This window comes from Gammaproteobacteria bacterium (genome assembly GCA_016712635.1).
Classification (GTDB): domain Bacteria; phylum Pseudomonadota; class Gammaproteobacteria; order SZUA-140; family SZUA-140; genus JADJWH01.
The window spans coordinates 457,908-515,578 of the sequence record JADJQS010000002.1 but is presented as its reverse complement, the minus strand read 5'-3'; the positions used below and the strand labels follow the sequence as shown (position 1 = coordinate 515,578).

The window sequence follows — 57,671 nt, the reverse complement described above, 5'->3', positions numbered from 1 at the left end:
GCGCCGAGGCGCCGTTCCAGGATCTCGTAGGCATACGGTCCGGTGATCGCGTGCATGGCGTCGAAGCAGATGTTGAACATGCCCGCCTCGATCATGCTGCGGATGCGCGGGAAATCGAACAGCGTCTCCATCAGGTCGGCGTAGTCCGCCACCGGGTTGATGATCTGGACGCGGGTCTGGCCGAGGGTGAGCTCGGTCATCTTGCCCAGTGCGAGGTCGCCCGCGTCGAGGATGCGGTAGGCGCGGATGCGCCGGGTCTCGCGGTGGATCGCCTCGCTCACCTGCTCGGACGCCGGTCCGCCGTTGGGGCCGTTGAACTTGATGCCGAAATCGCCCTCCGGGCCGCCGGGGTTGTGGCTGGCCGAGAGGATGATGCCGCCGTCGGCCTTGTGCTTGCGGATCAGGTTCGAGGCGGCGGGGGTCGAAAGCAGTCCGCTCCTTCCCACCAGCAGGCGCGAAACGCCCTGGGCCGCCGCCATCCTGATGATGACCTGGATCGCCTCCTGGTTGTAATAGCGGCCGTCGCCGCCCACGACCAGGGTCTTGCCGTCGCCGCCCCCGATGGCGTTGAACAGCGCCTGGATGAAGTTCTCCAGGTAGTGCGGCTGGCGGAACACGGCAACCCGCTTGCGCAGCCCGGAGGTGCCGGGCTTCTGGTCTTCGAAGGGGGTGGATTCGACGGTGCGGACGTTCATGATCGGGTGCTCATGCGGAGAGGGTTTTTTCGCCGATTGTGCGTTCTTTTTCCGCCGATTGCCACAGTATTCTGCGCCCGCGGGTCCGGGGCTTGAATCCGGGCGCCGCCGTCCCTACCATGCAGGCAACGCCGGACCGCACCGGCCCGCACGCGCCGTGCGCACGAAATATACTACCCCGATTCATTGAAACAGGGAGACCGATGTCACGATGACCGCCGATGTACACAAGGAAACCCTTGATTTCCAGGCCGAGGCGAAACAGCTGCTCAAGCTGATGATCCACTCCTTGTACTCGAACAAGGAGATATTCCTCCGCGAACTGGTCTCCAACGCCTCCGACGCCTGCGACAAACTCCGTTTCGAGGCCCTGACCGACGATGCCCTGTTCGAGGGTGAGGCCGCGCTGCGGGTGCGCGTCTCCTGCGACCGGCAGGCCCGCACCGTCACGGTGTCGGACAACGGCATCGGGATGAGCCGGCAGGAGGTGGTCGACCATATCGGCACCATCGCCAAATCCGGCACCCGCCACTTCTTCGAGTCGCTCACCGGCGACCAGGCCAGGGACATGCACCTGATCGGCCAGTTCGGCGTCGGGTTCTATTCCGCCTTCATCGTGGCGGACCGCGTCACGCTGACCACGCGGCGCGCCGGCCTCGGACCCGAGCACGGGGTGCGCTGGGAGTCGGCCGGCGAAGGCAGCTATACGCTGGAGACCGTCCCGTGCGAAAAACACGGCACCGAGATTGTGCTGCACCTGCGCCCGGAGGAGGACGACTTCCTCGACGACTACCGGCTGCGCGGCATCATCCGCAAGTATTCCGACAGCCTGTCGCTGCCGATCGAGATGCCGGCGGAGGACAAGGAGAAGGCGGGCGAGTGGGAAACGGTCAACCGCGCCGCCGCGCTGTGGGCGCGTCCGCGCAGGGATATCAGTGCCGAGGAATATGCCGAGTTCTACCGGCATGTCGCGCACGACTTCGACGAGCCGCTGGCGCACGTGCACACCCAGGTAGAGGGGACGCAGTCCTACATCAGCCTGCTGTACATCCCGAAGCGCGCGCCGTTCGACCTGTGGGATCGCGAGCGCGGCCACGGCATCAAGCTGTACGTGAAGCGCGTCTTTATCATGGAGGATACCGAACGGCTGATGCCGGGCTACCTGCGTTTCGTGCGCGGCGTCGTCGATTCCGACGACCTGCCGCTCAATGTGTCGCGCGAGATCCTGCAGCACAACCGCCAGATCGACACGATCCGCGCCGCCTCGGTCAAGAAGGTGCTCGGCCTGCTGAAGGACATGGCCGAGGGCGAGCCGGACAAGTACCGCGCCTTCTGGTCCGAGTTCGGCCGCGTGATGAAAGAGGGTCCGGCGGAGGATTTCGCCAACCGCGAGCAGATTGCCAGGCTGCTGCGCTTCTCCACCACGCGCAGCGATTCCGGCGCGCAGGACGTTTCGCTCGACGACTACGTCGGGCGCATGAAGGCGGGCCAGGACAAGATCTTTTACATTACCGCCGAGAGTGCGCCGGCGGCGCGTAACAGCCCGCATCTGGAGATTTTCCGCAAGAAGGACATCGAGGTGCTGCTGCTGTCCGACCGCGTGGACGAGTGGATGCTGTCGGGCCTGAGCGAGTACGCCGGCAAGCCGCTGCAGTCGGTCGCCAAGGGCGAGCTCGCGCTGGGCGAACTCGAGGATGCTGAGGAGAAGCAGGCCCTCAACGAGGTGACGGAGGGGTTCAAGGAGCTGGTCGAGCGCCTGAAGACGGTCCTGACGGACAAGGTCAAGGACGTGCGGGTCACCCACCGCCTGACCGATTCGCCGTCCTGCCTGGTGGTGGACCAGGACGATATGGCCATGAGCCTGCGCAAGCTGCTCGAGGCCACTGGCCAGAAGGTCCCGGCGAGTCCGCCTATCCTGGAGGTCAATCCCGGGCACCCGCTGATCAAGACGCTCAACCGGGAGCAGGATGGAGCCCGCTTCGACGACTGGGCGCACCTGCTCTACGAGCAGGCGATGCTGAGCGAGGGCGGCCAGCTGGAGGATCCGGCCGCGTTCGTGCGCAGGATGAATGCGCTGCTGCTCGAATTTGCGGGATGATCCTTAGCTTCCCGCGGTCGTGCCCGGTATGATGCCGGGACATGGCGACATGGGGCGAAGGCGCGGGCATGGACAGACGGGAGGCGGTGCATGGGCGATGAGGACAGGGGCGGGACCGGAACCACCGGCGTATTGCTGAGCAATCTCGGCACGCCGGATCAGCCGACGCCTCCCGCCGTGCGGCGCTACCTGCGCGAATTCCTCTCCGATCCCCGCGTCGTTTCGCTGCCGCGCTGGCTGTGGCTGCCGCTGCTGAACGGCGTCATCCTGCAGGTGCGCCCGCGCCGTTCCGCGCGCCTCTACGAGGGCGTGTGGACGCCGGAGGGTTCGCCGCTGCTGGTGACCGCGCGGCGCCAGCTGCAGGCCCTGCGCGCGCGTTTCGCCGGGGACAAACGCCTGGTGTTCGCGCTCGGCATGCGCTACGGCTCGCCCTCGATCGCCGGTGCGCTGGAGGAGCTGCGCGCCGCCGGCGCCGAGCATCTTCTGGTGGTGCCGCTGTATCCGCAATATTCCTCGGCGACCACCGCCTCGACCTTCGACGCCGTGGCGCGCGCGCTCAAGGGGTGGATCCGCGTGCCGGAGCTGCGCGTGGTGGCCGATTATCACGCCGAACCGTGGTACATCCGCGCTCTGGCCGATTCGATCCGCGATGCCTGGCGCCAGCAGCCGGCGGGCGAGCGGCTGCTGTTTTCCTTCCACGGCATGCCGCGCCGGACGCAGCAGGCGGGCGATCCCTACCACGACCAGTGCCAGCGCACGGCGCGCCTCGTCGCCGCCGAACTCGGCCTGGCCGCGGATCGCTGGCTGGTCGCCTTCCAGTCGCGCTTCGGCTACGAGGAATGGCTGCAGCCCTACACCGACCAGACCCTGCGCGCCTGGGGCGGTTCGCACGTCGCCAGCGTTGATGTGGTTTGTCCCGGATTTTCCGCCGACTGCCTGGAGACGCTGGAGGAGATCGCGGTGATGAACCGCGACCTCTACGTCGAGGCAAGCGGCGGACGTTTCCGCTACATCCCCGCGCTCAACGAGCGCCCCGACCATATCGAGGGTCTGGCGGAGCTGATCCGGAGCCAGATTCAGGGCTGGTGATCTGTTGCCGCCCGGGCGGGCGGCGCGCCGAGGCTGTCCAGGCCGAAATTGCTCATGAGGTAGCGGCCGTGCGTATATTCCAGCGCGCAGCCGTTGCGGTACCAGTCGCCGAGCACGATGCGCTGTGCCGGTGCGCCGTCGAGCGTGAATTCATGGGCCGCCTGCCGGTGGGTGTGGCCGTGGATCAGGCGGCGCACGCCGTGCGCGCGCATGGCCGTCTCCACCGCCCCCTGATTGACGTCCATGATCTCGGGCGGCTTGTCGCGCGAGAGGCGCGCGCTTTCGCTGCGGTAGTGCCCGGCCAGCGCGATGCGTTCGTCGAGCGGCAGCGACAGGACGTGGGCGCGGAAATCGGGACTGCGCACACGGCTGCGGTAGGACTGGTACCCGAGGTCGTCGGTGCACAGCGTATCGCCGTGCATCAGCAGGGCGCGCTCGCCGCCGAGTTCGATGACGGCGGGGTCCGCGAGCAGACTGCAGCCGCTCTCGGCGGCGAAGCCCGCGCCGGCGAGGAAGTCGCGGTTGCCGTGCATGAAGAAGAGGGTGACACCGCGTCCGGCGGTGGCGTGCAAGGACTCAAGGACCGGGCGCTGGTCGGGCAGCACGGCGTCGTCGCCGAGCCAGGCCTCGAACAGGTCGCCCAGGATGTAGAGCGTGTCGCCGGGATTGAGGCGACACTGCAGGAAGGCGCGCAGCAGCGCCGTCATGGCCGGGCGATCGGCGCACAGGTGCAGGTCGGAGATGAATGCGACGGTCATCGGCCGGCGCCGGACAGGGCGGCCCGGCGGGCGGCGCTCGGGCGCGCCGCTTCAGGGCGACGCGGGCTTGTCTCCTGCGGATACAACGGTCGCCTTCTCGATGGTTACCATGGTCTGCGGCACATCGCGCGGAATCGGACCGCCGCCGCCGGTGGGCAGGTTCTCGATCTTGTCCACCGTCTCCATCCCGGCGACCACCTTGCCGAATACCGCGTAACCCCAGCCGGACTGCGTCTGGTCGCGGAAGTCGAGGAAGCCGTTGTCCACCGTATTGATGAAGAACTGCGCCGTGGCCGATTGCGGGTTCGAGGTGCGCGCCATCGCGATGGTGCCGCGCAGGTTCTTCAGGCCGTTGTCCGCCTCGTTCTTGATCGGCGGGCGGGTCGGTTTCTGCTGGAACTCACCGGTGAAGCCGCCGCCCTGGATCATGAACTTCTTGATCACGCGGTGGAAGATCGTGCCGTCGAAAAAGCCGTCGCGCACGTAGGTGAGGAAGTTGTCCACGGTCGCCGGCGCCCTGGTGCGGTCGAGTTCCAGGGTAATGTCGCCCTGGCTGGTCTGCAGCAGGACACGGGGCGCGTCGTCGGCGCCGTGCGAAGGGTTTGCGGCTAAGGTCGTCATGATGATCAGGAGTTTCCCCAGGGTTATCGTGAACGGTTTCGACATGGCGTAAGGCTTCGTCAGCGGGTGCGAAGCCCGGATTCTAGCAGATCGGCCGCGCCTTTGGCACCCGGCGCCGGTTTCGGCTACCATGCCAGCTTGCGCGGAAACGCCCGCGGTACGAAAAAGACAGGACGATGCTCCAGATCTATAACAGCCTGACGCGGCGGAAGGAGACCTTCCGGCCCATCGAATCCGGCCAGGTGCGCATGTATGTGTGCGGCATGACCGTCTATGACTATTGCCACATCGGCCACGCGCGCGTCATGGTGGTGTTCGATGTGGTGGCGCGCTACCTGCGCAGCCGCGGCTACGCAGTCACCTATGTGCGCAACATCACCGACATCGACGACAAGATCATCAAGCGCGCGGCGGAGCGCGGTGAGTCGATCGGGCAGCTGACGGAGTTTTTCATCGCCGCGATGCGCGAGGATGCCGCGGCGCTCGGCGTGCTGCCACCCGATCAGGAGCCGCGCGCCACCACATCGATCGGCGACATCGTCGCCATGATCGATGTGCTGATGAAGAAGGGCTACGCCTACCGCGCCGGCAACGGCGATATCTACTACCGCGTCAGCCGCTTCGCCGGTTATGGCAAGCTGTCCGGCAAGCGCCTGGAGGACCTGCGCGCCGGCGAGCGCGTCGAGGTGAACGAGGCGAAGGAGGACCCGCTCGACTTCGTGCTGTGGAAGGCGGCCAAGCCGGGCGAACCGCAGTGGCCCGCGCCGTGGGGCCCGGGGCGCCCGGGCTGGCACATCGAGTGCTCCGCGATGTCCACCCGCTGCCTCGGCGACCACTTTGACATCCACGGCGGCGGCATGGACCTGATGTTCCCCCACCACGAGAACGAGATCGCCCAGAGCGAGGCCGCCACCAGCCACCCGTTCGTCAACGTCTGGATGCACAACGGCTTCGTGCAGATCGACGAACAGAAGATGTCGAAGTCACTTGGGAATTTTTTCACCGTGCGCGAGGTACTGAAGCAGTATGAGCCGGAGGTTGTGCGCTTCTTCATCCTTAGTAGCCATTATCGCAGCCCCCTCAATTATTCCGATCAGAACCTTGCAGTAGCGCGTATGGAGCTGGAGAAACTCTACATTGCTCTACGTGATCTCGTGCCAGTCGAAACTGATGATGGCAGTGACTATGAGCAGCGGTTCATGCAGGCGATGGATGACGACTTTAATACAAGAGAAGCAATCGTCGTGCTATTCGAACTGCGAAATCAAATTAATCGTCTTAAGACGCAAGAAGGCAAAGAGGCTAGAGAGGCAGCTAATCATTTAGCTGGTGTCGTAAAACGGCTTGGAGGGGTACTAGGACTCTTGCAGGAAGATGCCAGTAAATTTTTACAGAAGCAATCTATACCTTTTCGTATTGGTAGTGACGATATGATAATACGCGTAGATACTGAAGAGCTTCGACAAGAACAAACTACATTACTTACTGATGAAGTTAAGATTAAGCTACTTATCGATAGGCGACATGAAGCCCGCCACACTAAGAACTGGGCCGAATCCGACCGCATTCGCGACGAACTCGACCAGTTGGGCATCATCCTGGAAGACGGACCGCAGGGCACGACGTGGCGGAGAAAGTAAAAATCGGTGAGGTGTCAGGCGTGAGGTGTGAGGAGGTAAGCAATTAAAGACTTAGAGCGAAGTTGGTTTGTTATCTTTTCACGCCTGACACTTAACCCCTCACGCCTCACTTGTGCAGCTTTTCAGCCGCCCACAGCGTATTCTCCATCAGCGTCGCCACGGTCATCGGGCCGACGCCGCCCGGCACCGGGGTGATCCACGCGGCGCGCTCAACCGCCGCCTGGAACTCCACGTCACCCACCAGCCGGCCCTGCGCGTCGCGGTTCATGCCGACGTCGATGACGATCGCGCCCGGCCGGATCCACTCGCCCCTGACCAGTCCGGGTTTGCCGACGGCGACGACCAGCAGTTCGGCGCGCCGCACCTGCGCGGCGAGGTCACGCGTGAAGCGGTGGCAGGTGGTGGCGGTGCAGCCGGCGAGCAGCAGCTCGAGCGCCATCGGTCGGCCGACGATGTTCGACGCTCCGACGACCACCGCGTCGAGGCCGCGCAGCGGTATGCCGGTATGCTCCAGCAGGGTAATGATGCCTTTGGGTGTGCACGGCCGCAGCAGCGGCAGGCGCACGGCGAGGCGGCCGATGTTGTAGGGGTGGAAGCCGTCCACGTCCTTGTCCGGGCGGATGCGCTCGATGACGGTCTCGGAGTCGATGTGCGCCGGCAGCGGCAGCTGCACCAGGATGCCGTCGATCGCCGCGTCCCGGTTCAAATCATCAATACGCTCAATCAGTTCCTGCTGGGTGATGGTGGCCGGCAGGTCGTAGGAGCGGGACAGGATGCCGAGATCCTCGCAGGCCTTGCGCTTGCTGGCGACGTACACCTGGGAGGCGGGGTTGTCCCCGATCAGGAGCACGGCGAGACCCGGCGGGCGCAGCCCGGCGGCACGCCGCTCGGCGATGCGGGCGCGGATGCGCTCGCGCACCCCGGCGGCGATCGCCTTGCCGTCGAGCAGGCGCGCCGTCACGGCCGCGGTCTCCGCGCGCGGCGGGCGGTATTGCCGGTCGTGGTCGGGCGTCGCATGATTCGGATTCGGGGTCGACCGCATATGTGAGGATGCCGCGCATCATAACACGGCCGCCGCGCTGGCGCCGCGCCGATGCGTCAGGCCGTTGAAATACGTTAAGATAGTCGACTGTCAATCGAATATCCGGGGAAGCCCGGCGGGTGTGGTGATGGCGAAGACCCTGTACGACAAGCTGTGGGACGACCATGTGGTGCGCGATAACGGCGACGACACCTGCCTGCTGTATATCGATCGCCATCTGGTGCACGAGGTAACCTCGCCGCAGGCCTTTGAGGGGCTGCGGCTCGCCGGCCGCCGGCCGTGGCGCGCCTCCAGCATTCTCGCCGTACCGGACCACAACGTGCCGACCACCGACCGCGCGCGCGGCATCAGTGACCCGGTGTCGCGCGAGCAGGTGGAGACGCTCGACAGTAATTGCCGCGAGTTCGACATCACAGAATTCAGGATGAACGACCCGCGCCAGGGCATCGTGCATGTGATCGGTCCGGAGGAGGGCGCCACCCTGCCGGGCATGACGGTCGTGTGCGGCGACTCCCATACCTCGACCCACGGCGCCTTCGGCGCGCTTGCCTTCGGCATCGGCACCTCCGAGGTGGAGCACGTGCTCGCGACGCAGTGCCTGAACCAGAAGAAGTCGCGCACCCTGCAGATCCGCATAGAGGGGCGCTGCGGCCCGGGCATCACCGCCAAGGACATCGCGCTGGCCGTCATCGAACGCATCGGCACCGCCGGCGGCACGGGATACGTGATCGAATACGCCGGCGAAGCGGTGCGCGCCCTTACCATGGAAGGACGCATGACGCTGTGCAACATGACCATCGAGGCGGGTGCGCGCGCCGGCATGGTCGCGGTGGACGACACGACCATCGAATACCTGCGCGGCCGTCCCTTCGCGCCCAGGGGCGAGCTGTGGGACCGCGCCGTCGCCGCCTGGCGCGTATTGAAGAGCGACGCCGACGCCGCATTCGACGCGGTGGTGGAGATCGACGCAGGGACGATCAAGCCGCTGGTGACCTGGGGCACCTCGCCCGAGATGGTGGCCACGGTCGACGGCCGTGTCCCGCTGCTGGAGGAATTCGCCGATCCGGTGAAGCGCCGCGGCGCGGAGCGCGCATTGGAGTACATGGGGCTCGCGCCCGGTACGCCGATCCGCGACATCCGCGTCGACAAGATATTCATCGGCTCCTGCACCAACTCGCGCATCGAGGACCTGCGCGCGGCCGCCGCGGTTGTGCGCGGCCGCCGTGTGGCGAAGAACATCAAGCTGGCGATGGTGGTGCCAGGCTCCGGGCTGGTCAAGCGGCAGGCCGAGGAGGAAGGGCTCGACAGGGTGTTTACCGCGGCGGGATTCGAATGGCGCGAGCCGGGCTGCTCGATGTGCCTGGCGATGAACGCAGACCGGCTGGAGCCGGGCGAGCGCTGCGCCTCGACCTCGAACCGCAATTTCGAGGGGCGCCAGGGTCCGGGCGGGCGCACCCACCTGGTCAGTCCCGCCATGGCCGCAGCGGCGGCGATCGCGGGTCATTTTGTCGACGTACGCGAATTTCCATATTGAGGAGGGCGAGCATGAAGCGTTGGTTTGCACTGGGGTTGATGGCCTTGATGGCGGCGGGTCTGCTGGGATGCGAGACCATGCAGGGCCTGGGGCGCGACATCTCCAAGGCCGGCGAGAAGATCGAAGGCGCGGCGCAGAAGTGACGGGCGGAATGGCGCGGCGGTACTCTGCATGGTTTTAGACGCGCACGTCCTGTTCGTGCGCAGGAGTCGTCAGATATGGGGATGATGAAACTCGACAAATTGACCGGGATCGCGGCGCCGCTGGATCGTCCCAACGTCGACACCGACGCGATCATACCCAAGCAGTTCCTGAAGTCGATCAAGCGCAGCGGGTTCGGCCCGAACCTGTTCGACGAGTGGCGCTATCTCGACCACGGCGAGCCGGGGATGGAGGCGTCGACACGCGTTCCGAATCCGGACTTCGTACTGAACCAGCCGCGTTACCGCGACGCCAGCATCCTGCTCGCGCGCGACAACTTCGGCTGCGGCTCCTCGCGCGAACACGCGGTGTGGGCGCTGTCCGATTTCGGATTTCGCGTCGTCATTGCACCGAGCTTCGCCGACATCTTCTATAACAACTGCTTCAAGAACGGCGTGCTGCCGATCGCGCTGCCGGCGGAGGTGGTGGACGGACTGTTTGCGGCGGTGGCGGCGACGACGGGTTACCGGCTCGGAGTCGATCTCGCCGCGCAGGAAGTCACCACTCCGGCCGGAGCCCGCCACGGCTTCGCGATCGATCCGTTCCGCAAGCACTGCCTGCTGAACGGCCTCGACGAGATCGGCCTCACGCTGGAGCATCATGGCGAAATCGCCGCGTACGAGGAACGCCGCCGGCGGACGGCGCCCTGGCTGTTCGTCACGCCTGCCGGCAAATAAAGGATCGAGACGGATGAGCAAGAAGATACTGGTATTGCCGGGCGACGGCATCGGCCCGGAGATCATGGCGCAGGCGCTCAAGGTGCTGGCGCGGCTGCAGCGGGATTTCGGTCTCGACGTCGCGATCGAGCACGGCCTGGTCGGCGGCGCCTCTTATGAGGCCCACGGTCGTCCGCTGACGGAGGAGACCCTGCAGCGCGCGCGCGCGGCGGATGCGGTGCTGCTCGGTGCGGTGGGTGGACCGAAATGGGAGTCCCTCGACATCGCGCTGCGCCCGGAGAAGGGCCTGCTCGGACTGCGCGCCGGCCTCGGCCTGTTCGCCAACCTGCGTCCCGCCATGCTGTACCCGCAGCTCGTGGGCGCATCGACGCTGAAGCCCGAGGTGGTGAGCGGGCTCGACATCATGATCGTGCGCGAGCTGACCGGCGATATCTATTTCGGGCAGCCGCGCGGCATACGCCGGCTCGACAACGGCGAGCGCCAGGGCTTCAATACCATGGTGTACAGCGAGTCCGAGATCGAGCGCATCGGGCGCGTCGCCTTCGAGACGGCACAGAAGCGCGGCCGGCGCCTGTGCTCGGTCGACAAGGCCAACGTGCTGGAATGCACCGAGCTGTGGCGTGAGGTGATGACGAGCCTGCAGCGCGACTACCCGGACGTCGCGCTGACGCACATGTATGTGGACAACGCAGCAATGCAGCTGGTGCGCGCACCCAAGCAGTTCGATGTCATGGTGACGACGAACATGTTCGGCGACATCCTGTCCGACTGCGCCTCGATGCTGACCGGTTCGATCGGCATGCTGCCGTCCGCCTCGCTCAACGCCTCGGGCCAGGGGATGTACGAACCGATCCACGGCTCGGCGCCGGACATTGCGGGCAAGGGCATCGCCAACCCGCTCGGGACTATCCTGTCGGCGGCGATGATGCTGAGGTATTCACTGGGCCAGCCGCGACTCGCCGAGATGATCGAGCGCGCGGTGGTGGCGGTGCTGGATCAGGGCCTGCGCACCGCCGACATCCACACGCCCGGTACCCGGCGTGTGGGCACCGAAGACATGGGTGCGGCGGTCGCCGCCGCGCTGGTTTGAGATCCGATACGACATCTGCAAAGGACAAGACGCTATGAGCAAGAAGGTGAATGTGGCGGTGGTGGGCGCGACCGGGGCGGTGGGCGAGACCATGATCTCGATCCTCGAACAGCGCAAGTTTCCCGTCGGCGAGCTGTATCCGCTCGCGAGCAGCCGTTCGGCGGGCAAACGGGTCACGTTTCGGGGCAAGTCCATCCCGGTCGGCGACCTGGAGACCTTCGATTTTTCGCGCGCGCAGATCGGCCTGTTCTCGGCCGGCGCCAGCGTGTCCAAGGTGCATGCGCCGCGCGCGGGGGCGGCCGGCTGCGTCGTGATCGACAATACTTCACAGTTCCGCTACGACGCGGATATCCCGCTGGTGGTGCCCGAGGTCAATCCGCACGCCATCGCGGCGTATACCAGACACAACATCATCGCCAATCCGAATTGCTCGACGATTCAAATGGTTGTGGCGTTGAAGCCGATCTACGACGCGGTCGGCATCGAGCGCATCAACGTCTGCACCTACCAAGCGGTATCCGGCACCGGGCGCAAGGCCATTGAGGAACTGGCGGGGCAGACGGCGAATCTGCTCAACGCCAAGCCGATCACGCCGGCGGTCTATCCCAAGCAGATCGCGTTCAATGTCATCCCGCAGATCGACGTCTTCCAGGAGAACGGTTACACCAAGGAAGAGATGAAAATGGTATGGGAGACTAAAAAAATCATGGAAGATGACGCTATCCTTGTGAACCCGACAGCGGTCCGGGTGGCGGTGTTTTACGGGCATTCCGAGGCTGTGCACATCGAGACCCGGGAGAAGATCACCGCCGGGCAGGCACGGAAGCTGCTGGAAAAGGCGCCGGGGATCGTGGTCATGGATGAACGCGCGCCGGGGGGGTATCCGACCGCCGTTACCGAGGCGGCGGGACACGACCCGGTGTTCGTGGGAAGGATTCGCGAGGATATCTCCCACCCGCGCGGACTGGACCTGTGGATCGTCGCTGACAATGTACGCAAGGGAGCGGCCTTGAACAGCGTCCAGGTGGCCGAAATTCTCCTGCGGGACTATATGGATTAAACCTTGCGGTAATGCGGACCGGCGATGTAACCGAACTGCCCTGGCAGGGCAATTGCATGCAACTACAATGGATGTAACGACGTATGAAAGCTCAACTACGCGGAAAATCTAAGGGAGACAGGATGTTGCACAAATTCCTCCGGCTGCTGGCCATACTCGGTCTGCTCACCCCGCTGGGCGCCTCCCCGCTGGGCCTTGGGGATATAACGCTGCATTCGGCCTTGAATCAGCCGCTCGATGCCGACATCGAGCTGACGGCGCTGGGCCAGACCGCCAGGGAAGATGTCACCGTCGCCCTGGGCTCCGTCGCAGCCTTCGAGAACGCCGGACTCGACCGCTCCCTGCTGCTCACCGGCCTGCGCTTCGAGGTGGCGACGGGCGTCGATGGCACTCCATATATCAAGGTAAGGTCCGCGGACCCGATCAAGGAGCCGTTCCTGGATTTCCTGGTGGAGATCGACTGGCCGAGCGGCCATTTGCTGCGTGAATACACCCTGTTGCTCGATCCCCCGGTGGTGATCGATGAAGAGCCACTGCCGGTCCAGCCGGCGTTCGCCGGTGAGTCAGCCGCCCCGTCCGGGGACTTCGCCATGGACGAGCCTGCCGTGGCGGCGCCTGCGCCGGAGGTCGTCGCGCCGGCGGCGGATGCACTTACGTACGGGCCGGTGCAGCGCAGCGATACCCTGTGGTCGATCGCGAGCCAGTTGCAGCAGTCCAGCCCCGCTGCCACGGTGGAGCAGGTCATGATGGCCCTGCTCACGAACAATTCCGAAGCCTTCTACGACGGCAACATCAACGAACTCAAGGCGGGTTACGTGCTGCGGGTGAGCGACCCCGAGCTGCTGACGGCGATGACACGTGCCGCGGCGGCGGCCGAGGTGCGCCGCCAGAATGAACAGTGGATGGATTCCAAACAGGCCCGCGCAGGCATGGCCGGGGCTGCTCCGCAGGGAATCCCCGACGGTGTGGCGATGGGCGATGCCGCCGCCGGAAGCGGCGGGGACAGCGGACCGCGCCTGCGCCTGAGCGTCCCGGAGGCGACGGCCACCGGCATGGCGCTGGAGGGGGTTGCCGAGTCGGATGCAGGCGGCTCACCGCAGGAATCCGAGCTCGCCCGGCTGAAGGGTGAACTGGCGGCTGCACTGGAGACCTCCGAGGCCTCGCGCCAGGAGAATACGGAATTGCGCGAACGCCTGGCGTCCCTGCAGGAGCAGATCGACGCGATGCAGAGGCTGACGACGCTGCAGGATGACACGCTGGCAGCCCTCCAGGCGGGCGCCGGCGGATCGACCGCGGAACAGGAGACAGCCGCGGCCACCGCTGCGCAGACCGCCGACGGCAAGGTGGCGGGAGACGGCGCGGCCGACGAAAAACCGGCGCGCAAGCCGGCTTCCGCACCGGCCGAGGACACGGCTACGGCTGGTGGATTGCTGGACGACCCCAATATCCTCGCCATGGCCGGCGGCGCCGGCGTGGCGCTGGTCATACTGCTCTGGCTGATCGTGCGCCGCCGCCGCAACGCCGCCATGTTCGATGAGATCGCCGACACGGGCACGGGCCGCGAATCGCACGAGGAATTCGCGCCGCCGGCCTGGGCGGCCGCCGCGCAACAGCCGGTGCAGGCCATGGAAACCGCAGAGCAGGGCGTGGGCGCTGTGCCCGCGACCGAGTCCGAGCCGGAGGATGGCGGGCTCGATCTGATGCAGTCCGATGATGACGAGATCGACGTGCTGGCCGAGGCCGACGTGTATCTCGCCTATCGCCGCTTCGACAAGGCGGAGGAGCTGCTCCGGGAGGCCATCAAGACCGAACCCGGCCGGCGCGATCTGGTAGTGAAACTGCTCGAGGTACAGGCGGCGAGCGGCAACAAGAACGCCTTCGTGACGCAGGCGGAATCATTCAGGAGCAAGTTTGGATCCGGAGACGCCGCGTTGTGGGACAAGGTCGTGGCGATGGGCAGGCGCATCGCCCCGGAGCATGCACTGTTCGGCGGGGCCGCGGCGACCGCGGCGGCGACTGCGGCGCACGAAGCCAGCGACCATTCCCAGGATCTGAGTAACGACTTTGCCGCGCTGGAGCTGGACGCGGATATCGCGGCCGAGCTGGACAAGCTGGGCAGTGCTGCATATGAGTCCCCCGGGGATCAGACGCTGCACGCCGATATGAGCGCAGCGGCGCCGGTCGGACACATCGATGATGCGCCCCTGCTCGATATGGATCTTTCCCTCGATGATGTCGCCGGATCCGGGGCGGGTGGTGCCGGCACGGGCGAGCGGGCAGGGGAGCGCTTCGCCGAAAGCGGTTCGAACCTCGCCGGGACATTCGGCACTGCCAGCAACGTAATCGATTTCGAATCCAGGACAGGCATCAGCCAGGGCGCGTCCGGCATGCCGGGTGAAGACGCGACGGGACAGCCGCCTGGTGCGGCGAGCGCCACCGGGCTGGATCACGATCTCTCCTGGCTTACCGGAGTCGGTGACGATCTCGGCCCGCTCGACGATTCCGGCGCGTCGGCCGAGGATGATTTCAGCAGCCTGATCTCCGGAGAAGACGAAGTGGGCACCAAGCTCGATCTCGCCAAGGCCTACATCGACATGGGTGACCAGGACAGCGCGCGCAATATCCTGAACGAGGTCGCTCAGGAGGGGACGCAGGACCAGCAGCGCGAGGCGAGCGATTTGATGCGCCAGATCGGGTGAACGGGCGGCGCCGTCCGCGCCCTTTACCCGCCTTCCATCCGCCGTTGTAGAATGCCTTGGTCATGTACGCCCCGCCGGGGCGCAAACGACTGGTCGTGAGCCGCCGTGCATCCGTTGATACGCGTAGTCTGCTTTCTGGTTTTTTCGGCCAGCCTCGCCTTCGGTAACGGTATGGATCTGCTGTGCGGCGGCCTGCTGCTCGCCGCAGCCTATCTGTCCACCTCTCCACGCCTGCTGCTTCCCGCCGTTCGCATGGTATCCCGCCTGCGCTGGTTTCTGCTTTCGATCCTGATCGTGTACGGATGGTTCACCCCGGGTCAGCCGCTGCTGGGCGCCGAAAGCGCGCGCTTTGCGGATCTGTGGCCGAGTCGCGAGGGCATGGAGGCGGGTCTGCTGCGCGCCGCGCTGCTGATGGCGATCGTCGCCGGCGCCAACCTGCTGCTGCGGACCACGTCGCGCGAGCAGCTGCTGCTGGCGGTGTACAGCATGGCGCGTCCACTCGCCCTGTGTGGCGTATCCCGTGAAAGGCTGGCGGTGCGCATGGTGCTTGTGATCGAGGCGCTCGATCCGGTGCGGCGGATTGTGACGGAACAGATGGCCGCGGCGCCGGGCGGACGGCCCGACCTGCGCACGGCCGGGCGTTTCGCCTCGGGTGTGATGCAGAATGTCGTGCGCGAGGCGGAGGCGGTCGCCGGCGGCAGTGTCCAGCTGTCCGGCCACGACACTCCGCCTGCGCAGTGGATATATCCCGCCCTGCTCGCGGGACTGTTCTACGCCGTCGCGCGGCTCGGCGCCTGAGTCGGCGGTTTCAGCCGTACACCGGCTTCAGCACCACTCCGGCCAGCGGCGGCAGGGTGATGGCGATCGAATACGGGCGGTCCATCCAGGGGATCGGCTCCGCGTAGAGTCCATTGCCGTTGCCCTGGTTGCCGCCGGCGTAGAATTCGGAATCCGAGTTGAGGATCTCGCGGTAGACGCCGGGATGGGGGACCCCGATGCGGTAATCCCGCCGCAGCACCGGGGTGAAGTTGAGCGCCACCACCAGGTCGTCATGCTCTCCGCGGCGCAGGTAGGTCAGCACCGACTGCGATGAGTCATGGCAGTCGATCCATTCGAAGCCGCGTCCCTCGAAGTCATACTGATGCAGGGCCGCCGATTCCCGGTACAGCCGGTTGAGGTCGCGCACCAGCTTCTGCACGCCCTGATGGTAGGCGTAATCGAGCACGTACCAGTCGAGCGGCACGCTGTGGTCCCACTCGCGTCCCTGGCCGATCTCGCAGCCCATGAACAGCAGCTTCTTCCCCGGATGGGTGTACATGTAGACGTACAGCAGGCGCAGGTTGGCGAAGCGCTGCCACTCGTCGCCCGGCATCTTGTTCAGCATGGACTGCTTGCCGTGTACGACCTCGTCGTGCGAGAAGGGCAGCACGAAGTTTTCGGTGAAGGCGTACAGCTGGCTGAAGGTGAGCATGTCGTGCGAGTACTTGCGGTATACCGGATCCTTGCTCATGTAGGTCAGCGTGTCGTTCATCCAGCCCATGTTCCACTTCATGCTGAAGCCGAGGCCGCCGAGCCAGGTCGGCCGCGACACCATCGGCCAGGAGGTGCTCTCTTCGGCGAGCATCAGCGTGCCGGGGTGGAGTTCGTGGGTGAGCTGGTTGAGCTGGCGCAGGAAGTCGATGGCCTCGAGGTTCTCGTTGCCGCCGTGGATGTTCGGCGTCCAGTCGCCGGCATTGCGCGAATAGTCGAGGTACAGCATGGAGGCGACGGCGTCGACGCGCAGGCCGTCGAGATGGAACTCCTCCAGCCAGTACAGCGCGCTCGAGATGAGGAAGTTGCGCACCTCGTTGCGGCCGTAATTGAAGATCAGCGTGCCCCAGTCGCGGTGCTCGCCTCGGCGCGGGTCCTCGTGTTCATACAGCGCGCTGCCGTCGAAGCGCGCCAGGCCGTGGGCGTCCTTGGGGAAGTGTCCAGGCGCCCAGTCGAGGATCACGCCTATGCCGTTCCGATGGCAGTGGTCGACGAAGTAGCGGAAGTCATCGGGCGATCCGAAGCGGCTGGTCGGTGCGTAATAGCCCGTGGTCTGATAGCCCCAGGAGGCGTCGAGCGGGTGTTCGGTGATGGGCAGCAATTCGATGTGGGTGAACCCCATGTCCAGCGCGTAGGGTACGAGGCGCCGGGCAAGCTCGCGATAATCGAGGAACTCGCCGTGCGCGCCGAGGCGCCAGGAGCCGAGGTGCACCTCGAAGATTGAGACGGGGGCGTGCAGCCAGTCCATGCCGCGGCGCTGTTCGATCCAGCCCTGGTCCTGCCATGGATAGGGCGCGCGATCGGCGACGATCGAGGCGGTGCGCGGCCGGACCTCGAATTGTTGACCATACGGGTCGGTCTTCAGGAGGATGCTCCCGGTGTCGCGGTTGCGCAGCTCGAATTTGTACAAGGCGCCGACCGCGATCCCGGGGATGAAGAGCTCCCAGATCCCGCTGCCGCCCCGACTGCGCATCGGATGCCTGCGCCCGTCCCAGGCGTTGAAATCGCCGACCACGCTGACCCTTACGGCGTTGGGCGCCCATACCGCGAACAGGGTTCCGTGTATGCCGGCGACGCTGTGCGGGTGGGCGCCCAGAAAGCGGTAGGCGTGCTGGTGTTTTCCCTCGCCGAACAGGTACAGGTCGAAGTCGGGGAGTTGCGGGGCGAAACAGTAGGGGTCGTAGGCCGTATGCGCCGCTCCGCTGCCGATGGTCCATACGAGGCGGTAATGTTCCGGCACCGTGCCCTGGCGGCCGCGCCACTCGAACAGATCGGTATCGTGCAGGCGGGTGAGCGTGAGGTCGGGCTCGGCGATCCCGACGCGGGTCGCGCCCGGGATGTATGCGCGCACGACCTCCTCCTCACCGGACCGGTGTCTGCCGAGAAATGAGAACGGATCGTGATGCTGGGCGGAGAGGAGTTTCTGTATCTCGTCCGGGAGCGGGGTGGCGGTCGCGTTTTTCATGTGGCGGCTTTATATGTGTCGGATATGGGCGTAAACAATCATCGTCCTGTGCGTGTTTACGGCTCGCCTCGGTGAGGGCATTAATGATAGCATAAGCCCTGTTTGCAGGGTCATGCCAACCGATAATCCGCGAGATTGAACTCAACAGGCAGCGATGAAACGCACCGATAAGCACGGACACATCACCCGCTTTGTCAGCCGGCTCACCCGCGATACCATCGCGCTCATCCTGGCAGGGGGGCGCGGTTCGCGCCTGAAGCATCTGACGCAATGGCGCGCCAAGCCGGCGGTACCGTTCGGCGGCAAGTTCAGGATCATCGATTTCCCGCTGTCCAACTGCGTCAACTCTGACATCCGCCGCATCGCGGTGCTCACCCAGTACAAGTCGCACTCGCTGATACGCCACATCCAGCAGGGGTGGAACTTCCTGCGCGGCGAGCTGGGCGAATTCATCGAGGTGGTGCCGGCGCAGCAGAGGATCGCCACGTCCTGGTACACGGGCACTGCGGATGCGGTGTTCCAGAACCTGGACATCATCCGCAATTACGACGTCTCCTACGTGCTCATCCTCGCCGGCGATCACATCTACAAGATGGATTACGGCCCGATGCTGGCCGCGCACGTCGAGGCGAAGGCGGACATGACCATCGCCTGCATCGAGACGCCGATCGAGCGCGCGCGCGCCTTCGGCGTCATGTCCGTCGATGCGAACTGGATGGTGACGGATTTCAAGGAGAAGCCCGAAGCGCCGCAGCCGGTGCCGGGAAACCCTGACATAGCGCTGGTCTCGATGGGCATCTATGTCTTCAACACCCTGTTCCTGTTCGAGCAGCTGGTCAAGGACGCCGACATTTCCTCCTCCAGCCACGACTTCGGCAAGGACATCATCCCCTCGGCGATCAAGAAGTATCGCGTGCACGCCCACCCGTTCAAGGATCCGGTGACCGGTGACCAGGCCTACTGGCGCGACGTGGGGACGGTCGATGCGTTCTGGGAGGCCAACATGGAGCTGATCGGAGTGACGCCGGAGCTCAACATGTACGACGAGGATTGGCCGATCTGGACCTATCAGGCGCAGCTGCCGCCGGCCAAGTTCATCTTCGACGACGAGGGTCGCCGCGGGATGGCGGTGGATTCCATGGTGTCGGGCGGCTGTATCGTCTCGGGATCCCAGGTGAAGCATTCACTGCTGTTTTCCAATGTGCGGGTGAATTCCTACTCCGTCCTGCAGGACTGCGTCGTGCTGCCGGACGTCGAGATCGGCGAAGGTTGCCGCCTGACCAAGGTGGTCGTCGACAAGGGTTGCCGCATCCCGGAAGGCACCGTCATCGGCGAGGATCCGGCGCATGATCTCAAGCGCTTCTACGTTAGCGAGAACGGTGTGGTGGTGGTGACGCCGGAGATGCTGGGGCAGGATTACCATCGTGCCCACTAGCGGTCGCCTGAAGGTGGTGCTGTGCTGGCACATGCACCAACCCGAGTACCGCGATTATTCCACTGACAGCTATCAGCTGCCATGGACCTACCTGCACGCCATGAAGGATTACACCGACATGGCCTCCATACTCGAGCAGAACCCGGGCGCCAAGGCCGTGATCAATTTCGTGCCGATCCTGCTGGATCAGCTCGAGGACTATTCTGCACAGGTGCGCGGCTTCCTCACCGGGCGGCAACCGCTGCGCGATCCGCTGCTGGCGGCGCTGGTCAGCGACGTGTTCCCACAGGAGGCCGTGCGGCGCGCGCCACTCGTCCGGGCGTGCCTGCGCGCCAACGAACAGCGGCTGATCAACCGTTTCCCGATGTACCGGCGTCTGGTCGATCTCGCTGCGCTGATGAAGAACGACGCCGACAACCTGAGCTACCTCGGTGACCAGTACATCGCGGACATGCTGACCTGGTATCACCTGGCCTGGATGGGCGAGACCGTACGGCGCGAGGATGGGCGCGTCAAATACCTGATCGAGAAGTCGCGCTTCTTCTCGCTGGAGGACCGCCTGCAGCTGCTCGAAGTCATCGGCGGATTGCTCGATGCCGTCATCCCCCGCTACCGGCGTCTGGCCGAAAGCGGCCAGGCCGAGCTGTCGATGACGCCGTACGCGCACCCGATGATACCCCTGCTGCTCGATTTCACCAGTGCCCGGGATGCCGTGCCCGAGATGCCGTTGCCGGCCGTGGAAGCATATCCCGGCGGACTTGAACGCGCGCGCTGGCATCTGAAGGAAGGCATCGCGTCATTCGAACGCCATTTCGGATTCGTACCGCAAGGCTGCTGGCCTGCCGAGGGCGGGCTCAGCACGGCAACAGTGCAGTTGCTCGGAGACTACGGATTCAAATGGACGGCCACCGGTGAAACTGTCCTGCGCAACAGCATCGCGCGCAGTGTCACCATCCACGACCCCTGCGCCAGCAAGAACCTGCACCGGGTTTATCGCATCGACGCGGCCAGGCCCGCCTGTTTCTTTCGCGACGACGGCCTGTCCGACCTGATCGGGTTCACCTATCAGAACTGGCATGCCGACGACGCCGTCGCCAACATGGTGCATCACCTGGAGACTATCGCGCAGGAATGCGGCGGCAGCCCGAACCATGTGGTTTCGATCATTCTCGACGGCGAGAATGCGTGGGAGGCCTACCCCGACAACGGTTACCATTTCCTGACCGCGCTCTACCGCCGCCTGGCGGAGCATCCCGCGCTTGAGCTGACCACCTTTTCCGAAAGTCTCGCCGGCGGAATCGAATACTGCAGCCTGCCGTCGCTCATCGCCGGCAGCTGGGTATACGGGACCTTTTCCACGTGGATGGGCAGTCCGGACAAAAACCGCGGCTGGGAGCTGCTGTGCGAGGCCAAGCGTATGTGCGATGCGGCGCTGGCGGGCGGCACGCTGCAGGGCGATGAACGCGAACGCATCATCCGGCAGCTGGCGGCATGCGAAGGTTCCGACTGGTGCTGGTGGTTCGGAGACTACAATCCCTCCGATTCTGTCGGCGACTTCGAGCGTCTTTACCGCCTGCATCTCAGCAATCTGTACCGCCTGCTGGGGGCGCAGCCGCCCGAGACCCTGGCGCACAGCATCAGCGCGGGCGGCGGCCAGCCGCAGCACGGGGGCGTGATGAGACGCGGATCAGAAGCGCGCTGAAGTGGCGCCGGCGGCCGTGCAAGCGCTCAACACACGCCGGGCGGGCATACTGCTTCATCCGACATCGCTGCCGGGCCCGCGCGGATGCGGCGACTTCGGGGACGACGCCTTCCGCTTCATCGATTTCCTGTCCGCTGCCGGGCAGACCCTGTGGCAGATGCTGCCGCTCGGCCCCACGCATGCGAACGGCTCCCCCTATCAGTGCCTCTCCGTGCATGCGGGCAGCCCCCGGCTGATCTCCCTCGACAGGCTGGCGCAATGGGGCTGGCTGGACGGCGCGGCGCTCACGCGTGCAGATGCCGCCGGGACTGAAGGTCACGAAGAGCTGGTGGAACTCGCGCGGGCGGGATTCCTCGAGCGTGCGCCGGCGGAGGACCGCGCCGCCTTCGATGAATTCATGTCGGCGCAGCAGGACTGGCTGCCCGATTACGCCTTGTTCCAGGCCTTGCGCACGCGGTACGAGTGCGCCGACTGGTCGCGCTGGCCCGGCGCGCTGCGCGACCGCGACGGCGCCGCACTGGAGAAGGCGCGGCGCAAGCACCGCGCGGCGATCGAACGCGTCTGCTTCGAACAGTTCGTCTTCCACCGCCAGTGGGGCGCGGTGCGGGCGGAGGCCAATCGACGCGGCATCCTCATCATGGGTGATATGCCGATCTTTGTCGCCCACGACAGCGTCGACGTATGGGTGAACCGGCATCTGTTCGAGCTGGATGACAAGGGACATCCCGCGGTGGTGGCCGGGGTGCCGCCAGACTATTTTTCCTCGACCGGGCAGCGCTGGGGCAATCCGCATTACCGCTGGAAACTGATGGAGCAGGACGGTTTCGCCTGGTGGATGCAGCGCATCGAGCGCCAGGTCAGGATGTTCGACCTGGTCCGCATCGACCATTTCCGCGGCTTCGAGGCCTACTGGGAAATCCCGGCCGACCACCCCACCGCGATGGGCGGGCGCTGGGTCGAGGGCCCAGGCGCAACATTCTTCGAGGCGGTGCTGCGCCGTTTCGGCGCGCTGCCGTTCGTCGCCGAGGATCTCGGCCTGATCACGCCCCAGGTGCATGCGCTGCGCGAGCAGTACCGGATGCCCGGCATGCGCATACTGCAGTTTGCCTTCGACGGGGGGAGCGACAACCCCTACCTGCCGCACAGCCACGCGAAAGACAGCGTTGTCTACACCGGCACGCACGACAATGACACGACGCTCGGATGGTACCGCGGTCTCGATGCGCAGGCGCAGGCGAGGGTGCTGGAATATCTCGGTCAGCCGCAGGAAGCGATGCCGTGGCCCCTGATCCGCGCAGCGCTGGCCTCGGTGGCCAATACCGCGGTGATCCCGCTGCAGGATGCGCTCTGCCTGGGTGGGGAGCACCGCATGAACACGCCGGGTACCACGCAGGACAACTGGCGCTGGCGCTTCACCTGGGACCAGGTCGCCCCGGATCTCGCCGCCCGGCTCCGCCACATGAATGCCCTCTACGGACGCATCCCGCCCGCGGGGTGACGCTTGTCCCGGGCGCGTAGCCTGCTACAGCCAGAGCATGTAACCGGTTTCGAAGCGGCGGCTCAGCAGCCTGTGATAGGGGTACATGCGGATCTTGTAATGCTGCAGCCCGGGCAGCGGCGGATGCAGCTCGAGCGTGAAGATCGTTTCGCCCTGTTCACCCTGGCCGTCCGCCTGGAAACGGTAGACGCTGTGGTTGGTGAAATCACCCGGCTCGGGCTCGGTGCCGACCAGGCATTCCAGGTAGACATCCTCCGCCTTGAGCCCGTTGAGGCGGGCCGCGACCTGGATCTTCAGCTCTTCGCTCGCCAGCAGTGTATTGCGCCCGTCGTCGACGCGGCGGATTGACACGCCGGGCCACGCCTTCGCGACCGCCTGTTTCCACTCCGCGAGCTGGCGCGCGGGTTCGCCGCCGTTTTCACCCAGCTGGGCGCGCTGGCGTATGGCGCGGCCGTAGAGCTTTTCGGCGTAATCCATCACCATGCGCTGCGCATTGAAGCGCGGCATCAGCGATTTCATCGACGCCTTGGCCTTGAGCACCCAGGGGCGCGAGTATCCCTGGGTCCTGCGGCTGTAGTACAGCGGGACCACCTGGGTCTCGAGCAGATCGAGCAGTTCGTTCGCCTCTTCCCGGTTGCGGAAGCTCTCGTCGAAATGCTGGCCGTGCGGGGTGATCGCCCAGCCGTTCTCGCCGTTGTAGCCCTCTCCCCACCAGCCGTCGAGCACGCTGAGATTGATCACGCCGTTGATGCCGGCCTTCTCGCCGGAGGTGCCGCTGGCCTCCATCGGGTAGGCGGGGGTGTTGAGCCAGACGTCGACGCCGGTGACGAGCTTGCGCCCCAGCGCGAGGTCGTAGCCCTCGACGAGCAGGATGCGTCCCTCGAATTCGGGCCGGCGCGAAAAGTCATGGATCACCTGCAGCAGGCGCTGGCCGGGGATGTCGAGCGGGTGGGCCTTGCCGGCGAAGATGAACACGACAGGCCGCTCGGGATCGTTGAGCAGGCGCGCGAGCCGTTCCGGGTCCGAGAACAGCAGGGTGGCGCGCTTGTAGGTGGCGAAGCGGCGCGCGAAGCCGACCGTGAGGATGTCCGTTTCGGACATGGTGAGATAGCGCGTCAGGCGCTCCACCTGGGTCGGACTGGTGCCGTTGCGGCGCTGCTGGTTGCAGACGCGCCGGTAGATGTCCTGGTATAGCTTGGACTTGAGCGTCTGGCGGATGCTCCAGAAGCTGTGGTCCGGAATCTCGTCGATCGCCTCCCAGAATTCCTCGTTGAGCAGTTCGTTGCGCCAGCCGGGCCCGAAGTGCATTTCGAACAGGTTGACCCATTCCTGCGCCAGGAACGTCGGCACATGCACGCCGTTGGTGACGTAGCCGATCGGATTCTCCGCCGGCGGGATCTGCGGCCAGATGTAGCCTTCCATCTGCGATGCCACGTCGCCGTGGATGCGGCTGACTCCGTTCTGGAAACGCGACCCGCGCAGGGCGAGCGCGGTCATGTTGAACCCCTTGTCGTTGGTGGGGTAGGCGCCCAGTGACAGGAACTTCTTTTCGCTGATGCGCGTCTCGCGGATGTAACGCTCGAAATAGGACAGGATCAGGTCGTGATGGAATATGTCATGTCCGGCCGGCACTGGCGTGTGCGTGGTGAATACGGTGCCGGCGGCGACCAGTTCCCACGCCGCTTCGAAGCTCAGCCCCTGCTGCATGCGGTCCCGGCAGCGTTCCAGTATCTGGAAGGCGGCATGGCCCTCATTGATGTGCCAGACCGTGGGCGACAGCCCGACCGCGCGCAGCGCACGCACGCCGCCGATGCCGAGCACGATCTCCTGCTGTATGCGGGTGTTGATGTCGCCGCCATAGAGCTGATAGGTGATGCGGCGGTCATGGTCGTTGTTCGACGGCAGGTCGCTGTCGAGAAAATAGAGCGAGATGTGGCCGGCCTTCGCCTTCCATACCTTGAGCTCGACGCGCCGGCCGGGCAGTTCCACCTGCACGTGCACGTCCTTGCCATCGGGGTCGCGCGCCGGAGCGATGGGCAGGACCTCGGGACTGGTGTTGAAATAGTGCGCGACCTGGTTGCCGTTGCCGTCTATGGTCTGGTGGAAGTAGCCTTCGCGGTACAGCAGGCCGACCGCGACGAAGGGGATGCCGAGGTCGCTTGCCGCCTTGCAGTGGTCTCCCGCCAGGATGCCGAGGCCGCCGGAGTAGATCGGGAAACTCTCGTGCAGGCCGAATTCGGCGCAGAAGTACGCGACCAGGTCGGTGTCCGGATCGAAGATGCTCAGGCCGCGCCGGCCCGCGTGGCGGTGCTTCAGGTAGGAGTCATAGGCCGCGAGGATGCGGTCATAGTCCTGCAGGTAGATCGTGTCGGCGGCGGCAGTCTCCAGGATGTGCTGCGAGATGCGTCGCAGGAACACCTTGGGGTTGTGCCCGCAGCGTTCCCACAGATCGGAGTCGAGGCGGACGAACAGGCCGCGGACCTGGCTGTCCCAGCTGTACAGCAAATCGTTTGCGAGTTCTTCAAGTCTGCCGAGGCGTCCCGGGATAACCGGGCGGACTTCGAGGGAAAAGCGCGTGCCTGTCATTACCTGTCGCACCTTCTTGTCGTTAGATCGGAGAGGAGGCCGCCGGTGTCAGATAATGCTGGCGGCCTCGGTGACACCATTGTATCGGGCAGTGTGCCCGAATCCTGAATGCCGGGGATGCAGCACGGCAGTTGCTCCGCGACGGCGCCGCGGAACGGGATGGAACGACAGTTATGGTATATTCTCTCGGCATCTTTCGCCGGATGTATCGTGTGCATGTGGTGCCGGGAGAGAGACTCGAACTCTCACGGTCGTGAAACCACCGGATTTTGAGTCCGGCGCGTCTACCTGTTCCGCCACCCCGGCGCGCAGCGTGTGAGTATACAAGCCCCCGTACGGACATGACAACAATCAGCACAAGCGCCGGCCTCTGCCCGCCTGCACCAGAGTGATGCGCTTATCCGACTTTTTCTATGAGTTGCCTGCGGAACTCATCGCCCAGGCCCCGTTGCCCGTACGCAGCCACAGCCGCCTGCTGTGTCTCGACCGGTGCGGCGGGGAGGTACGCGACAGCATGATCGCGGACCTGCCCGCGCTGCTCCGGGCGGGCGACCTGCTGGTTTTCAACGACACCCGCGTCATGCCGGCGCGCCTGTCCGGTATCAAGGACACCGGCGGCCGCATCGAGGTGCTGGTCGAGCGCGTGCTTGCACCGGACTCGGCGCTGGTACAGATCCGCGCGAGCAAACCCCTGCGCACCGGCGGCCGCGTGGCGCTGGAGGGTGGAGTGGGGGCCGAGGTCCTCCAGCGCGTAAGCGGAGGATTCTATGAATTGCGCCTCGATGGCGGCCGCAGCTTCGCTGAAGTCATGCATTCCAGCGGGGCCATGCCCCTGCCGCCGTACATCACCCGGCCGGCCGACGCGCTCGACCGCGAACGTTATCAGACGGTTTTCGCCCGCAGCGAAGGCGCTGTCGCCGCGCCGACCGCCGGCCTGCATTTCGACGCGGATCTGCTCTCCCGCCTCGATGCGGCCGGTATCCTGCGCGCCCATATCACGCTGCATGTGGGCGCCGGCACCTTCCAGCCGGTGCGTAGTGAGGACCTGGGCCGGCACCGGATGCATGCCGAGCGGATCGAGGTCGGCGCGCAGGCCTGCGCGGAGATGCGTGCGGCGCGGTCGCGCGGCGGTCGCGTGATCGCGGTGGGCACCACGGTCGTGCGCGCGCTGGAAGCCGCGGCGGACGCGGAGGGGCCGCAACCGTTGCGCGCGGAGACGGACATATTCATCACGCCGGGATACCGTTTCCGGGCCGTCGACGGCATGATCACCAATTTTCACATGCCGCATTCCACCCTGCTGATGCTGGTCTGCGCCTTCGGCGGCTATGAATCGGTGATGTCGGCGTACCGCCACGCGGTCGCGGCGCGTTACCGGTTCTTCAGCTACGGCGATGCGATGCTGATCGTTTAGCCGCGGCGGACCGCCGGGACAGGATCGTGGGCGGTAATGTAAAGTGAATGAACTGGTCGGGCAGGGCAGGCGGTGCTTTATAATCGCTTTCCGTTCGGATCGTGAACCTTCAACCTTGCATGTGACGCCATGAATTTCACCCTGCTTTCCACCGACGGCGCGGCTCGGCGCGGCCGCATCGAGTTCGCGCGCGGGGTGGTCGAGACCCCGGCATTCATGCCGGTGGGCACCTATGGAACCGTCAAGGCGATGGATCCGGACGAACTGCGGGCGACGGGGGCGGAGATCATCCTGTCCAATACCTTTCACCTGATGCTGCGTCCCGGCGTCGAAGTGATTTCGGCGCACGGCGGACTGCACGAGTTCATGGCATGGGACGGGCCGATCCTCACCGACTCGGGGGGCTACCAGGTCTTCAGTCTCGGCGACATGCGCAAGCTATCGGAGCAGGGCGTCCATTTCCGTTCGCCCGTCGACGGGGCGCCCGTGTTTCTCGGTCCGGAGGAGTCGATCGCCGTCCAGCGGGCGCTCGGGGTCGACGTCGTCATGGTGTTCGACGAATGCACGCCCTATCCCGCCACCGAGGACGAGGCGCGCATATCGATGGAGCTGTCGCTGCGCTGGGCGGAACGCAGCCGCACGGCCTTCGATGCCCACGGCGAGCGTAACGGCGCGGCGCTGTTCGGCATCGTGCAGGGCGGCATGTACGAGGATCTGCGGGAGCGTTCGCTGCGCGGGCTGCGCGCGATCGGGTTCGACGGCTATGCCATCGGCGGCCTCTCGGTCGGCGAGCCGCGCGGCGAGATGCTGCGCGTGCTCGACTTTCTCGCGCCGGAAATGCCGGAACGCGCGCCCCGCTATCTGATGGGGGTGGGCAAGCCAGAGGATATCGTCGAGGCGGTGAGCCGCGGGATAGACATGTTCGATTGCGTGCTGCCGACGCGCAACGCGCGCAACGGGCATCTGTTCGTCGAGGGCGGCGTCATCAGGATACGCAACAGCGCCTACCGCAAGGACACGCGCCCCCTCGACGAGCATTGCGGATGTCATACCTGCCGCAACTACAGCCGCGCCTACCTGCGTCATCTCGCGGTATGCAACGAGATACTCGGCGCGCGCCTGAATACACTGCACAACCTGTATTACTACCAGTCACTTATGCAGGGCCTGCGTGCGGCGATCGCGGCGGGGGATCTGGCCGGATTCGTGCGGCGCTTTTATGAAAAACGCACCCAAAACGGGGAGCCTGTGGCATAATGACCGGCTTTATGGCCAGGGTTGATCTTACAGGAGAGTGATCATGGATTTCTTCATCAGCGACGCATGGGCCCAAGCCGGGGGAGGCGCGCCCGCGCAGTCCGGATTCGCCAGCCTCATCCCGCTCATCCTCATATTCGTCATTTTCTATTTCCTGCTCCTGCGGCCGCAGATGAAGCGCGCGAAGGAGCACAAGAAGATGGTCGCCGCGCTGGCCAAGGGCGACGAAGTGGTGACCACGGGCGGACTGCTCGGCAGGATCACCAAGGTCGACGACAATTTCGTCTCGGTGGAGATTACCGACGGCGTGGTGGTCAGGATGCAGAAGGCGGCCATCACCACCATGCTTCCCAAGGGGACCATCGGCAAGGACAAGGGGGACTGAGCCGGCCCGGTTGCCGGACGAGCGCGCCATGAATCGCTACCCTTTGTGGAAAAACCTGATGATCCTCGTGATCATGCTCGCCGGATTCCTGTATGCGATCCCGAACCTGTACGGGGAAGTGCCGGTGGTCCAGATCTCCGCCCTGCGCGGCGCGACCCTCGACGAGTCTGTGAAGGAGCGCATCGAGGAGGCGCTGAAGGGCGCGGACCTGCCCTATGCCGGCCTGGAGCAGGAAGGTGAACGGCTCAGCCTGCGTTTCCCCGGCACCGACGTCCAGTTGAAGGCCCAGGAACGGATGATCCGGACGCTGGGCGATGACTACGTGGTGGCGTTGAACCTGGTCCCCGCCACGCCGAAGTGGATGGAAAGCCTGAACGCGGCACCGATGTATCTCGGCCTCGACCTGCGTGGCGGCGTGCACTTCCTGATGGAGGTGGACATGGAAGCCGCCGTGGCCCAGGCCGAAGAGCGTTACGTGAGCGACCTCCGTTCGCTGCTGCGCGAGGACAAGATCCGCTATCTCTCCATCAGCCGCGCCGACGCCGGGGTGGAGGCCAAGTTCCGCAGCGCGGATGAACGCGCCACAGCCCAGGAACGGATAAGCCGCGAGTTTCCCGCGCTGCTGCTGAACGAGAGCGACGCGGATGACGCCTACTATCTGGTGGCTTCGCTCAGCGACAAGGAAGTGCTCGATTCCAAGAACTTCGCTCTGCAGCAGAACATCCTCACCCTGCGCAATCGCATCAACGAGCTGGGCGTCGCCGAGCCGGTCATCCAGCGTCAGGGCAGCAACCGCATCGTGGTGCAGCTCCCCGGCGTGCAGGACCCGGCCCGTGCCAAGGAGATCCTCGGTGCAACCGCCACCCTCGAATTCCGCATGCTGGACGCCGACGGCGACATCACCGCCGCGCTCGAGGGCAAGGTGCCGGTAGGGTCGCGCCTGTACCGGGAGCGTAACGGCAATCCGGTCCTGCTGGAGCGCCGCATCATCGTCACCGGCGACCAGATCATCGACGCCGCCTCGGGGCTGGACCAGCAGACCGGATCCCCCGCCGTATACGTCACCCTGGACAGCAAGGGTGCGCGCATGATGCTGCAGACGACCAAGGAAAACATCGGCAAGCCGATGGCGGTGGTCTTCATCGAGAACAAGACCCTGACCCGCATGGTGGACGGCGCGCCGGTGAAGGAGGCGAAGACGGTCGAGGAGGTGATCAATGTCGCCACGATACGCGACCAGTTCAGCAAGCGGTTCCAGATCACCGGGCTCGACGGCCCGGGCGAGGCGCGCGATCTCGCCCTGCTGCTGCGCGCGGGCGCGCTTGCAGCGCCCATGGAGATCGTCGAGGAGCGCACCGTCGGTCCCAGTCTGGGCGCACAGAACATCGCGCGCGGCTTCAACTCCACCCTGATAGGTTTCGCCGCTATCACCCTGTTCATGAGCTTCTATTACCGGGTGTTCGGCGTGATCGCCTCCGTATCGCTGTTCGGTAACATGGTGCTTCTGGTGGCGATCCTGTCCATGCTGCAGGCGACGCTCACCCTGCCCGGCATCGCGGGCATCGCGCTGACACTGGGTATGGCCATCGATGCCAACGTGCTTATCTTCGAGCGCATACGCGAGGAGCTGCGCAACGGCAATTCGCCGCAGGCCGCCATCCAGGCGGGATACGAGCGCGCCTGGAACACCATCGTCGACTCCAATATCACGACGCTGATCGCGGGGTTTGCGCTGTTTATGCTGGGCTCCGGCCCGATACGCGGGTTCGCCGTGGTGCTGTGCATCGGCATCCTGACCTCGATGTTCAGCGGAGTACTGGTGTCGCGCGCCATGGTGAATCTGGTCTACGGCGGGCGCAAGCTGAGCAAGCTGGCGATCTAGCCGGGGAGAGAGACATGGAATTCCTGCGTTTAAAGAAAGATATTCCCTTTATGAAGTATGCCCGGTCGACCACCATCGTGTCGGCCATCATGTTCGTGCTCGCGGTCGCAGCGCTGGCGACCCGCGGCCTGAATCTGAGCATCGAGTTCACGGGCGGAACCCTGGTCGAGGTGCACTACGAGCAGTCCGTGGATCTGCAGCAGATCCGCACCACGCTCGAGGCCGGCGATTACCGCGATGTCACGGTGCAGAACTACGGCACGTCCCAGGACGTGCTGATCCGGCTGCGCCTGCACCGCGGCGAGTCCTCCGCCGAGATCAGCCAGGACGTGCTTGCCCTGCTGAACAAACACGACCCCGGCGTCCAGCTGCGGCGCGTGGAGTTCGTCGGGCCGCAGGTCGGAGAGGAACTCTACGAGAGCGGCGGGCTCGCGCTGATACTGGTGTGCGCAGGCATCATGATCTACCTGGCGTTGCGATTCGAGTGGCGCTTTTCGGTCGCCGCGATCATCGCCAACATGCATGACGTGGTCATCATCCTGGGATTTTTCGCCTTCTTCCAGTGGGAATTCTCCCTCTCCGTGCTGGCCGGCGTGCTGGCGGTTCTCGGGTATTCGGTCAACGAGTCGGTCGTCGTGTTCGACCGCATCAGGGAAAATTTCCGCAAGATGCGCAAGATGCCGGTGCCGGAGCTGATCGACAACGCCATCACGGCGACCATGTCGCGCACCATCATCACCCACACCACGACCGAGCTGGCGGTGCTGGCCATGCTGCTCTTCGGCGGCGAGGTGCTGTTCTATTTCGCGCTGGCACTCTCGATCGGGATCATCTTCGGCATCTATTCGTCGGTACTCGTCGCCAGCCCCATTGTCATGTGGCTGGGAATCTCGCGCGAAAATATGCTGCAGGTGAAGAAGGAAGGCACGGACCTCGATCCGGTGCCGTAAGCTCCGCGATACTGCGGGTCAGGTATGAGGCGTGAGGCGGGCAGGCCGGATCAGCGCGGGGTGGTGTCGGCGCCGTCGTGCTGCTGTGCCAGTTCGATGCGGTTGCGTCCCATGCGCTTGGCCTGGTAGAGCGCCTTGTCCGCCCGTTCGATCAGGTTTCCCGGTGTCTCCCCTGGCTTGTAGAGCGATATCCCGGCCGAGAATGTCGGCATCGGCATGGCCTTGCCTTCGAACTGGTACGAGCTCTCCGCCGTCCGCTTCTTGACCTTCTCCAGCGCGCGCAGCGCGCCGGCCTTGTCGGTGTTCGGCAGGATCACGGCGAATTCCTCGCCGCCATACCGGGCTACCATGTCGTGGTGGCGGAAGATCGACAGGATGTTGGTGGAAAAGTTGCGCAACACCTCGTCGCCGGCCGCGTGGCCGTATTTATCGTTCACTGCCTTGAACCCGTCCATGTCGATAAGGGCGAGCGAGAGCGGGTAGCCGTAGCGCTGCACGCGCGCCACCTCGTCCTCCAGCCGCCGCACGAAGGCGCGCCGGTTCGGCAGCTCGGTGAGTTCGTCGGTCAGGCTCAGGATGTGGACCCGGGTCAGTTCGTCGTTGAGGTACTGTCCCTCGGTCTCGATGATCTGCAGGTAGTTGTTTGCCGTCTCGAGTTTCTTGGCCAGCGCGCTGTGACCTTCCCTCAATGTCACGACCTCGGCGATGAGCGACTGCTTCAATTGCCGCAGGTCATCTCCGTCCCGGCTTTGCAGCAGGTTTTCGTGTTCGCTGGAGAGGATCGCACCGAAGCGCTCGTTCTGCTTGATGACTTCCCGCACCTGGCGCGCCAGCGTCTCCTGGATTTTCTGTACGCGCACACGTTTTTCATCGATCTGGCGGCGCTGGGCCAGGTCCAGCCTGCGGTCATCGCCGGGTTCGCCCGGTGTCGCCGGTACGCCAGCCGCAGGCGCGGAGGCGGCCGGGAGCGGGGCGGCGGGTGGTTCTGGCACCAATGTTTCCGCCGCGGGTATCTCCGGCGCGGCTTCCTCGCGGGCGGGTGCTGCGGCCATCGGTGTCATCGGCACCGCGCCCGCGGCGGACCCTGCCGTCTCCTCGGCGAGCGCGATGATGTGGTGTCTCAATTGTTCCAGCTGGATGTGGTCGGGCTGTTGTGAAAGCCGCAGCTTGAGCAGCCTGACCTCGAGCTGCTGCGGGCTTGCCGCCGGCAACTGGTTTGCATAAATCGCGAGGAGGTCGTGCAGAAGGGAGAGACAAAGCGTCAGGTTCTGCTCCGTCTCCCGCTCGCGTGCATCGAGGATTTCCCGCACATGCCTGGTGATGATCCCGACGGCCGGCGTCTGCTCCTGCTCGGCGAGCAGCTGCATGACCTGGGGTGTCAGCGGCGGCCTGATCGTGTTGGACTCTGGTCCTGCCAAGTTCGTGTCCGTCTTGTACTGTCTATATTGTGTGGCTCAAGCTATGGATTTTTAACATGTAATCCATAGCGCTACGGCATCGCGGCGGGTCGTGGAGAGGGCTTGGACCGGTCCGCAGCGCCATACGCCCGGAGAATCCCGCCAGCGGGCCGTTCTTTGGGCTGTTATGAAGCGGAATTCTATCACACGGATCCGTCAAATAATAGACGCTATGAGGGTCGAGGGAATTGCTATTTGCTGTCAGAACAACAAGATATTTATTTTGCGCGTCACGGCGTCAAAATTTTGTGTAACTGGTTATCGTGCGTGATGGCCGTCGATGCACGTGCCAGGGGGCAGGATAGGCGACCGGTTCGATTATCATGTATCCTTAGCCGTTTTCCTCAGCCAGGCGCCATCCCAACTCAATAGAAGGTGAGAGATGTTCTCTGCGAAGATGCAAATAGCCGGGTTCGACAACGACCTGTGGGAAGCCATCCAGGGCGAGACGAGGCGCCAGGAGGAACATATCGAACTCATCGCCTCGGAAAACTACGCGAGCCCGCGCGTGCTGCAGGCCCAGGGTTCGGTGCTGACCAACAAGTACGCGGAAGGCTACCCGGGGAAGCGCTATTACGGCGGCTGCGAATATGTCGATGTCGCGGAGCGGCTCGCCATCGAGCGTGCCAAAGAGCTGTTCGGGGCCGATTATGCCAACGTGCAGCCGCACTCGGGTTCGCAGGCCAACGCGGCGGTCTACCTGGCCCTGCTGCAACCGGGTGACACCATCCTCGGCATGAGCCTGGCCCACGGCGGACATCTGACCCACGGCGCGAAGGTGAATTTCTCCGGCAAGATCTTCCATGCCATCGGCTACGGACTCGACCCGGCGACCGGGGAAATCGATTACGCCCAGGTCGAGGCGCTGGCGCGTGAACACAAACCGAAGATGGTGGTTGCCGGTTTCAGCGCCTATTCGCGTGTGGTCGACTGGCAGCGTTTCCGCGCCATCGCGGACGAGGTCGGCGCCTGGCTGTTCGTCGACATCGCCCATGTGGCGGGCCTGATCGCCGCCGGCTGTTACCCGAGTCCGGTGCAGATCGCCGACATCACCACCTCGACCACCCACAAGACCCTGCGCGGACCGCGCGGCGGCATCATCCTGGCGCGCGCCAACGAGGAGATCGAGAAGAAGCTCAATTCGATGGTCTTCCCCGGCACGCAGGGCGGTCCGCTGATGCATGTCATCGCGGCCAAGGCGGTGGCCTTCAAGGAGGCGCTGGAGCCGGAGTTTCGCGTCTATCAGCATCAGGTGCTCGCCAATGCGCGCGCCATGGCGGCGCGCATGCAGGAGCGCGGCTACAGAATCGTCTCCGGCGGCACAGACAACCACCTGTTCCTGGTCGACCTGATCGACAAGGACATCACCGGCAAGGACGCCGACGCGGCGCTCGGCGCGGCCAACATCACCGTCAACAAGAACAGCGTCCCGAACGACCCGCGTTCGCCCTTCGTCACCAGCGGCATCCGCATCGGCACGCCGGCGGTGACCACGCGCGGTTTCAGGGAGGCCGAGGTGCGCGGGCTGGCAGACTGGATCTGCGACATCCTCGACCGCCCCGGCGACGCGGGCGTGATCGGCCGGGTACGCGAACAGGTGCTGGACATCTGCCGGCGGTTTCCGGTCTATGGATCCTGATGCCGTGCCTCACCGGCACCGGCCAAGCCCCACGCTGACCGCGTCCGTCTGCGTGGACGCCTGAGTCCGGCGGCTGCTCCTTATGCGATGCCCCTTCTGCGGTGCCGCTGACACCCGGGTGATCGACTCCCGCCTCGCGAACGAGGGGGCGTCCATCCGCCGGAGGCGCGAGTGCGCCGCCTGTACGGAGCGCTTCACCACCTTCGAGAGCGCCGAACTGGTATTCCCGCATATCGTCAAGCACGACGGTTCGCGGGAACCCTTCAACGAGGACAAGCTCCGGCGCGGCATGCTGCGGGCGCTGGAGAAGCGCCCGGTCGACATCGAGGCCATCGAGTCCGCCATCAACCACATCAAGCACAGGCTGCACGTCTCGGGCGAACGCGAGATCCGCGCGCGCGAGCTGGGCGAGTGGGTGATGAACGAGCTGCGCGATCTCGACGAGGTCGCCTACGTCCGCTTCGCCTCCGTATACCGGCGCTTCCAGGACGTGAACGCCTTCCGCGAGGAGATCGAGCGACTGCAGAACGACGCCTCCTCCGAATTGAGGAAACGGCAGTTTTCCCTGCTCACGCCGGAAAAGGATTCCTGACTGGCGAGACGCAGGCGATAAGCTGCGGCTACGACGGTACCGCATGTCATGGATAATCGCCTGGATCATGAAATGATGGCGCATGCCGTGCGTCTGGCGCGGCGCGGCCTGTACACCACGCGGCCCAATCCACGCGTCGGCTGCGTCCTGGTCCGCGCGGGCGAGATCGCAGGCGAAGGCTGGCACGAACGCGCCGGCGGCCCCCACGCCGAGGTATTCGCCCTGCGGCAGGCCGGCGCGCGGGCGCGGGGCGCCGAGGTCTATGTCACGCTGGAGCCGTGCTGTCATCACGGCCGCACGCCGCCGTGTACCGAGGCGCTGATCGAGGCAGGGGTGCGGCGCGTGGTCGTCGCGATGGTGGATCCGAATCCGAAGGTGGCCGGCGCCGGGATCCGGCGGCTGCGCGAGGCTGGCATCGAGGTGGAAAGCGGCCTGATGTGTGCCGAGGCCGAGGCGCTGAATCCCGGTTTCATCATGCGTCATCGGACGGGCCGGCCATACGTCCGCGCGAAGCTGGCAATGACGCTGGATGGACGTACCGCGGCGGCGGATGGAGGCAGCAAGTGGATCACCGGCGCAGCTGCGCGCCGCGATGTCCAGCGTCTGCGCGCGCGGAGTTGCGCCATCCTGACCGGCATCGGCACCGTGCTCGCCGACGACCCGGCACTGACGCTGCGCCCGGATGAGCTGGACCTTGGCGAACTCGCGCACCATGTCGACCGGAATACGATTCCACAGCCCTTGCGTGTCATCGTCGACAGCCGCGGCAGAACGCCTGCTGCGGCACGTCTGCTGGCGGTTCCAGGCCGGGTGTTGATCGCCACCGCGGAAGGCCCCGCGCATGCGGTGTACGAAGGCCGGCAAGATGTCGAACGCTGCAGCTTCCCTGGCGGCGGGGGCGGGTCGGACTTGCGGAACTGCTGGCCGGTTTGGCGCAGCGTCAAGTCAATGAGGTACTATTGGAGGCTGGCGCAGCGCTGAGCGGCGCCATGTTGCAGGCGGGCCTGATCGACGAACTGGTGATCTACGTCGCGCCGAAACTGCTGGGCGACCGCGGCCGCGCGCTGTTCGACCTGCGGGAGGCGCTCGGTCTCGGTCAGGCCGTTCCGCTGGCCATCGAGGACATGCGCGCGGTCGGGGATGACTGGCGCATCACGGCGCGCCCGAGACAACCCGCCGGACCACATACAGGAGACGGTTGAGGGATGTTCACCGGGATCGTACAGGGACAGGGTACGGTGCGAGTGCTCGAGCCGCGCGGTGGAGACGTCCGACTGCGTATTGACGGAGGCAGCCTCGACCTGGCAGACCTGCGCGCCGGCGACAGCGTGGCGGTCAACGGCGTCTGCCTGACCGCGCTCGAGCCCGAGGCAAATGCATTCTGCGCCGACGTTTCGCTCGAGACGCTCGCGCGCACCACGCTGTCCGACGTGCGCGGCGGCGACCGCGTCAACCTTGAGCTGGCGCTGTTGCCGACCACCCGTCTCGGCGGGCACCTGGTCAGCGGCCACGTAGATGGCATCGGCCGGGTCGTCGATCTGCGCGAGGCGGGCCGCTCGCGCCTGCTGCGAATCGAGGTGCCTGCGGGGCTGGCGCGCTATCTGGCGGCCAAGGGCTCGGTCTGCGTCGACGGCGTCAGTCTGACGATCAACACAGTCGCAGGGGCGGAATTCGAGGTCAACGTGATTCCGCACACCCTGGAGCAGACGGTCGTAGGCGCCTATCGCCGCGGGACCCGCGTGAACATCGAGGTCGACCTTGTCGCGCGTTATATTGAAAGCCTGCTGGCCGCGCGCGCGGGCTCCGGCGGCGGGCGTGACCCGCGATCTTCTGGAGCAGCATGGATTTGTCAAAGATGTCTAGCCTGGGCGGTTACATGGAGCAGGAGGATCTTTCAGTGGAAGACGCGGCTGCGGGTAGCGACGATGCGCGCTTTAATTCCACAGTGGAACTGATCGAGGACCTGCGCCGCGGGCGGATGGTTGTGCTGATGGACGATGAGGACCGTGAGAACGAGGGCGACCTGGTCATGGCCGCCGCCTGCGTGCGTCCGGAGGACATCAACTTCATGGCCCGATACGGCCGTGGACTCATCTGCCTGACCCTCACGCGCGAACGCTGCGAGCAGCTGCGCCTGCCGCTCATGGTGAGCGAGACCAACGCCAAGCACCTCACCAACTTCACCGTCTCGATCGAGGCCGCGCGCGGCGTGACAACCGGCATCTCCGCCGCCGACCGCGCGACCACGATCCGCGCCGCGGTAGATCCCGGCGCCAGTCCGTCCGACCTCATCCAGCCCGGCCATATTTTCCCGCTCATGGCCCAGCCCGGCGGCGTGCTCGCGCGCGCCGGGCATACCGAGGCCGGCAGCGACCTGGCGCGCCTGGCCGGACTCGAACCGGCGGCGGTGATCGTGGAGATCCTGGACGAGGACGGCGGCATGGCGCGCCGTCCGCAACTGATGGAGTTTGCGCGCGAGCACGGCCTCAGGATCGGCACCATCGCAGATCTGATCCGCCACCGCATGCGCCATGAGCAGACGGTGGAGAAGATCGCCGAGTGTGCCCTTCCGACGATCTACGGCGACTTCGCGCTCAAGGCCTATCATGACGCGGCCGATGATCAGGTGCACTTTGCGCTGGTGCGCGGACAGGTGCACAGCGATGAACCGGTGCTGGTGCGCGTCCATATGGAGGACCGCCTCTACGACATGCTCGGGGCAACCATCCATGAGACGAGCTGGAGCCTGCGCGCAGCGATGGAACGCGTGGCGATGGAACCCGCTGGCGGCATCGTCGTGCTGCTCCGTGGCGGCGAGGATGCGAGTGCCCTGGCGCGCCGCATCATGGAGCACCAGCTGCACGACCGGGGCATCGAACTGCCCAAGCCGCCGATGAGCTCGGAGCTGCGCACCTTCGGCGTCGGCGCCCAGATCCTCGCCGACCTCGGCGTGCGCCGCATGCGGGTGATGGGTTCGCCCAAGCGGCTGTTCGGACTGTCCGGGTTCGGACTCGAGATCGTCGAGTATGTGCCCGGGAATGGCTGACCTCGGGCGGCATGGGTTACACTAGTGGCACCATCCAGCGCAGAACGGGAACGAGATGACGGAAATCCGCACCATAGAGGGTGACTTCACCGCGACGACGGCGCGCTTCGCCATCGTTGCGTCGAGATTCAACAGCTTCATCGTCGACTCGCTGCTGCGGGGCGCGCTCGACGTCCTGCGCCGGCACGGCGTGGGGGAGAAGTCGATCGAGATCGTGCATGTGCCCGGCGCATTCGAGCTTCCGCTGGTCGCCAAGCGCCTCGCCGCGACCCGGCGCTACGATGCGGTGATCGCCCTCGGTGCGGTGATCCGCGGCAGCACGCCGCATTTCGATTACGTGGCGGGCGGCTGCGCGCGCGGGCTCGCGGAGGTGGCGCTGAGCTGTGACCTGCCGGTCGCCTTCGGTGTGCTTACTGTCGACACGATCGAACAGGCCGTCGAGCGCGCCGGCACGAAGGCCGGCAACAAGGGCGCAGATGCCGCGCTGACCGCGATTGAGATGGTCAGCCTGCTGCGCAAGCTGGATGCCTGATTCCCCGCCAACGATCCGCTTGAAGGGAAACAGCATGAACAGCGCGCGCAGCCGGGCCCGGCGCTGTATCGTCCAGGCCCTGTATCAATGGCAGGTGACCGGGCGCGATGCCGCCGCCCTCGATCCGCAGTTCTTCATCGATGAGGGCGAGGGCGAGATCGAGCGCGGATTCTTCGACGGCGTGCTGGCGGAAATCCTCGCGCACGTCGACACCCTGGACGAATTGATCGCCCCGCTGCTCGACCGACCGCTCCAGGAAGTGGATCCGGTGGAACTGGCCATCCTGCGCCTGGGCGCCGGTGAGCTGCGCTACCATCCCGAGATCCCGTTTCGCGTCGTGATCAACGAGGCGGTGGAGCTTGCCAAGATGTTCGGCGCCCATCACGGCCATAAATACGTCAACGGTATCCTCGACCGGCTTGCGGCCCGCTTGCGCGCCGAGGAGATTGCCGCGGCGGGCGGAGGCGGTTCCACCCCCAGGTAGTCCGGCGCGATGCCCCGTCCACCCCGGGTCAGGCGTGATATGCCGTTGCCCAGCCCCTGCGGAGGGTGATTTCCGGTGAGTTCCTCGGAGTTTGATCTGATCAGGCGCCATTTCGCGCGGCCCGGCGCCGGGCGCCCCGACGTTTTGCTCGGCATCGGCGATGACGGTGCCGTGCTGCGGCCGGCGGCCGGCAAGGACCTTGTCGCCGCGATCGACACCCTGGTGGCCGGCGTCCACTTCCCGCTGGACACCGACGCGGAGTCGATCGGTCACAAGGCGCTCGCGGTCAACCTGAGCGATATGGCGGCGATGGGCGCGGAACCGGCATGGGCCATGCTGGCGCTCACGATGCCGCGGGCGGATGAGTCCTGGCTGGAGGGGTTTTGCCGGGGCTTCTTCGCGCTCGCGCGCGCGCACGACGTCGCGCTGGTCGGCGGCGACACGACGCGCGGTCCGCTCTCCATCAGCGTGCAGATCCAGGGTTTCGTCCCGCCGGGCGCGGCATTCCGGCGCGACGGCGCGCGGCCGGGCGATCTGATCTGTGTCACCGGGACCCTGGGCGACGCCGGTCTCGCGCTGCTGCTGGAGCAGGATATGGACATCGGCCGGCCCGACGCGCGCGCGTATCTGAGGCGGCGGCTCGATCGCCCGCAGCCGCGCGTGCGTGAGGCGCTGTTGCTGCGCGGTCTGGTACATGCCGCGATCGATGTCTCCGACGGCCTGTTCGCCGATCTGGGGCATGTCCTGGAGGCGAGTGGCGTCGGTGCGACGCTACATCTCGAACGTCTGCCCCTGTCCGCGGAGTTCCGCTCATGTCTGGACACGATGAACGCCGCCGGGTATGCCGCGCTGCGCCGGTTCGCTCCCGGCCTCGCCTGGGCGGATCTGGCGCTGTGTTCCGGCGACGATTACGAACTCTGTTTCACCGTTCCGCCGGAACACCGCTCCCGCCTGGAGTATCTCGCCGCGAACGGCCTCCCTTGCAGCCTGATCGGCGTCGTGGAGGCGGATGCGGGTCTGCGCTGCAGGCTGGAGGACGGCTCCCTCCATCAGCCGGGGCGGCGAGGCTATGATCATTTCGGCGCCGACGACCGATGAAACCGCAGGCGCTTCCCCCGGCCATTCTGAAGAATCCGCTGCACTGGCCGGCGCTGGGATTCGGCCTTGGCGCCGCGCCTTTCGCACCCGGCACCTTCGGCACGCTGCTGGGAATCCCGCTCTATCTGCTGCTCGCGGAGCTCTCGCTGGCAGGCTATCTGGCCGCGCTCACCTTGCTGTTTGTTGCCGGTGTCGTCTTGTGTCATTTCACCGCGCGCTCGCTCGGCGTACACGACCATCCGGCGATTGTTTTCGACGAGGTGGTCGGGTACCTGGTCGCAATGACGCTGGCGCCGTCCGGAATCTGGGCGCTGGCCGCCGGTTTCGTACTGTTCCGCCTGTTCGATATCTGGAAGCCGTGGCCGATCCGCTGGGTTGACCGCCGCGTGCACGGCGGCGTGGGCATCATGCTGGACGATGTGCTGGCTGGAGGGTACGCGCTCGCGGTGTTGCAGCTGCTTGTCTGGCTGACGAAGTGAGATGAGGGAATGGGACAGATTTACAAATCTGTCCCCGGCGGGCAGGATCAGCCGGCCAAACTCAGCCAGTAGTCGTACAAAGAATCCGCGACGCGGTGCATGACCGCGATGCGTTCCTCAAGCCGCTCCGTCATCTGCGCCGCGCCCTGTACGGCAGCCCGACCGGCGTATTGCGCAAGCTCGGCACGGTACTCCGCGCACCACTCGCGCACCATCGCGCCTGTTACCTCGACGTGGAACTGCAACGCGAGCGCCTGTCCCTTGAGGAAGGCCTGGTGGCGGCAGTGCGCGCTTTGCATCAGCAGATCTGCGCCGGACGGGAGTGCAAAGGTTTCGCCGTGCCAGTGGAAACCCTCGAAACGCGCAGGGATCAAGCCGCGCGGGTTGGTGCGCTGCAGCAAATCGGTGCACACGATCTCGTGCCAGCCGATCTCCTTGACCGGATTGGCGCCGACCTCCGCACCGAGCGCCTTCGCGATCAGCTGCCCGCCGAGGCAATGACCGAGGACCGGGATGCCGTCGGCGCAGGCCTGCCGGATCAGCGCAAGCTCCTGCGCCACCCAGGGCAGCGGATCGTTCACGCTCATCGGGCCGCCCATGAAGACGAGGCCGCCGGCACCGTCGAGGCGCGCGGGTACGGGTTCGCCCGCATCGATGCGGATGACGCGATACGGGACTCCGCGCGCGGCGAGGAAGTCGCCCAGATAACCGGGGCCCTCGCATTCGATGTGGCGGAAGACGAGGACCGGCTTCATGCGGCGGTCTCCGGCCGCAACGCCGGTCCGGGTTTCACGGGCAGGGGTGCATGCCCTTTTCGATCAGGGCATAGGCGGAGTGGTTGTGGATGGACTCGAAGTTCTCCGACTCGAGGATGTAGCCGTCGATGCGGCGATCGGCATTCAGGCGGGCGGCCACGTCGCGCACCATGTCCTCGACAAATTTTGGATTGTCGTAGGCCCGCTCGGTGACGTACTTCTCGTCCGGCCGCTTGAGCAGGCCGTAGATCTCGCACGACGCCTCCTGCTCGACGATGTCGATCAGGTCCTCGATCCAGACAAAGCCCTTGGTGCGCGCCGTCACCGTCACGTGCGAGCGCTGGTTGTGCGCGCCATACTGCGAGATCTCCTTGGAGCAGGGGCACAGGCTGGTGACCGGCACCACGACCTTCACCGTCATCTGCGCCTTGTCCGCCGTCGCCTCGCCGATCAGGGTGACGTCATAGTCGAGCAGGCTCTGCACGCCGGAGACCGGCGCCGTCTTGTTGACGAAATAGGGGAATCGCATCTCCATGTGCGCGGAGGCGGCGTCCAGCGTCTCGCGCATCTTCGCCAGGATGTCCTTGAACGAGGCGACGGTGATTTCGCGCTCATGGGAATTGAGCAGTTCGACGAAGCGCGACATGTGCGTGCCCTTGAAGTTATGCGGCAGGTCGACGTACATATCGAACATGGCGATGGTGTTCTGCTCGCCGCCGCTGCGGTCGCGCACCCGCACCGGGTGGCGGATGTGCTTGATGCCCACCTTGTTGATGGGCAGCTTGCGCGTGTCCGGGCTGCCCTGTACGTCGGCAATGGCATTGGCATTGATCGGGTTCATCGGTCGTTCACCTCGCTGTAACGGACTCCGGCGCTGTCAGTCTCCCACAGCATGACTGCGACGACGCGCACCGTGTCGGTGTTCAGGACCTCGGACAGTCCGTGATAGAAGAAAGCCGCGATGTTCTCCGCCGTCGGATTGATGCGATCGAACGGGCTGAGGTCGTTCAGGTTGCGGTGATCGAGCGTGCCGGCCAGATCGCGCGCCGCCTGCTTGATCGCCTTGAAGTCCACGCCCATCCCCACGCTGTTCAGGGCGCTGGCCTCGACCTCGACATCGACCTTCCAGTTATGACCGTGCAGCCGGCTGCAGTCGCCCGGGTAATCGCGCAGACTGTGGGCCGCCGCAAAGCCCGTGGATACCTTCAACAAATAACGTGACTGCATGAGTAATAGTTGACTAATTCAGTAGGAATTTACGCCAAGCGGAACGATTTGGCAAGGATGGTGCGCCAGCCAGGCCTCCACCGCGCGCCGGATGCCGGCCGTATCCAGCCCGCATTCGGTCAGCAGCTCGGCGCGACTGCCGTGTTCGCTGAAAAGGTCCGGCAGGCCGAGATTGATCACCGGCACCGTGATGCCCTGCGCGGCGAGGAATTCATTGACGGCGCTGCCGGCGCCACCCTGCACGGCGTTTTCCTCCACCGTTACCAGCAGTTCATGGGCGGCGGCCTGATGCAGGACCGTTTTCTCGTCGAGCGGTTTGACGAAGCGCATGTTGACCACGCTGGCGTCCAGCGCCTCGCCTGCCTCCAGGGCAGGCTGCACCATGCTGCCGAAGGCGAGCAGCGAGACGCGGTGTCCCTTGCGACGCAGTTCGGCGCGGCCGATTGGCAGGCCGACGGCCGGTTTGCGCACGGCACGTCCCGGGCCGGTACCGCGCGGGTAGCGTACCGCGCATGGGCCGGGATAGTCGTAGCCCGCGGCGAGCATCTGGTAGCACTCGTCCTCGTCGGCCGGCGCCATCACGACAAGGTTCGGGATGCAGCGCAGGAAGCTCAGGTCGAAGCTGCCGGCGTGCGTCGGTCCATCGGGGCCGACCAGGCCCGCGCGGTCGATGGCGAACAGCACCGGCAGATTCTGCAGCGCGACGTCGTGGATCAGCTGATCATAGGCGCGCTGCAGGAAGGTCGAATAGATGGCGACGACCGGCTTCATCCCGCCGCAGGCCAGCCCCCCCGCCAGCGTGACGCTGTGCTGCTCCGCGATGCCGACGTCGAAGAAGCGCGTGGGGAAGCGCTGGGCGAACTCGTTCATGCCGGAGCCGTCGCACATGGCGGGTGTGATGGCGACGAGCGACTCGTCCGTGGCGGCCGTGTCGCACAGCCATTCCCCGAAGATCTGTGAATAGGTCGGTCGCCCGCCGCCCGTGCCGACCACGCGGCCGTCGGCGGGGTTGAAGGCGTTGACGCCGTGAAACGCGCAGGGATTCTCCTCCGCCGGATGATAGCCCTTGCCCTTGCGCGTGACCACGTGGAGGAACTGCGGTCCCTTGAGGGAATAAAGGTTCTTCAGCGTGGCGACCAGGGTGTCGATGTCGTGGCCGTCGATCGGCCCGATGTAGTTGAAGCCGAGTTCCTCAAACAGCGTGCCCGGGATGACCATGCCCTTGACATGCTCCTCGGCGCGGCGCGCCAGCTCCCACATCGGCGGTGGCAGTGCGCTCAACACCTTCTTGCTGCCCTCGCGCATGGTGGAGTAGATGCGGCCCGAGAGCAGCCTGGCCAGGTAATTCGAGATGCCGCCGACGTTGCGCGAGATCGACATCTCGTTGTCGTTGAGGATCACCAGCAGGTCGGCTTCGCTGTTGCCGGCATGGTTGAGCGCCTCGAAGGCCATGCCCGCGGTCATGGCGCCGTCACCGATGACCGCCACCGTCTTGCGGTCCTCGCCGCGCCGCTGCGCCGCAATCGCCATGCCGAGCGCCGCGCTGATCGAGGTGCTGGAATGCCCTGCCCCGAAACTGTCGTATTTGCTCTCGCTGCGCTTGAGGAAGCCGGACAGGCCGTCCTTCTTGCGCAGGGTGGCCATCGCCCGGCGGCGCCCGGTGAGGATCTTGTGTCCGTAGGACTGGTGGCCGACGTCCCACACCAGCGAGTCGTAAGGCGTATTTAAGACATAGTGCAGGGCTACGGTCAGTTCCACCGTCCCCAGGCTGGAGGACAGATGTCCTCCGGTATGGGCCACCGACTGGAGTATGAACGCGCGCAATTCGTCACTGAGCTGCCGCAGCTGCTGCGGACGCAGCTGGCGCAATTCTGAGGGATCATCGACGCCTTCCAGCAGGGAGAAGGCCTGTTTCTCATCCATCGCTCGTCTCTATGCCCTTGTTATATATATGGGATAATGCGTGGTTTGCGCGGGTGATGCAAGCAGCGCGCGCCGCCTTCCGCTACGATCCTGCATCAATGGATGCGCCGGATGATGTACTTCGAAATCTCGCGCAGCAGGTTCGCGCGTTCATCCAGTCCTTCCAGATGCCGCAAGGCCTCACGGTGCAGCTCGTCCGCCATGCGCTTGGCGCGTTCGAGACCGAGCAGGGTGGTGTAGGTGGCCTTGTTGTTGCTGGCATCGCTCCCCGAGGTCTTGCCCAGCGTCGCCGTATCGCCTTCCGCGTCAAGCACGTCGTCGCGGATCTGAAACGTGAGCCCGATGCAGCGCGCGTAACCGCCGAGCGCCGCCAGCGTATCCTCGGCCGCTCCGTCGGCGGCGAGCGCGCCGAGCAGCACGCTGGCGCGGATCAGCGCGCCGGTCTTGCGCGTATGCATGTTCTCCAGTTCGCCGGGTTCGAGCACATGCCCCACGGCGGCGAGGTCGATGGCCTGGCCGCCCGCCATGCCGAGCGAGCCGGCGGCGAGCGCAAGGGTGTCGATCATGCGCAGGCGTAGCGCCGGCGTGACGCCGGGCGCGGGATCGGCCGCCAGGATGTGGAACGCCAGCGCCTGCAGCGCGTCGCCGGTCAGGATGGCGACCGCCTCGCCACAGGCGACGTGGCAACTGGGCTTGCCGCGCCGGAGGGCGTCGTTATCCATCGCGGGGAGGTCGTCGTGTACCAGGGAGTAGGCGTGGATCAGTTCGACTGCGCAGGCCGGGCCGTCCAGCCGCTCGGGCGCGACGCCGAAGGCGCGGCCGGTGGCGTACACCAGCAGCGGCCGCACGTATTTGCCGCCGGCCAGCGCGGCATAGCGCATCGCGCGATGCAGGTCGCGCGGTTCCGTCTCCGCGGGCGGCAGCCAGCGGTCGAGGGCGGCCTCGACGCGGCCCCGGCACTGTTCCATGAGGCCATCGAGCGCGGCGGGATGTTCAATTTTCGGTTGCGTCGGTGAAGGCACGGGTGTCGGTTTTTCCATTTTCCTCGATCAGGATCTGCACCTTCTGCTCGGCCGACTTCAGGGCCTGCTGGCAGGCGCGCGTAAGTGCGATGCCGCGCTCGAACTGGTGCAGCGATTCCTCGAGCGGGAGATCGCCCTGTTCCAGTCGTGCGACGATGGACTCGAGGTCCTGCAGGGACTGTTCAAAGTCCGGCGCCTCGTCCTGTTTGCGTTCGTTCTTTTTCGCCACTGGCGTACCCGGTTGCTCGTGCGGTGATGGCCGGGCCCGCTCCACCGACTCGTGGAGCCGCGGGGCGCGGCGGGGACGGCACATTATATATCATTTTGTCCCCATATTTCGGCCGGGGAGATATGCGGGAAATTCGCGTGCGCGCGCCCGCTTGCGCCTGCCACGGCGCTTCATGGTAGACTCGGGCGGTTTTTGCATCAGGACACCCCGGATACCAGCAATGAGCAAGGTTTATGACGCCGCGGCGATCGAGGTACTGACCGGCCTCGAGCCGGTGCGCAAGCGCCCCGGCATGTACACCGATACCGCGCGGCCGAATCACCTTGCCCAGGAGGTCATCGACAACAGCGTCGACGAGGTGCTCGCAGGGCACGCCCGCCGCATTGCGGTCACCGCCTATAAGGACGGCTCCATCGAGGTCGAGGACGACGGCCGCGGCATGCCGGTCGACATCCATCCCGGTGAGAAAATCTCGGGCGTGGAGGTGATCCTGACCCGGCTGCACGCAGGCGGCAAGTTTTCCCAGAAGAACTACCGCTTCTCGGGCGGCCTGCACGGCGTCGGAGTGTCGGTCGTCAACGCGCTGTCGAAGAAGCTGGAGGTCCACATCCGGCGTGACGGACAGGAATATCACATGGGCTTCGCCGGCGGCGCGAAGGCCTCCGAGCTCAAAGCCGTCGGCAAGGTGGCCCGGCAGAACACCGGCACCCGGCTGCGCTTCTGGCCCGATGCAAAATATTTCGATACGGACAAGTTCTCGCTGTCGCGCCTGAAGCAACTGTTGCGCGCGAAGGCCGTGCTCGCCCCCGGCCTGCATGTCAGCTTCCACGACGAACACAGCGGCGAACGCCTCGAGTGGGAATACCAGGACGGCCTGTGCGATTACCTGCTCGGCGCACTGGAGGACTGCGCGCTGCTGCCCGAAGACCCGTTCATCGGCAGCATGGCGGGCGAGAGCGAGACGGCCGACTGGGCGGTGGTGTGGCAGCCGGAAGGCGGCGAGCCGGTCGCGGAGAGCTACGTCAATCTGGTCCCGACGGTGCAGGGTGGCACCCACGTCAACGGCCTGCGCACCGGGCTCACCGACGCGATCCGTGAGTTCTGTGAATTCCGCAACCTGCTGCCGCGCGGCGTCAAGCTGACCGCCGACGACGTCTGGAGCGGCTGCAGTTACATCCTGTCGGTGAAACTGGAGAATCCGCAGTTCTCCGGCCAGGTGAAGGAGCGCCTGTCCTCGCGCGAGAGCGCGACCTTCGTCGCCGGCGTGGTGAAGGACAGCTTCGGCCTGTGGCTCAACCAGCACGTCGAGGCCGGCGAGAAGATCGCTGCCCTCGCCATCACCAACGCCGAGGGGCGCATGCGCGCGGCGCGGAAGGTGGAACGCAAACAGATCACTCGCGGCCCGGCGCTGCCGGGCAAGCTGGCCGACTGCACCACGCAGGATCCGCGCCTGTCCGAGCTGTTCCTGGTCGAGGGTGATTCCGCCGGCGGATCGGCCAAGCAGGCGCGCGACCGCCAGTTCCAGGCGGTGATGCCGTTGCGCGGCAAGATCCTCAATACCTGGGAGGTGTCCGCCTCCGAGGTGCTGGGTTCGCAGGAGGTGCACGACATCGCGCTCGCCATCGGCGTCGATCCCGCCTCGAACGACCTCGCCGGCCTGCGTTACGGCAAGATCGCGATCCTCGCCGACGCGGATTCGGATGGCGCCCACATCGCGACGCTGCTGTGCGCGCTGTTCCTGCGCCACTTCCGCCCGCTGGTGGCGGCAGGGCACGTCTACGTCGCGATGCCGCCGCTGTACCGCATCGATCTCGGCAAGGAGGTGTACTACGCCCTCGACGAGGCCGAGAAGCAGGGCATTCTTGACCGCATCGCCGCCGAACATAAAAAGGGCAAACCCAACGTGCAGCGCTTCAAGGGGCTGGGCGAGATGAACCCGCTCCAGCTGCGCGAAACGACCATGGCCCGGGAGACCCGCCGGCTGGTCCAGCTTACCATCGAGGATGGCGACGACACCGTGGCCCTGATGGACATGCTGCTGGCCAAGCGCCGCGCGGGCGACCGCAAGAGCTGGCTGGAGGAGAAGGGGAATCTGGCGGAACCGGTTATATAGGTGAGGCGTGAGGTGTGAGGTGTGAGGCGAAATGGTTTTTTAATCTATTCCTCCTCACTCCTAACTCCTCACTCCTCACGAATTTTTCAGTGAGGTATCCATGACCAAAACCATCGAAATCGACTACGAAGGCGTCGAGCGACGCCCGCTGCGGGTGTTCACCGAGAAGGCGTACCTCGATTATTCGATGTACGTGATCCTCGATCGCGCGCTGCCGCACATCGGCGACGGACTGAAGCCGGTGCAGCGGCGCATCGTCTACGCCATGTCGGAGCTCAGCCTGTCGGCCGCGGCGAAGTACAAGAAATCGGCGCGCACCGTCGGCGACGTCATCGGCAAGTTCCATCCGCATGGCGACTCCGCCTGCTACGAGGCGATGGTGCACATGGCGCAGCCGTTCACCTACCGCTATCCGCTCATCGACGGCCAGGGCAACTGGGGCGCGCCCGACGATCCGAAATCCTTCGCCGCCATGCGCTACACCGAGGCTAGGCTGTCGCGCTACGCGGAACTGCTGCTCGCCGAACTGGGCCAGGGCACGGTGGACTGGCAGCCCAATTTCGACGGCACGCTGGATGAGCCGGTGGTGCTGCCGGCGCGCCTGCCGCATGTCCTGCTGAACGGTGTCACCGGCATTGCGGTCGGCATGGCGACCGATATCCCGCCGCACAACCTGCGCGAGGTCGCCGCAGCCTGCATCCATCTGCTCGATGAACCGAAGGCCGGCGTCACCGACCTGTGCGGGCACATCACGGCGCCCGATTTCCCGACCGAGGCGGAGATCATCACCCCGCGCAGCGAGATCCTGCGCATGTACGAGAGTGGCGTCGGCAGCATCCGCATGCGCGCGCGCTACGAGATCGACAAGGAGGGCGTCATCGTCCACGCCCTGCCTTACGGCGTCTCCGGCGCCAAGGTGCTGGAGCAGATCGCGCAGCAGATGGGCGCGAAAAAGCTGCCCATGGTGGAGGACCTGCGCGACGAGTCGGACCATGAGAATCCGACGCGCCTGGTGATCATCCCGCGCTCCAACCGCATCGACTACGATGCGCTGATGTCGCACCTGTTCGCGACCACCGACCTCGAGCGCAGCTATCGCGTCAACATGAACGTGATCGGGCTGAACGGCCGCCCGCAGGTCAAGAACCTGCGCCTGCTGCTGGAGGAATGGCTGCAGTTCCGCTCCGACGTCGTCACGCGGCGCCTGCAATACCGGCTCGACGTCATCCTGCGCCGCCTGCACATCCTCGACGGCCTGCTCGCCGCCTATCTCAATCTGGATGAGGTCATCCGCATCATCCGCACCGAGGACGAGCCGCGCCAGGTGCTGATGCGGCGCTACAGCCTGAGCGAGATCCAGGCCGACGCCATCCTCGACATCCGCCTGCGCCAGCTGGCCAGGCTGGTGGAGATCGAGATCCGCGCCGAGCAGAAGGCGCTGAACGAGGAGCGCGAAGACCTGGAAAAGACGCTGGGATCGAAGACGCGCCTGAAGAAGCTGATCCGCGCCGAGCTGCAGGCCGACGCGGACAAATACGGCGACGCGCGGCGCTCGCCGCTGAAGGAGCGTGCCGCTGCTCAGGCGATCGACGAGACCGCCCTCATCCCGACCGAGCCGGTGACCGTCGTACTGTCGGAGAAGGGCTGGGTGCGCGCGGCCAAGGGCCACGACATCGACCCGCTTGCCTTGGGATACAAGACGGGCGACGGTTTCAAGGCCGCCGCACTGGGGCGCAGCAACCAGTCCGCCTATTTCCTCGATTCGCACGGCCGCGCCTACGCCCTGCCGGCGCATACGCTGCCGACCGCGCGCGGGCAGGGCGAGCCGCTCACCGGCCGCTTGAGTCCGCCCGACGGCGCCACCTTCGCCGGCGTGATGATCGGCGCCGACGATGCGCACTATGTATTGGCGAGCGACTTCGGATACGGCTTCGTCGCGAAACTCGGCGACCTTTTCGCGCGCAACAAGGCGGGGAAGGGCGTGCTGACGGTGCCGGCGGGCGCGCTGGTGCTGCCCCCGGCGCAGGTTACCGATCCGGAGAAAGACCTCGTCGCCGCCGTCAGCAACGAGGGGCACATGCTGGTCTTCCCGGTCGGCGAGCTGCCCCAGCTCGGGCGCGGCAAGGGCGTCAAACTGATGGGGATCGCCACCGCCAAGGCCGCCGCACGCGCGGAATTCATCGCCGCACTGACGGTGGTGCCGGCGGGGGGCTCGCTCAAGGTCCAGGCCGGACAGCGCCACACGGTGCTCAAGCCCAAGGACCTGGAGCATTACCGTGGCGAACGCGGACGGCGCGGCCTCAAGCTGCCGCAGGGCTTCCGCAAGGTTGACCGCCTCGATCCGGTGGCTTGAAAAATTCTGGCGCGCCACCATTGTAAGCTTCGGAACGACCCCGGTTTTGTTAAGAAAATGAGGCGGATATGAAACGTATCATGTTGTTTTTGGCGACAAACCTGGCGATCATCGTGGTCCTCAGCATCTCCCTGCGCATACTCGGGGTGGAGCGGATCCTGGATGAACAGGGCGTCGGTCTCGATCTGAGCTCCCTGCTGGTGTTTGCGGCGGTGTTCGGCATGGGCGGCTCGTTCCTGTCACTCGCAATCTCGAAATGGACCGCCAAGCGCTTCACCGGCGCGCGCGTGATAGAGCGGCCGGCGAACGAGGCCGAGCAGTGGCTGGTGGCGACGGTGCAGCGCCAGGCGCAGCAGGCCGGCATCGGCATGCCCGAGGTTGCGATCTACGACTCGCCCGACGTCAATGCCTTCGCGACCGGCGCCAGCCGCAACAAGGCCCTGGTTGCGGTCAGCACCGGCCTGCTGGGCTCGATGAGCCGCGATGAGGCCGAGGCGGTGCTCGGCCACGAAGTCAGCCACGTTGCCAATGGCGACATGATTACGCTGGCGCTGATCCAGGGGGTGGTCAACACCTTCGTGATCTTCCTGTCGCGCGTCATCGGCCACCTGGTCGACCGCGTGGTGTTCAAGACCGAGCGCGGCCACGGCCCGGCGTTCTGGATCACCGCGATCGTCGCCGAGCTGGTGCTGGGTGTGCTCGCCTCCGTCATCGTGATGTGGTTCAGCCGCCAGCGCGAGTTCCGCGCCGACCAGGGCGGCGCCTCGCTTGCCGGACGGCAGAAGATGATCGCCGCTCTGGAGCGCCTGAAGCAGCGCATGCCGCAGCCGCTACCCGACCAGCTCGCCGCCTTCGGCATCTCCGGCGGCGTGGGATCGGGCCTCAAGCGCCTGTTCATGAGCCACCCGCCGCTGGAGGAACGCATCGCCGCGCTCAAGTCGATGGAGGTGACTGGGGTGAGGAGTGAGGCGTGAAAAAACAGGACTGAGGACGAAGGACTAAGAACTGAGAAGGGGACGGGTTTGAAATCCGTCCCCCGTTTTTTACTACAAGGGACGACTATGACCATATCTCGAGCTCGGATGCCCGGCCCGGGACTTCCTGCACCAGCTGCGGCACCAGATAGCCCGGCAGGTTCTCGCGCATTTGGCGATGCAGTATGCGCGCGGTATCGGGATCGACCTCGAAATGTGCTGCGCCCTGAACGCGGTCGAGCAGGTGCAGGTAGTAGGGCGTTACACCGGCCTCGAACAGGGCTTCGCTCAGTGACGTCAGCACCGCCGCGTCGTCGTTCACGCCGCGCAGCAGCACGGACTGGTTGAACAGGGCGATGCCGGCGCCGGCGAGTCGCGCCAGCGCCGAGCGGACTTCATCATCGATTTCGTTGGGATGGTTGGCGTGCACGACCACCACCGGTTTCAGCCGGCCGTGCGCGAGCAGGTCGAGCAGGTCGTCCTCGATGCGGGCCGGCAGTACGATGGGGAGCCGCGTATGGATGCGCAGGCGGGTCAGGTGCGGCACGGCCTCCAGCTTGCGCACCAGCCGCGCCAGCCGGCCCGTGGTCAAGGTCAGCGGGTCGCCGCCGCTCAGGATCGCCTCGCGCAGGGTTTCATCGTTTGCAATCAACTCGACCGCATCTCCCCATTCGTTGTCGGCGGCATGCGCCTCGGCATAGGGGTAATGACGGCGGAAGCAGTAGCGGCAGTGGATCGCGCAGGCGCCGGTGGTGATCAGCAGGGCGCGCCCGCGGTACTTGTGCAGCACGCCGGCGCCGCGCCGGGCGGCATGGTCGCCGACCGGGTCGGCGGAGAATCCCGGCATCTCACGGCGCTCCGCCGTTACGGGCAGTACCTGGCGCAGCAGCGGGTCGGCCGGATCGCCGCGGCGCATGCGCCGGGCATAGGCGAGCGGCACGCGGAGCGGAAACGGGCTGTCGCAATCGATCCCGGAGTCGATCCGCCCAGGGTCGATGCCGAGTGCGGCCAGCAGCTCGTTCGGACGGCGGAACCCGGCGGCCAGTTCCTGCTGCCAGCCGCCGGACTGCCATGAAAGGGGAGTTCGCGCTATCATTATGCCCTCGTTAATGCCCGCCGCCGGCGCCTGCCATTGTAGGCGATCCCGCTGGCCGGCGCTTGGCGCCGGCCGGGTCCGCGGAAGCACCCTTTCATCAACCACTGGGAAACTACAATGGCAGTCTACAGCACCAACGAATTCAAAAACGGCCTCAAGGTCATGATCGACAACGATCCCTGTAACATCGTCGATCTCGATTTCGTCAAGCCCGGGAAGGGGCAGGCCTTCACCCGCGTCAAGTACCGCAACCTCAAGACCGGCCGCATCAACGAGCGCACCTACAAGTCAGGCGAGACGCTGGAAGGCGCCGATGTGATGGACACGGAGATGCAGTATCTCTACAACGACGGCGAGTTCTGGCACTTCATGCTGCCGGAAACATTCGAGCAATACATGGTGCCCATGGCGGCGCTGGGTGACGCCACGCAGTGGCTCAAGGGCCAGGAAACCTGCATCGTGACCTTGTGGAACGATGCGCCGCTGGCGGTGACCCCGCCCAACTTCGTCGAGCTGGTCATCACCGAGACCGATCCCGGCGTGCGCGGCGATACCTCGGGCGGCGGCGGTAAGCCCGCGACGCTGGAGACCGGGTCGGTGGTGCGCGTCCCGCTGTTCGTCAATCAGGGCGAGACGATCAAGGTGGACACCCGCAGCGGGGAATATGTCTCCCGCGTGAAGACTTGAGCGCTACGAACAGCAGCGACGATCAATCCACTGGCACGGGGGCGGACTTCAAGTCCGTCCCCGACGCATCGCTCGACTGGCGTCCCAGCGCGCCGCTGGCCAATCTGCGCGCCCGCGCGGCCCTGCTGGCGCGGATACGCGCCTTCTTTGCCGCGCGCGGCGTGTTCGAGACGGAAACCCCCGCGCTTTCCGCCGCCGCCGTGACCGATCCCCACCTCGCCAGCCTGCAGTCCCATTACACCGGTCCGGGATTCCCCGCCGGACAACCCATGTATCTGCAGACGTCACCCGAATTCGCCATGAAGCGGCTGCTCGCCGCAGGCAGCGGGCCGATCTACCAGATCGCCAAGTCCTTTCGCGACGGCGAGTCCGGTCGCCTGCACAATCCGGAATTCACCCTGCTCGAATGGTACCGGCCCGGTTTCGATCTGTCCGCGATGATGGACGAGGTCGAGGCGCTGGTGGCGGAGGTGCTGGGACTGGACCGGCGCTTCGAACGGGTGAGCTACCAGGATCTGTTCCGGCGCCGGCTGAAGGTCGATCCGTTCGTGGCATCGATGGAAGAGCTGCGCGGCTGCGCACGCCGGCTGGGGCTGGCGCGCAGCGAAGAAATGTCGCTCCCCGAGCCGGAGGCCTGGCTCGACCTGCTGCTGACCCATTTCATCGAGCCGGGGCTGGGCGCCGGAACGCCGTGTTTCGTCCACGATTATCCGCCCGGCCAGGCCGCGCTGGCGCGCATCCGGCCCGGACCTTTGCCGGTGGCTGAACGCTTCGAGCTTTATATCAACGGCATGGAAATCGCCAACGGCTTCCGCGAACTCGCCGATGCGGCCGAACAGCGCACCCGCTTCGAGCGCGACCGCGCACGCCGCCGCCGCGACGGCCTGCCGGATGTCGTACCGGACGAGCACCTGCTTGCGGCCCTCGAACACGGGCTGCCCGATTGCTCCGGAGTGGCGCTCGGGGTCGACCGACTGGTGATGGCCGCGCTCGGGGCGAAATCGATCGCGGAGGTGCTGGCGTTTCCGCTGGACAGGGCGTGAGTAGTGAGGCGTCAGGAGTGAGGTGTGAGGCGTTCGGTGTGAAAAATATCCCCTGGTTTTTCATCATTTTCGCCTAACGCATCACTCACTCCTCACTCCTTACTCCTTACCGTTACCCGGCCCATCAACTCACCCATTCTCACCTTCGCGCCCGGCACGAGGGTTTCCGCCCAGCGTACCCGTCCCGGGCCGAACAGCACGATGACGGTGGAACCCATGTTGAAGCGGCCCATTTCCTCGCCGCGTTCGAGTTCCACCGTCACCGAGCGGCCGTGCCGGTAGCGCTGCCAGGAACCCTGCGGGCGCCTGCGCGAGACCTCGCCGGTCCAGACGGTCTCGATGCCGGCAACGAAGAAGGCGCCGACCAGGATGAGCGCCATCGGCCCGTTCGCCGTCTCGAACAGGGTGACGAGCCGCTCATTGCGGGCGAACAGATTGCGCACGTGGCGGGTGGAATAGTCGTTCACGCTGAACAGCCGCCCCGGTACGTAACGCGTCTCCGCGAGGGTACCGGTGCAGGGCATATGGACGCGGTGATAGTCGCGCGGTGACAGGTACAGGGTGGCGAACTCCCCGCCCACAAAGCGGTCGGCGAGATCCCCGTCCCCGCCGAGCAGGGCGGTCAGCGTGTACTCGATACCCTTGGCCTGAAGCAGACGGCCCCGCTCGATCGCGCCGGCCTGGCTGACCGCCCCGTCGACCGGACAGGCGATCTCCCCTGCGCCGGTGACGACCGGGCGCGCGCCCGGTGCGAGAGCGCGGGTGAAAAAGCTGTTGAAATCGGGATAAGCGGCCGGATCGGGCTGGCGGGCCTCGGCCATATCGACGCGATAGCGTGCGATGAAACGCCGGATCAGGAAATCCTTGACCGCCGAGGTGCGCACGCGCGCCAGCCGGCGCATCAGGCGGGCGCAGGCGTGATGCGGCAGCAGGTGCACCAGCAACGTTGCGATGAATTCCAGTGATTTGTGCGCCAAATGCGATACCTGTAGTTTTGCGATGGGTCTGACAGGCACGCTACTATACCGGATAACGCGCGGATAAAAAGCGGTCCCGGCGATGGCCGGTAACCGGGATGAGCGGAGAGACCGATGGATGAGGAGATGGACCGCCTGGCGTATCGCCTCGGCGCCCTGCTGGGCGGGCACCGGTTCATGCTCGCCACGGCGGAGTCCTGTACCGGCGGTGGCATCGCCGCCGCGGTAACCTCGGTGCCGGGCAGTTCCGCGTGGTTCGAGCGCGGCTTCGTCACCTACAGCAACGCCGCCAAGCGCGATATGCTTGGCGTACAGGAGGCGACGCTGCTTGCCCACGGCGCAGTGAGCGAAGCCGTCGTCCGTGAGATGGTCGCGGGCGCGCTGCAGCACAGCGCGGCCCAGGTGGCCGTCGCGGTCAGCGGCATCGCCGGTCCGGACGGGGGCACGCCGGTCAAGCCGGTTGGAACGGTATGCCTGGCGTGGGGCGGCGCGGGACTGCCCATGCGCAGCGAGACCCGGCAGTTCCATGGAGATCGCGCTGCCGTGCGACGTCAGGCGGTGGCGGCGGCACTCGATGGAGTGATTGATCTTGTCGGACAGCGGCGCGGGAAGCAGTGAGGGCGCGGTGCCGCACGGCCGGAGGCGCCGGCTCTTTTTCGCGCTGTGGCCTGATGACGAGATGCGCCGCCGCCTGCAGGAGCGGATCGACAGGCACCTGATTCTCAGCAACGGACGCGCCGAGCCGATCGGGAATCTCCATGTCACCCTGGTCTTTATCGGGGATGTCGAGGCCGGGCGCGTCACCGCTGTCGAGCGCGCCGTGGCCGGCATCCCGGGTGCCGCCTTCGAGCTGTCGCTCGAGCGGGTGGGTTACTGGGGACGACCCCGCATCCTGTGGCTGGGGCCGCGCGAGGTCCCGCCTCCCCTGTACGCCCTGGTCGGGCATCTGCGCGCGGCCGTGGGGGCCTGCGGTTTCGCGGCCGAGACGCGTCCCTATCTCCCGCACATGACGCTGGCCCGTAAAGTATCGCGGCCGCCCCGGGTGGACGCGATCGAGCCGGTGCGCTGGAGTGTCTCATCCTATTCGCTGATGGAGTCCATTCCCGCCGCGGGCCGCAGCGCCTATCTGGTGCTGAATTCCTGGCCGCTGTCGTCCGAATCCCGTTGATAATGCGCACGAGTCGGGCTCAATAAGTGGTTGATCGGTCGACACCTCCCGCCGGGATTTTTCGGCGGCTGCGCACGCCTGCCGGTGCGGTGCCTGGCACCGGGCGTGGGGTGTTACAGCGCGGTCATTCTATGGGATAATCCGGGCGTTAGGTTTCACGCAATCGCAATCGTGCAACGGACGGCCGATTCATACGGATCAGCAGGGGGAGACAATGGAAGAAAACAAGCGTAAGGCATTGACGGCGGCATTGAGCCAGATCGAGCGTCAGTTCGGCAAGGGTTCGGTGATGCGCATGGGCGACGCGGGGGTGGAACGCGATATCAGCATCATCTCCACCGGTTCGCTGGGCCTCGATCTCGCGCTCGGGATCGGCGGCCTGCCGCGCGGCCGTGTCATCGAGATCTACGGTCCCGAGTCGTCGGGCAAGACCACCCTCACCCTGCAGGTGATCGCCGAGGCGCAGAAAGCGGGCGGCACCGCGGCGTTCGTCGATGCCGAGCACGCGCTCGATCCGTCCTATGCCCAGAAGATCGGCGTGAACGTCGATGATCTGCTGGTCTCGCAGCCCGATACGGGCGAACAGGCGCTCGAGATCACCGACATGCTGGTGCGCTCCGGCGCGGTCGACGTGGTGGTGATCGACTCGGTCGCGGCGCTGACGCCGAAGGCGGAGATCGAGGGCGAAATGGGCGATTCCCACATGGGCCTGCAGGCGCGCCTGATGTCGCAGGCGCTGCGCAAGCTGACCGCCAACATCAAGCGTTCCAACACCATGGTGATCTTCATCAACCAGATCCGCATGAAGATCGGCGTCATGTTCGGCAACCCCGAGACCACCACCGGCGGCAACGCGCTCAAGTTCTACGCCTCGGTGCGCCTGGACATCCGCCGCACCGGCGCGATCAAGAAGGGCGAAGAGGTGGTCGGCAGCGAGACCCGCGTCAAGGTGGTGAAGAACAAGGTGGCGCCGCCGTTCAGGCAGGCCGAATTCGACATCCTCTACGGCGAGGGCGTGTCGCGCGAGGGCGAGATCATCAATCTCGGCGTGCAGGCGGGCATCATTGAGAAATCCGGCGCCTGGTACAGCTACGCGGGCGAACGCATCGGCCAGGGCAAGGACAATGCGCGCGAATACCTCAAGCAGAATCCCGCGCTCGCGCAGGATATCGAAGGCAAGATCCGCGCCCAGCTGATGACCGCGCCGGTGAGCACCAGGGGCGGGGCCGGGAGCGAGGCGGAAGCCGCCGAGGCTGAGGCCTGACGGACGAGCGCCGGCAAAATCCGGGGCCGGAGATTCGCCGCCGCGCCATGGATCTGCTGGCGCGGCGCGAACATTCGGTGGGCGAGCTGCGCGTCAAGCTGCGCGCCAAAGGATTTGACGACGAGGACGCCGTCGCGAGCGAACTCGAGCGACTGCGTACCGAAGGCCTGTTGAGCGATGCACGTTTCGCCGAGGCCTACGTCCA

At 65.7% G+C, this 57,671-nt stretch carries 49 protein-coding genes, 1 tRNA gene and 2 pseudogenes (2 of these 52 cut by a window edge); 36 read left to right on the top strand and 16 right to left on the bottom strand.

All coding sequences use genetic code 11. The annotated features are described in order from the left end of the window. A protein-coding gene (locus tag IPK65_05665; GenBank protein MBK8162636.1) for an alpha-D-glucose phosphate-specific phosphoglucomutase crosses the window boundary here: on the bottom strand, positions 1-695 show its 5' end (the start). The gene continues 940 nt to the left of window position 1, outside the view; the window shows 695 of its 1,635 coding nt (coding positions 1-695); it begins with the start codon at positions 693-695; its stop codon lies off the left edge, out of view. 211 nt (positions 696-906) lie between these two features. Here IPK65_05665 and htpG point away from each other — a divergent pair, with 211 nt between their 5' ends. Then, the gene (gene htpG / locus IPK65_05660) at positions 907-2,793 is read left to right on the top strand and encodes a molecular chaperone HtpG (protein ID MBK8162635.1); all 1,887 of its coding nucleotides are present in this window, start codon (positions 907-909) and stop codon (positions 2,791-2,793) included. A 90-nt stretch (positions 2,794-2,883) separates the two neighbouring features. After that, entirely contained in the window at positions 2,884-3,882 is a 999-nt protein-coding gene (locus IPK65_05655; GenBank protein ID MBK8162634.1) for a ferrochelatase, read from the top strand. On the opposite strand, the gene IPK65_05650 is transcribed toward IPK65_05655, so the two are convergent. Both IPK65_05650 and IPK65_05645 read right to left on the bottom strand, forming a co-directional pair. Continuing rightward, on the bottom strand, positions 3,870-4,640 hold the full coding sequence (locus tag IPK65_05650; protein MBK8162633.1) for a UDP-2,3-diacylglucosamine diphosphatase: 771 nt from the start codon (positions 4,638-4,640) through the stop codon (positions 3,870-3,872). The genes IPK65_05655 and IPK65_05650 overlap by 13 nt on opposite strands. A 51-nt stretch (positions 4,641-4,691) precedes the next feature. Then, positions 4,692-5,306, bottom strand: a complete 615-nt coding sequence (locus tag IPK65_05645; protein ID MBK8162632.1) for a peptidyl-prolyl cis-trans isomerase — start codon at positions 5,304-5,306, stop codon at positions 4,692-4,694. A gap of 131 nt (positions 5,307-5,437) precedes the next feature. Here IPK65_05645 and IPK65_05640 point away from each other — a divergent pair, with 131 nt between their 5' ends. Beyond that, positions 5,438-6,901, top strand: coding sequence for a cysteine--tRNA ligase (locus tag IPK65_05640; protein ID MBK8162631.1), 1,464 nt, complete (start codon positions 5,438-5,440; stop codon positions 6,899-6,901). A 106-nt stretch (positions 6,902-7,007) separates the two neighbouring features. Here IPK65_05640 and folD read toward each other — a convergent pair whose 3' ends face one another. After that, positions 7,008-7,862 carry a bifunctional methylenetetrahydrofolate dehydrogenase/methenyltetrahydrofolate cyclohydrolase FolD gene (gene folD / locus IPK65_05635; protein MBK8162630.1) on the bottom strand — a complete coding sequence of 285 codons (855 nt, stop codon included), beginning with the start codon at positions 7,860-7,862 and terminating at the stop codon, positions 7,008-7,010. Between the two features lie 208 nt (positions 7,863-8,070). On the opposite strand from folD, the gene leuC reads away from it, so the two are divergent. From leuC to IPK65_05600, 7 genes are all read left to right on the top strand, one after another. After that, positions 8,071-9,477: a 3-isopropylmalate dehydratase large subunit gene (gene leuC / locus IPK65_05630; protein MBK8162629.1), complete on the top strand. Its 1,407-nt coding sequence runs from the start codon at positions 8,071-8,073 to the stop codon at positions 9,475-9,477. Positions 9,478-9,488: 11 nt separating this feature from the next. Then, complete coding sequence (locus IPK65_05625; protein MBK8162628.1) at positions 9,489-9,620, top strand: entericidin A/B family lipoprotein; 132 nt, start codon at positions 9,489-9,491, stop codon at positions 9,618-9,620. 81 nt (positions 9,621-9,701) lie between these two features. Then, positions 9,702-10,355, top strand: a complete 654-nt coding sequence (gene leuD, locus IPK65_05620) for a 3-isopropylmalate dehydratase small subunit (GenBank protein ID MBK8162627.1) — start codon at positions 9,702-9,704, stop codon at positions 10,353-10,355. A 13-nt stretch (positions 10,356-10,368) separates the two neighbouring features. After that, positions 10,369-11,445 carry a 3-isopropylmalate dehydrogenase gene (gene leuB, locus IPK65_05615; GenBank protein MBK8162626.1) on the top strand — a complete coding sequence of 359 codons (1,077 nt, stop codon included), beginning with the start codon at positions 10,369-10,371 and terminating at the stop codon, positions 11,443-11,445. A 34-nt stretch (positions 11,446-11,479) separates the two neighbouring features. After that, positions 11,480-12,505 (top strand): aspartate-semialdehyde dehydrogenase, encoded by a 1,026-nt coding sequence (locus tag IPK65_05610; protein MBK8162625.1) that lies wholly within the window; start codon positions 11,480-11,482, stop codon positions 12,503-12,505. Between the two features lie 122 nt (positions 12,506-12,627). Continuing rightward, positions 12,628-15,204 (top strand): hypothetical protein, encoded by a 2,577-nt coding sequence (locus tag IPK65_05605; GenBank protein ID MBK8162624.1) that lies wholly within the window; start codon positions 12,628-12,630, stop codon positions 15,202-15,204. A 105-nt stretch (positions 15,205-15,309) separates the two neighbouring features. After that, positions 15,310-16,002 (top strand): hypothetical protein, encoded by a 693-nt coding sequence (locus IPK65_05600; GenBank protein ID MBK8162623.1) that lies wholly within the window; start codon positions 15,310-15,312, stop codon positions 16,000-16,002. 10 nt (positions 16,003-16,012) lie between these two features. Here the strand turns inward: IPK65_05600 and glgB are convergent, their stop codons facing one another. After that, entirely contained in the window at positions 16,013-18,199 is a 2,187-nt protein-coding gene (gene glgB, locus IPK65_05595; GenBank protein ID MBK8162622.1) for a 1,4-alpha-glucan branching protein GlgB, read from the bottom strand. Between the two features lie 154 nt (positions 18,200-18,353). Between glgB and glgC the strand changes: the two genes are divergently transcribed. From glgC to malQ, 3 genes are read left to right on the top strand one after another with little or no spacing between them, the layout of a single operon-like run. Next, positions 18,354-19,634: a glucose-1-phosphate adenylyltransferase gene (glgC, locus tag IPK65_05590; GenBank protein MBK8162621.1), complete on the top strand. Its 1,281-nt coding sequence runs from the start codon at positions 18,354-18,356 to the stop codon at positions 19,632-19,634. A gap of 31 nt (positions 19,635-19,665) precedes the next feature. Then, complete coding sequence (locus IPK65_05585; protein ID MBK8162620.1) at positions 19,666-21,336, top strand: glycoside hydrolase; 1,671 nt, start codon at positions 19,666-19,668, stop codon at positions 21,334-21,336. A 1-nt stretch (position 21,337) separates the two neighbouring features. Further along, positions 21,338-22,834: a 4-alpha-glucanotransferase gene (gene malQ, locus IPK65_05580; GenBank protein ID MBK8162619.1), complete on the top strand. Its 1,497-nt coding sequence runs from the start codon at positions 21,338-21,340 to the stop codon at positions 22,832-22,834. A 24-nt stretch (positions 22,835-22,858) separates the two neighbouring features. Here malQ and glgP read toward each other — a convergent pair whose 3' ends face one another. Next, entirely contained in the window at positions 22,859-25,420 is a 2,562-nt protein-coding gene (gene glgP / locus IPK65_05575; protein MBK8162618.1) for an alpha-glucan family phosphorylase, read from the bottom strand. Between the two features lie 219 nt (positions 25,421-25,639). Further along, positions 25,640-25,726 (bottom strand) — tRNA-Leu (locus tag IPK65_05570). Between the two features lie 85 nt (positions 25,727-25,811). On the opposite strand from IPK65_05570, the gene queA reads away from it, so the two are divergent. The 5 genes from queA (at position 25,812) to secF (ending at position 31,308) form a co-directional block, all read left to right on the top strand. Beyond that, positions 25,812-26,834, top strand: a complete 1,023-nt coding sequence (queA, locus tag IPK65_05565) for a tRNA preQ1(34) S-adenosylmethionine ribosyltransferase-isomerase QueA (GenBank protein MBK8162617.1) — start codon at positions 25,812-25,814, stop codon at positions 26,832-26,834. 129 nt (positions 26,835-26,963) lie between these two features. Continuing rightward, positions 26,964-28,091, top strand: a complete 1,128-nt coding sequence (gene tgt / locus IPK65_05560; GenBank protein ID MBK8162616.1) for a tRNA guanosine(34) transglycosylase Tgt — start codon at positions 26,964-26,966, stop codon at positions 28,089-28,091. Positions 28,092-28,134: 43 nt separating this feature from the next. Beyond that, complete coding sequence (gene yajC / locus IPK65_05555) at positions 28,135-28,476, top strand: preprotein translocase subunit YajC (GenBank protein MBK8162615.1); 342 nt, start codon at positions 28,135-28,137, stop codon at positions 28,474-28,476. A gap of 28 nt (positions 28,477-28,504) precedes the next feature. Continuing rightward, positions 28,505-30,358 (top strand): protein translocase subunit SecD, encoded by a 1,854-nt coding sequence (gene secD / locus IPK65_05550; protein MBK8162614.1) that lies wholly within the window; start codon positions 28,505-28,507, stop codon positions 30,356-30,358. Between the two features lie 14 nt (positions 30,359-30,372). Beyond that, positions 30,373-31,308: a protein translocase subunit SecF gene (secF, locus tag IPK65_05545; GenBank protein MBK8162613.1), complete on the top strand. Its 936-nt coding sequence runs from the start codon at positions 30,373-30,375 to the stop codon at positions 31,306-31,308. A 50-nt stretch (positions 31,309-31,358) separates the two neighbouring features. On the opposite strand, the gene IPK65_05540 is transcribed toward secF, so the two are convergent. Beyond that, positions 31,359-32,726: a diguanylate cyclase gene (locus IPK65_05540; protein MBK8162612.1), complete on the bottom strand. Its 1,368-nt coding sequence runs from the start codon at positions 32,724-32,726 to the stop codon at positions 31,359-31,361. A gap of 421 nt (positions 32,727-33,147) precedes the next feature. Between IPK65_05540 and IPK65_05535 the strand changes: the two genes are divergently transcribed. From IPK65_05535 to IPK65_05495, 9 genes and pseudogenes are all read left to right on the top strand, one after another. Further along, on the top strand, positions 33,148-34,404 hold the full coding sequence (locus tag IPK65_05535; GenBank protein MBK8162611.1) for a serine hydroxymethyltransferase: 1,257 nt from the start codon (positions 33,148-33,150) through the stop codon (positions 34,402-34,404). A gap of 82 nt (positions 34,405-34,486) precedes the next feature. Then, positions 34,487-34,996 (top strand): transcriptional regulator NrdR, encoded by a 510-nt coding sequence (gene nrdR / locus IPK65_05530; protein MBK8162610.1) that lies wholly within the window; start codon positions 34,487-34,489, stop codon positions 34,994-34,996. A gap of 48 nt (positions 34,997-35,044) precedes the next feature. Beyond that, positions 35,045-36,198: pseudogene (gene ribD, locus IPK65_05525) on the top strand (bifunctional diaminohydroxyphosphoribosylaminopyrimidine deaminase/5-amino-6-(5-phosphoribosylamino)uracil reductase RibD). Between the two features lie 3 nt (positions 36,199-36,201). Continuing rightward, positions 36,202-36,859 (top strand): annotated as a pseudogene (locus tag IPK65_05520) (riboflavin synthase). 13 nt (positions 36,860-36,872) lie between these two features. Then, positions 36,873-38,042 carry a 3,4-dihydroxy-2-butanone-4-phosphate synthase gene (gene ribB / locus IPK65_05515; protein ID MBK8162609.1) on the top strand — a complete coding sequence of 390 codons (1,170 nt, stop codon included), beginning with the start codon at positions 36,873-36,875 and terminating at the stop codon, positions 38,040-38,042. Positions 38,043-38,097: 55 nt separating this feature from the next. Beyond that, positions 38,098-38,574, top strand: a complete 477-nt coding sequence (gene ribE, locus IPK65_05510; GenBank protein MBK8162608.1) for a 6,7-dimethyl-8-ribityllumazine synthase — start codon at positions 38,098-38,100, stop codon at positions 38,572-38,574. 34 nt (positions 38,575-38,608) lie between these two features. Next, positions 38,609-39,058: a transcription antitermination factor NusB gene (gene nusB, locus IPK65_05505; protein MBK8162607.1), complete on the top strand. Its 450-nt coding sequence runs from the start codon at positions 38,609-38,611 to the stop codon at positions 39,056-39,058. Between the two features lie 75 nt (positions 39,059-39,133). Next, positions 39,134-40,156, top strand: a complete 1,023-nt coding sequence (gene thiL / locus IPK65_05500) for a thiamine-phosphate kinase (GenBank protein MBK8162606.1) — start codon at positions 39,134-39,136, stop codon at positions 40,154-40,156. Then, positions 40,153-40,635, top strand: coding sequence for a phosphatidylglycerophosphatase A (locus tag IPK65_05495; GenBank protein MBK8162605.1), 483 nt, complete (start codon positions 40,153-40,155; stop codon positions 40,633-40,635). The genes thiL and IPK65_05495 overlap by 4 nt, the downstream gene beginning before the upstream one ends. Before the next feature lie 47 nt (positions 40,636-40,682). On the opposite strand, the gene IPK65_05490 is transcribed toward IPK65_05495, so the two are convergent. The 6 genes from IPK65_05490 to IPK65_05465 all read right to left on the bottom strand — a co-directional run bounded on the left by IPK65_05490 (position 40,683) and on the right by IPK65_05465 (position 45,875). Then, a complete protein-coding gene (locus IPK65_05490; GenBank protein ID MBK8162604.1) occupies positions 40,683-41,390 on the bottom strand; it encodes a type 1 glutamine amidotransferase in 708 nt (235 codons plus the stop codon). 34 nt (positions 41,391-41,424) lie between these two features. Continuing rightward, positions 41,425-42,231 carry a GTP cyclohydrolase I FolE2 gene (locus IPK65_05485; GenBank protein ID MBK8162603.1) on the bottom strand — a complete coding sequence of 269 codons (807 nt, stop codon included), beginning with the start codon at positions 42,229-42,231 and terminating at the stop codon, positions 41,425-41,427. Continuing rightward, a complete protein-coding gene (gene queD, locus IPK65_05480) occupies positions 42,228-42,617 on the bottom strand; it encodes a 6-carboxytetrahydropterin synthase QueD (GenBank protein MBK8162602.1) in 390 nt (129 codons plus the stop codon). Before queD ends, IPK65_05485 begins: the two co-directional genes overlap by 4 nt. Before the next feature lie 18 nt (positions 42,618-42,635). After that, a complete protein-coding gene (dxs, locus tag IPK65_05475) occupies positions 42,636-44,540 on the bottom strand; it encodes a 1-deoxy-D-xylulose-5-phosphate synthase (protein ID MBK8162601.1) in 1,905 nt (634 codons plus the stop codon). A gap of 95 nt (positions 44,541-44,635) precedes the next feature. Further along, positions 44,636-45,508, bottom strand: a complete 873-nt coding sequence (ispA, locus tag IPK65_05470; protein ID MBK8162600.1) for a (2E,6E)-farnesyl diphosphate synthase — start codon at positions 45,506-45,508, stop codon at positions 44,636-44,638. A 25-nt stretch (positions 45,509-45,533) separates the two neighbouring features. Continuing rightward, on the bottom strand, positions 45,534-45,875 hold the full coding sequence (locus IPK65_05465) for an exodeoxyribonuclease VII small subunit (GenBank protein MBK8162599.1): 342 nt from the start codon (positions 45,873-45,875) through the stop codon (positions 45,534-45,536). Between the two features lie 136 nt (positions 45,876-46,011). Between IPK65_05465 and parE the strand changes: the two genes are divergently transcribed. From parE to htpX, 3 genes are all read left to right on the top strand, one after another. Next, positions 46,012-47,904 carry a DNA topoisomerase IV subunit B gene (gene parE / locus IPK65_05460; GenBank protein MBK8162598.1) on the top strand — a complete coding sequence of 631 codons (1,893 nt, stop codon included), beginning with the start codon at positions 46,012-46,014 and terminating at the stop codon, positions 47,902-47,904. A gap of 100 nt (positions 47,905-48,004) precedes the next feature. Next, a complete protein-coding gene (gene parC, locus IPK65_05455) occupies positions 48,005-50,257 on the top strand; it encodes a DNA topoisomerase IV subunit A (protein MBK8162597.1) in 2,253 nt (750 codons plus the stop codon). Positions 50,258-50,325: 68 nt separating this feature from the next. After that, entirely contained in the window at positions 50,326-51,231 is a 906-nt protein-coding gene (gene htpX / locus IPK65_05450) for a protease HtpX (protein ID MBK8162596.1), read from the top strand. An 85-nt stretch (positions 51,232-51,316) separates the two neighbouring features. On the opposite strand, the gene epmB is transcribed toward htpX, so the two are convergent. Next, positions 51,317-52,327, bottom strand: coding sequence for an EF-P beta-lysylation protein EpmB (gene epmB, locus IPK65_05445; protein MBK8162595.1), 1,011 nt, complete (start codon positions 52,325-52,327; stop codon positions 51,317-51,319). 117 nt (positions 52,328-52,444) lie between these two features. Between epmB and efp the strand changes: the two genes are divergently transcribed. Further along, positions 52,445-53,014: an elongation factor P gene (gene efp / locus IPK65_05440; protein ID MBK8162594.1), complete on the top strand. Its 570-nt coding sequence runs from the start codon at positions 52,445-52,447 to the stop codon at positions 53,012-53,014. Then, positions 53,011-54,057 carry an EF-P lysine aminoacylase GenX gene (genX, locus tag IPK65_05435; GenBank protein MBK8162593.1) on the top strand — a complete coding sequence of 349 codons (1,047 nt, stop codon included), beginning with the start codon at positions 53,011-53,013 and terminating at the stop codon, positions 54,055-54,057. Before efp ends, genX begins: the two co-directional genes overlap by 4 nt. A 92-nt stretch (positions 54,058-54,149) precedes the next feature. On the opposite strand, the gene psd is transcribed toward genX, so the two are convergent. After that, positions 54,150-54,959, bottom strand: a complete 810-nt coding sequence (psd, locus tag IPK65_05430; protein ID MBK8162592.1) for a phosphatidylserine decarboxylase — start codon at positions 54,957-54,959, stop codon at positions 54,150-54,152. A gap of 189 nt (positions 54,960-55,148) precedes the next feature. Between psd and IPK65_05425 the strand changes: the two genes are divergently transcribed. The 4 genes from IPK65_05425 to IPK65_05410 all read left to right on the top strand — a co-directional run. Then, positions 55,149-55,652 (top strand): CinA family protein, encoded by a 504-nt coding sequence (locus IPK65_05425; GenBank protein ID MBK8162591.1) that lies wholly within the window; start codon positions 55,149-55,151, stop codon positions 55,650-55,652. Beyond that, complete coding sequence (gene thpR / locus IPK65_05420) at positions 55,624-56,202, top strand: RNA 2',3'-cyclic phosphodiesterase (protein MBK8162590.1); 579 nt, start codon at positions 55,624-55,626, stop codon at positions 56,200-56,202. Before IPK65_05425 ends, thpR begins: the two co-directional genes overlap by 29 nt. A 214-nt stretch (positions 56,203-56,416) precedes the next feature. Further along, on the top strand, positions 56,417-57,466 hold the full coding sequence (gene recA, locus IPK65_05415) for a recombinase RecA (protein MBK8162589.1): 1,050 nt from the start codon (positions 56,417-56,419) through the stop codon (positions 57,464-57,466). Positions 57,467-57,513: 47 nt separating this feature from the next. Then, positions 57,514-57,671, top strand: partial view of a regulatory protein RecX gene (locus IPK65_05410; GenBank protein ID MBK8162588.1) — the 5' end (the start) only. Its footprint extends 265 nt past the window's final position; only the first 158 of its 423 coding nucleotides appear in the window; it begins with the start codon at positions 57,514-57,516; the stop codon falls past the right edge of the window.

Bases quoted from the DNA above. Each gene is read 5' to 3' on its own strand.
- IPK65_05485 (MBK8162603.1), bottom strand. From the start codon at position 42,231: ATGAACCCGATCAATGCCAATGCCATTGCCGACGTACAGGGCAGCCCG.
- epmB (MBK8162595.1), bottom strand. From the start codon at position 52,327: ATGATAGCGCGAACTCCCCTTTCATGGCAGTCCGGCGGCTGGCAGCAG.
- IPK65_05490 (MBK8162604.1), bottom strand. From the start codon at position 41,390: ATGAAGCCGGTCCTCGTCTTCCGCCACATCGAATGCGAGGGCCCCGGT.
- recA (MBK8162589.1), top strand. From the start codon at position 56,417: ATGGAAGAAAACAAGCGTAAGGCATTGACGGCGGCATTGAGCCAGATC.
- IPK65_05655 (MBK8162634.1), top strand. From the start codon at position 2,884: ATGGGCGATGAGGACAGGGGCGGGACCGGAACCACCGGCGTATTGCTG.
- IPK65_05495 (MBK8162605.1), top strand. From the start codon at position 40,153: ATGAAACCGCAGGCGCTTCCCCCGGCCATTCTGAAGAATCCGCTGCAC.
- htpX (MBK8162596.1), top strand. From the start codon at position 50,326: ATGAAACGTATCATGTTGTTTTTGGCGACAAACCTGGCGATCATCGTG.
- IPK65_05465 (MBK8162599.1), bottom strand. From the start codon at position 45,875: ATGTGCCGTCCCCGCCGCGCCCCGCGGCTCCACGAGTCGGTGGAGCGG.
- queD (MBK8162602.1), bottom strand. From the start codon at position 42,617: ATGCAGTCACGTTATTTGTTGAAGGTATCCACGGGCTTTGCGGCGGCC.
- ribB (MBK8162609.1), top strand. From the start codon at position 36,873: ATGGAGCAGGAGGATCTTTCAGTGGAAGACGCGGCTGCGGGTAGCGAC.
- parE (MBK8162598.1), top strand. From the start codon at position 46,012: ATGAGCAAGGTTTATGACGCCGCGGCGATCGAGGTACTGACCGGCCTC.
- efp (MBK8162594.1), top strand. From the start codon at position 52,445: ATGGCAGTCTACAGCACCAACGAATTCAAAAACGGCCTCAAGGTCATG.
- nrdR (MBK8162610.1), top strand. From the start codon at position 34,487: ATGCGATGCCCCTTCTGCGGTGCCGCTGACACCCGGGTGATCGACTCC.
- queA (MBK8162617.1), top strand. From the start codon at position 25,812: ATGCGCTTATCCGACTTTTTCTATGAGTTGCCTGCGGAACTCATCGCC.
- htpG (MBK8162635.1), top strand. From the start codon at position 907: ATGACCGCCGATGTACACAAGGAAACCCTTGATTTCCAGGCCGAGGCG.
- tgt (MBK8162616.1), top strand. From the start codon at position 26,964: ATGAATTTCACCCTGCTTTCCACCGACGGCGCGGCTCGGCGCGGCCGC.
- dxs (MBK8162601.1), bottom strand. From the start codon at position 44,540: ATGGATGAGAAACAGGCCTTCTCCCTGCTGGAAGGCGTCGATGATCCC.
- IPK65_05585 (MBK8162620.1), top strand. From the start codon at position 19,666: ATGCACCAACCCGAGTACCGCGATTATTCCACTGACAGCTATCAGCTG.
- ispA (MBK8162600.1), bottom strand. From the start codon at position 45,508: ATGGAACAGTGCCGGGGCCGCGTCGAGGCCGCCCTCGACCGCTGGCTG.
- psd (MBK8162592.1), bottom strand. From the start codon at position 54,959: ATGCGCCGGCTGGCGCGCGTGCGCACCTCGGCGGTCAAGGATTTCCTG.
- IPK65_05535 (MBK8162611.1), top strand. From the start codon at position 33,148: ATGTTCTCTGCGAAGATGCAAATAGCCGGGTTCGACAACGACCTGTGG.
- IPK65_05640 (MBK8162631.1), top strand. From the start codon at position 5,438: ATGCTCCAGATCTATAACAGCCTGACGCGGCGGAAGGAGACCTTCCGG.
- IPK65_05645 (MBK8162632.1), bottom strand. From the start codon at position 5,306: ATGTCGAAACCGTTCACGATAACCCTGGGGAAACTCCTGATCATCATG.
- IPK65_05610 (MBK8162625.1), top strand. From the start codon at position 11,480: ATGAGCAAGAAGGTGAATGTGGCGGTGGTGGGCGCGACCGGGGCGGTG.
- ribE (MBK8162608.1), top strand. From the start codon at position 38,098: ATGACGGAAATCCGCACCATAGAGGGTGACTTCACCGCGACGACGGCG.
- secF (MBK8162613.1), top strand. From the start codon at position 30,373: ATGGAATTCCTGCGTTTAAAGAAAGATATTCCCTTTATGAAGTATGCC.
- glgB (MBK8162622.1), bottom strand. From the start codon at position 18,199: ATGAAAAACGCGACCGCCACCCCGCTCCCGGACGAGATACAGAAACTC.
- leuB (MBK8162626.1), top strand. From the start codon at position 10,369: ATGAGCAAGAAGATACTGGTATTGCCGGGCGACGGCATCGGCCCGGAG.
- parC (MBK8162597.1), top strand. From the start codon at position 48,005: ATGACCAAAACCATCGAAATCGACTACGAAGGCGTCGAGCGACGCCCG.
- leuC (MBK8162629.1), top strand. From the start codon at position 8,071: ATGGCGAAGACCCTGTACGACAAGCTGTGGGACGACCATGTGGTGCGC.
- secD (MBK8162614.1), top strand. From the start codon at position 28,505: ATGAATCGCTACCCTTTGTGGAAAAACCTGATGATCCTCGTGATCATG.
- yajC (MBK8162615.1), top strand. From the start codon at position 28,135: ATGGATTTCTTCATCAGCGACGCATGGGCCCAAGCCGGGGGAGGCGCG.
- glgP (MBK8162618.1), bottom strand. From the start codon at position 25,420: ATGACAGGCACGCGCTTTTCCCTCGAAGTCCGCCCGGTTATCCCGGGA.
- IPK65_05605 (MBK8162624.1), top strand. From the start codon at position 12,628: ATGTTGCACAAATTCCTCCGGCTGCTGGCCATACTCGGTCTGCTCACC.
- glgC (MBK8162621.1), top strand. From the start codon at position 18,354: ATGAAACGCACCGATAAGCACGGACACATCACCCGCTTTGTCAGCCGG.
- nusB (MBK8162607.1), top strand. From the start codon at position 38,609: ATGAACAGCGCGCGCAGCCGGGCCCGGCGCTGTATCGTCCAGGCCCTG.
- IPK65_05625 (MBK8162628.1), top strand. From the start codon at position 9,489: ATGAAGCGTTGGTTTGCACTGGGGTTGATGGCCTTGATGGCGGCGGGT.
- leuD (MBK8162627.1), top strand. From the start codon at position 9,702: ATGATGAAACTCGACAAATTGACCGGGATCGCGGCGCCGCTGGATCGT.
- IPK65_05650 (MBK8162633.1), bottom strand. From the start codon at position 4,640: ATGACCGTCGCATTCATCTCCGACCTGCACCTGTGCGCCGATCGCCCG.
- IPK65_05425 (MBK8162591.1), top strand. From the start codon at position 55,149: ATGGATGAGGAGATGGACCGCCTGGCGTATCGCCTCGGCGCCCTGCTG.